This is a genomic window from Quadrisphaera sp. DVD1 (genome assembly GCF_058932755.1).
This window is the reverse complement of record NZ_JBZYWI010000002.1, coordinates 1-54133: the sequence shown is the minus strand read 5'-3', so window position 1 is coordinate 54133 and position 54133 is coordinate 1. Positions and strand designations below refer to the sequence as shown.

Here is a 54133-nt window from a genome sequence, read left to right as displayed (position 1 = left end):
GCCGGGCCAGCTCGCGGGCCAGCTCCGCGGCGACCCGGGCCGGCGCGGAGGGGTCGGCGAAGGTGGCGGTGCCGACCTGCACGGCGCTGGCCCCGGCCGCGATCATCTGCAGCGCGTCGGCGCCGGAGGCCACGCCGCCCACGCCGACGATCGGCGCCCGCGGCAGGGCGCCGGCGCGCATCGCGGCGTGCAGCTGCCACACGCAGCGCACGGCGACCGGGCGGATCGCCGGGCCGGAGGTGCCGCCGGTGACGCCGGCCAGCTGCGGGCGCAGGGTGACGGGGTCGATGACCATGCCCAGCAGCGTGTTGATGGCGGTCAGTCCGCTCGCGCCGCCCTCGAGGCAGGCGCGCGCGACCGCAACGATGTCGGTGACGTCCGGGGAGAGCTTGGCGAGCACCGGCACGCCCGGGCGGGACGCCGCGGTGACGGCGGCGAGCACCTCGTGCGAGGCGCCGGGGTCGCAGGCGAAGACCAGCCCGCGCGAGGCCACGTTCGGGCAGGAGATGTTGACCTCGATGGCCGCCACGGCGTCCTCGTCGGCCAGGCGGGCGGCCAGGGCGGCGAACTCCTCCACGCTGCCGCCGGCGATCGAGACCACCGGCGTCGCGCCGGCCGCCGCGAGCGCCGGCAGGTCGACGGCGCAGAACGCCTCGACCCCCGGGCCCTGGAGCCCGATGGAGTTGAGCATCCCCGAGGGGGTCTCGGCCATCCGCGGCGTGGGGCGCCCGGAACGCGCGGAGAGCATCACGGACTTCGTGACGACGGCGCCCAGGGCCGCGAGGTCGAGGTAGGGGGCCAGCTCGGCGCCGGCGGCCGCGCAGCCCGACGCGGTCATCGTCGGCCCCCGCAGGGCCAGGCCGGCCAGCTCGGTGGACAGGTCCACGTCGCTCGGGTCGAGCACGGCCCCTCGGCCGTCCCCGCGCTCGCCCGCGGGCGTGGTCGCAGGGGCGCTCACGTCGGGTCCCCGACCGGTGCGGCGGCGGCCACCGGGGCGGGTGCGCCGACGGCGTCCTCGGGCACGCGGGCGCCGCGGGGGCCGATGGCGTCCCAGCGCAGCGCGTCGCCGGGGAACGTCGGGCCCTCGGTGCAGGTGCGCACCATCCGGGTGGCGCCGTCCTGCCCGCGCACGGGCAGCACGCAGGTCATGCAGACCCCGACCCCGCAGGCCATCGACTCCTCGACGGCCAGCCAGCTGCGCGCGCCGGCGGCGGCGCTGGTCTCGTGCACGGCCCGCAGCATCGGCATCGGGCCGCACGCGTAGACCACCGGGCTCCCGCCGCCGAGGTGGGCCGCGCGGTCGAGCACCTCGGGCAGGACGTCGGTGACCCGGCCGCGGGTGCCGGCCGAGCCGTCGTCGGTGGTCACCTCCACGGAGTCGGCGACGTCGTCGAGCGCGGTGCGGGCGTCGACGGCGCTGGTGCCCAGCAGCCGGTCGAGGGTGGCGGCGCCGAGGACGGCGTCCACCCGGCTGCCCCGGGCGCGCAGGGCGGTGGCCAGCCAGCCCAGGGGCGCGGCGCCGTACCCGCCGCCGACGAGCACGGCGGGGATGCCGGGCTCGGGCAGCGGGAACGGGCGGCCGAGCGGCGCGGTCACGGCGAGGCGCTGGCCCCGGCGCAGCGCGGTGATGAGCGCGGTGCCCGGTCCGGCCGCGGCGACGACGACCTCGAGGGTGCCCAGCTCGGCGTCCGCGCGGTGGAGGGAGAACGAGCGGCGCAGGAGCATCCCGGAGTCGCCGGTGCCGCAGGCCACGAAGTGGCCCGGCCGCGCGGCGCGGGCCGCGGCGGGGCTGTGCAGCACCAGGTGCGTGTAGGCCCCGACCGGCCGGGTCGCCAGGACCTCGGCGCGGTCCTGCACCGGCGCGGCGCCGCTCACACCGCCCCGCCCGAGGCGGCGGCGCCGGAGGCCGCGTGCAGCGCCGCGGCGTGCTCCTGCAGCGAGCGCACGCGCACGCCCTCCCCCGCCTCGGCCGCGGCGCGGGCGGCGTCGATGGCCTGCACCGCCGCGGCGAACTGCTGCACCGTGGTGACCAGCGGGGTGTCCACCGCGGCGGTCGCGGCGCGGATCTCGTAGCCGTCGGCGCGCCCGGCGGTGCCGGTCGGGGTGTTGAACACGAGGGCGACGTCGCCGGCGAGGATCTGCTGGACGATCGTCGGCTCGCCCGCCGGCCCGGCGCCGGCGCTGTGCTTGCGCACCACCGTGCTGCGGATGCCGTTGCGGCGCAGCGTGGCGGCGGTGCCCTCGGTGGCCAGCACCTCGAACCCCAGGTCGGTGAGGCGCTTGACCGGGAAGAGCATCGCGCGCTTGTCCGGGTCGGCCACGGAGACGAAGATCCGCCCGCTCGTGGGCAGGCCCCCGTACGCCGCCGCCTGGGACTTCGCGAAGGCCGAGGGGAAGTCGACGTCGATGCCCATGACCTCGCCCGTGGAGCGCATCTCCGGGCCGAGCAGGCTGTCGACGACCATGCCCTCCGGGGTGAGGAAGCGCTTGAACGGCAGCACCGCCTCCTTGACCGAGACCGGGGAGTCCGGCGGGAGGTCGCCGCCGTCGCCGCTGGCCCGCAGCATCCCCTCCGCGCGCAGCTCGGCGATCGTGGCGCCGACGGCGATCCGCGCGGCGGCCTTGGCCAGCGCGACCCCGGTGGCCTTGGCCACGAACGGCACGGTGCGGCTCGCCCGGGGGTTGGCCTCCAGCACGTAGAGGACGTCGGAGGCGAGGGCGAACTGGACGTTGAGCAGGCCGCGCACGCCCACGCCGCGGGCGATGGCCTCGGTGGAGGTGCGGACCCGGGCCAGCACCGAGGCGCCCAGGGTGGCCGGCGGGAGCACGCACGCGGAGTCACCGGAGTGCACGCCCGCCTCCTCGATGTGCTCCATGATCCCGCCGAGGTAGACCTGCTCGCCGTCGAAGAGGGCGTCGACGTCGATCTCCACCGCGTCGTCGAGGAAGCGGTCGATGAGCACCGGGTGGTCGGGGCTGGCCACGGTGGCGCGCTCGACGTACCCGGCGAGGCTCTCCTCGTCGTAGACGATCTGCATGCCGCGCCCGCCGAGCACGTACGAGGGGCGCACGAGCACCGGGTAGCCGATGTCGGCGGCGATCACCGTGGCCTCGGCGACGCTGGAGGCGGTGCCGAAGACCGGCGCCGGCAGGCCGGCCCGCGCCAGGACCTCGCCGAACGCGCCGCGGTCCTCGGCCAGGTCGATCGCGGCCGGGCTGGTGCCCAGCACCGGGATCCCCTCGGCCTGCAGCTGCGCGGCCAGGCCGAGCGGCGTCTGACCGCCCAGGGTCGCGATGACGCCGACGACCTCGCCGGAGCGGGCCTCGGCCGCGAGCACCTCGAGGACGTCCTCGAGGGTCAGCGGCTCGAAGTAGAGCCGGTCTGAGGTGTCGTAGTCGGTGGAGACGGTCTCGGGGTTGCAGTTGACCAGGACGGTCTCGTAGCCGGCCTCGCGCAGCGCCATCACGGCGTGGACGCAGGAGTAGTCGAACTCCACGCCCTGCCCGATCCGGTTCGGGCCCGAGCCGAGGACGACGACCTTGCGCCGCCCGGTGACCTCGACCTCGTCCTCCTCGTCGTAGGCGGAGTAGTGGTACGGCGTGGCCGCGGCGAACTCCGCGGCGCAGGTGTCGACGGTCTTGAACACCGGCCGCACCCCCAGCGCGTGGCGCAGCGCGCGCACCTGCGCCTCGGTGGGGGCGTCGGGCGCGTCGCGCCGCAGCGAGGCCAGCTGGGCGTCGGAGAAGCCCCAGCGCTTGGCCGTGCGCAGCAGGTCGGCGTCCAGCGCCTCGGCGGCGCGGACCTTCCCGGCGACCTCCTCGATGCCCACCATCTGGTCGAGGAACCACGGGTCGATGCCGGTGGCCTCGTGGGCCCGGGCCACGCCCGCGCCCCCGCGCAGCGCCTGCTGCACGGTGACCAGGCGCCCGTCGGTGGGGCGCCGCGCGACCTCGAGGAGGCGCTCGACCTCCTCGGGCGAGGGGTCGGGGCCCTCCCAGGAGAAGCTCGAGCCGCGCTGCTCGACCGAGCGCAGCGCCTTCTGCAGCGCCTCGGGGAAGCTGCGGCCGATCGCCATCGCCTCGCCGACGGACTTCATCGTCGTGGTCAGCGTCGTGTCGGCCGCGGGGAACTTCTCGAAGGCGAAGCGGGGCACCTTGACGACGACGTAGTCCAGCGACGGCTCGAAGCTGGCCGGCGTCTCCTGGGTGATGTCGTTGGGCACCTCGTCGAGCGTGTACCCGACCGCCAGGCGCGCGGCGATCTTCGCGATCGGGAACCCGGTGGCCTTCGAGGCCAGGGCCGAGGAGCGCGAGACCCGCGGGTTCATCTCGATGACGATGATCCGGCCGGTGCGCGGGTCGACCGCGAACTGGATGTTGCACCCGCCCGTGTCGACGCCGACCTCGCGGATCACCGCGATGCCGATGTCGCGCAGCCGCTGGTACTCGCGGTCGGTGAGCGTCATGGCCGGGGCGACGGTGATGGAGTCGCCGGTGTGCACGCCCATCGGGTCGAGGTTCTCGATCGAGCAGACGACGACCACGTTGTCGTGGCGGTCGCGCATGAGCTCGAGCTCGTACTCCTTCCAGCCGAGGATCGACTCCTCCAGGAGCACCTCGGTGGTGGGGCTCGCGTGCAGGCCGGCGCCGGCGATGCGGCGCAGCTCGGCCTCGTCGTGGGCGAAGCCCGAGCCGAGCCCGCCCATGGTGAAGCTGGGCCGCACGACCACGGGGTAGCCGAGCTCCTCGGCCACCTCCAGGCACTCCTCGATCGAGTGCGCGGTGCGCGAGCGCGCGCTCTCGGCGCCGCAGCGCTCGACGACGCCCTTGAACGCCTCGCGGTCCTCCCCCAGCTGGATCGCCGCGACGTTGGCGCCGATGAGCTCGACGCCGTGGCGCTCCAGCGCCCCGCTCTCGTGGAGGGCGATCGCGGTGTTCAGGGCGGTCTGCCCGCCGAGGGTGGCCAGCAGCGCGTCGGGGCGCTCCTTGGCGATGATCGCCTCGACCACCTCCGGGGTGATCGGCTCGACGTAGGTGGCGTCGGCCAGCTCGGGGTCGGTCATGATCGTCGCCGGGTTGGAGTTCACGAGGATCACGCGCAGGCCCTCGGCCCGCAGCACGCGGCAGGCCTGGGTGCCGGAGTAGTCGAACTCGGCGGCCTGCCCGATGACGATCGGCCCGGAGCCGATGACCATCACGCTGGCGATGTCGGTGCGGCGGGGCATCAGCCCTCCTGCTCTGCGTCGGACGTCGGGTCGGTCTGGGCGGCGGCGGACGGCGCCTCGCCGCGGACGCCGCTCGCGCGGGGGCCGTGCGGGGCGGTGACCAGGGGCGGCAGCGCCGCGCCCGGGTCGGTCATGAGCGTGACGAACCGGTCGAAGAGGTAGTTGGCGTCGTGCGGGCCGGCCGCCGCCTCGGGGTGGTACTGGACGCTGAACGCCGGCCGGTCGGCGACCCGCAGCCCCTCCACGACGTCGTCGTTGAGGCACACGTGGCTCACCTCGGCGAGGCCGAAGGGGGTCTCGACCGGGGCGTCCACCGGCGCGTCGACGGCGAAGCCGTGGTTGTGCGCGGTGACCTCCACCCGCCCGGTGGCGCGGTCGAGCACGGGCTGGTTGACCCCGCGGTGGCCGTAGCGCAGCTTGTACGTGCCGAGCCCGAGGGCGCGCCCCAGCAGCTGGTTGCCGTAGCAGATCCCGAAGAAGGGGATCCGGCGGTCGAGGACCTCGCGCAGCAGGCCGACCTCGTGCACCGCCGCGGCCGGGTCGCCCGGGCCGTTGGAGAAGAACACCCCGTCGGGGCCGACGGCCAGGAGGTCGTCCAGGGCCGCGGTGGCGGGCAGCACGTGGACGTCGATCCCGCGCTGGGCCAGCTGGTGCGGCGTCATGGACTTGATCCCGAGGTCCAGCGCGGCGACGGTGAGCCGGCGCTCGCCCACGGCCGGGACTAGGTACGGCTCGCTCGTGCTGACCTCGCCGGCCAGGTCGGTGCCGGCCATCGCGGGGGCGGAGCGCACGCGGGCCAGCAGCTCGTCGTGGGGCCGGGCGGCGTCGGCGCCGGAGAACACCCCCACCCTCATCGCGCCGCGCTCGCGGAGGTGGCGGGTCAGTGCCCGGGTGTCGACCCCGCTGATGCCCACCACGCCCTGGTCGGCGAGCTCGTCGGCCAGCTCGCGCTGCGAGCGCCAGCTGCTGGCCCGGCGGGCGGGGTCGCGCACGACGTAGCCGGCGACCCAGATCCTCGAGGACTCGTCGTCCTCGTCGTTCCAGCCGGTGTTGCCCACGTGCGGGGCGGTCATGACGACCACCTGCCGGTGGTAGCTGGGGTCGGTGAGGGTCTCCTGGTAGCCGGTCATCGCGGTGCAGAACACCGCCTCGCCGACGGTGGTGCCGCGGGCGCCGTAGGCGGCGCCCGCGAAGGTCCGCCCGTCCTCCAGGACGAGGACCGCGGCCTCGCTCCCGCCCGCCCCCGTGCTGCCCGTGCTGCTCGTCGTGCTCACGCCGCTCCCTCTCCCGAACCCACCAGGCCGCTGACGGCGGTGACCAGCCGGTCGGCGTCCGCCCGCCGGCGGCAGCGCACCGCCGTGTCGAGCTCGGCCTCCCCGAGCTGCCACGTCACCACCACGAGACCCTCCTCCTCCACCGTGAACTTCCCGACCGCCCCGCGCTGGCGGCGCACCGCTCGCAGGTCCGCGCGCGGCACCCGGAACGAGGGCGCCCCGCCGCGCTCGACCACGAGGCCGGTGGCGTCGAGGCCGACGGCGACCGCGCTGCGCGCGCCCAGGCCGTGGGCCACCACCCGCTCGAACGGCCGGCCGGCCCAGGTGGTGGACACGTAGGTGCCCTCCACCGGCTCCAGCGCCCAGGCGCCGTCCGGCTCCGACGGTGCGGGTGCCGGGGCGGGCAGGCCCGCCTGCTCGCCGCCGCGGCGGCGCCAGCCGCGCCACATCAGCCACCAGGCCACCGGCACGAGCGCGAGCATCGCGACGCCGGCGATCACCCGTTCCACGGGTCACCGCCCGAGCCGGGTGCGCGGCGCGGCTGCGCCAGCTGCCCGTCGAGGACGGTGGCGTGGCCGCGCCAGAAGGTGGCCACGACCGCGCCGGGCAGCTCGGTGCCCGCGAAGGGGCTGTTGCGCCCGCGGGTGGCCATCGCGGCGGGGTCGACCGTCCAGCGCGCGGCGGGGTCGACGAGGACGACGCTGCCCGGCTCGCCCGCGGCGAGCGGGCGCCCCTGGTCCGCCACGCGGCCGATCCTGGCCGGTGCCGCCGACAGCACGCGCGCCACCCCGGCCCAGTCCAGGTGGCCGGTCTCGACGAGGGCGTGCTGGACGACGCTGAGCGCGGTCTCCAGCCCGGTCATCCCCATCGCCGCGGCGGCCCACTCGCAGTCCTTGTCCTCGACCGGGTGGGGGGCGTGGTCGGTGGCGACGGCGTCGATGGTGCCGTCCGCCACGGCCTCGCGCAGCGCCTGGACGTCCTCCGCGGAGCGCAGCGGCGGGTTGACCTTGAAGACCGGGTCGTAGCCGCGCACGGACTCGTCGGTGAGCAGCAGGTGGTGCGGGGTGACCTCGGCGGTGACGTCGGTGCCGCGGGCCTTCGCCCAGCGGATCAGCTCGACGCTGCCGGCCGTGGAGACGTGGCAGACGTGCAGGCGGGAACCGACGTGCGCGGCGAGCAGCACGTCGCGGGCGATGATCGCCTCCTCGGCCACGGCGGGCCAGCCGCGCAGGCCCAGGACGCCGGACAGCGCGCCCTCGTGCATCTGCGCGCCCTCGGTCAGCCGGGGCTCCTGGGCGTGCTGGGCCACCACCCCGTCGAAGGCCTTGACGTACTCCAGCGCGCGGCGCATGAGCACGGCGTCGTGGACGCACCTCCCGTCGTCGGAGAAGACCCGGACGCCGGCGGCGGAGTCGGCCATCGCGCCCAGCTCGGCCAGGCGCTGGCCCTCCAGGCCGATGGTCACGGCACCGACCGGGCGGACGTCGACCCAGCCGGCGGCGCGGCCCAGGCGCCAGACCTGCTCCACGACCCCCGCGGTGTCGGCGACCGGAGCGGTGTTGGCCATGGCGTGCACGGCCGTGAACCCGCCCCGGGCGGCGGCGCGGGTGCCGGACTCGACCGTCTCGGCGTCCTCGCGCCCGGGCTCGCGCAGGTGCGTGTGCAGGTCGACCAGGCCCGGCAGGGCGACCAGCCCGTCGGCGTCCACGACCACCGCCCCGCTGGTGTCGCCGGTGCCCGCGGGCGCCACCTCGGCGATCGTCCCGCCGCGCAGGACGACGTCGGCGGGCTCCCCGCCGATCGGGCGGGCCCCGCGCAGCACGTACGCGGTGGTCTCGGTGGTCATGCGTCCTCCCCGGCGAGCAGCAGGTACAGGGCGGCCATCCGGACCGCGACCCCGTTGGAGACCTGCTCCACGATCCGGGAGCGGGTGCCGTCGGCGGCCTCGGCGGTGATCTCCAGGCCGCGGTTCATCGGCCCGGGGTGCAGCAGGACGGCGTGGTCGGGCAGCAGCGCGAGCCGCCGCGCGTCCAGGCCGTAGCGGCGGGAGTACTCCCGCGCGGAGGGGAAGAAGGCGGCGTCCATGCGCTCGAGCTGCACCCGCAGCGCCATCACGGCGTCGAGGCCCTCGAGCGCGCCGTCGAGGTCGTAGGAGACCCGGCACGGCCACGACTCCACGCCCACCGGCAGCAGCGTGGGCGGGGCGACGAGCGTGACGTCGGCGCCGAGGGTGTGCAGCAGCAGGACGTCGGAGCGGGCGACCCGGCTGTGCAGCACGTCGCCGACGATGCCGACCCGCAGGCCCGCGAGGTCGGCGCCGGTCGCGGGCCCTCCCCCGCCGACGAGGTGGCGGCGCAGGGTGAAGGCGTCGAGCAGGGCCTGCGTGGGGTGCTCGTGGGTGCCGTCGCCGGCGTTGAGGACGGCGCTGCGCGTCCAGCCCGCGCGGGCCAGGCGGTGCGGGGCGCCCGACGCCGGGTGGCGCACGACGACGGCGTCCGCGCCCATCGCCTCCAGGGTCAGCGCGGTGTCCTTGAGGCTCTCGCCCTTGGAGACGCTCGAGCCCTTGGCGCTGAAGGTGATGACGTCGGCCGACAGCCGCTTGGCGGCCGCCTCGAAGGAGATGCGGGTGCGGGTGGAGTCCTCGAAGAAGAGGTTGACCACCGTGCGCCCGCGCAGGGCCGGTAACTTCTTGATCTCGCGCTGCTGGGTGCCGGCCATCTGCTCGGCGACGTCGAGGACCTGCACGGCCTCGTCGCGGGAGAGGTCGGCGGCGGAGAGCAGGTGCTTCACGACAGCGCCCCGGGGGCGCCGGGCGCCTCGGGCGCCTCAGGCGCCTCGATGAGGACGGCGTCGCGCCCGTCGGTCTCCTCGAGCAGCACGCGCACCCGCTCGGCGGCCGCCGTCGGGAGGTTCTTGCCCACGTGGTCGGCGCGGATCGGCAGCTCGCGGTGGCCGCGGTCGACGAGGACGGCGAGGCGGACGGCGCGGGGGCGGCCCAGGTCGTTGAGGGCGTCCAGCGCGGCCCGCACGGTGCGGCCGGAGAAGAGCACGTCGTCGACGAGGACGACGATCCTGTCGTCCACGCCGCCGGGGGGCAGCGCGGTGGGCAGCAGCGTGCGCGCGGGCTGGCGGCGCAGGTCGTCGCGGTACATCGTCACGTCGAGGGAGCCGGCGATCGCCGCGGCGTCCACGCCGGGCTCGACCGCGGCGATCCGCTCGGCCAGGCGGCGGGCGAGGTGCACGCCGCGGCGGGGGACGCCCAGCAGCACCAGGCCCTCGGGGCCGTGGTTGCGCTCGAGCAGCTCGTGGGCGATGCGGGTGAGCGCGCGGGAGACCTCCGGCGCTTCCAGCACCGGGCGCAGTGACGCCATCTGGCGACTCCTTCCCCGCCTCACAGGACGGAGGTTGAAGGACGTCGAACGGCGCTCAGGCTACTGCACCGGCTCGGGGGCCCCCGTGGACGGGCCTGGGCGTGCTGGGCCCGCGACGCAGAGCCACCAGCTCGCACCGAGCGTGGGCACTAGTCACTCTGGGTGACTCAACTCACGCGGTGACCCGCGGTGCAGTTGACTCCGGGGTGACTCTTCGTGACGATCATCGAGGATCTTCTGTGCACCATCATCGAGGAATGGGGGTCGGCCGTGGCTGAAGAGGGCACTGGCTACGCCAAGGCGCTGGGCGGGAGGCTGCGCGCCATCCGCACCCAGCAGGGCCTGTCGCTGCAGGGCGTGGAGCAGCGCTCCGGCGGGCAGTGGAAGGCGGTCGTGGTCGGCTCCTACGAGCGGGGCGACCGGGCGGTGACCGTGCAGCGGCTGGCGGAGCTGGCCGACTTCTACGGGGTGCCGGTCTCGGCGCTGCTCCCGGACTCCGGCCCGATCGGCCACAGCGAGCCGCCGCCGAAGCTCGTGCTCGACCTCGAGCAGCTGCAGTCGGTGCCGAGCGAGAAGGCCGGTCCGCTGGCCCGCTACGCGGCCACGATCCAGAGCCAGCGCGGGGACTACAACGGCAAGGTGCTCTCCATCCGCGCCGACGACCTGCGCGCGCTGGCGGTCATCTACGACCTGCCGCCGTCGGAGCTGGCCGAGGAGCTCATCAGCTGGGGCGTGCTCGACCCGGACGCGCGCCGCGCCGTCCGGATCGCCGGGGACCTGACCCCCAGCTGACCCCGACCCGCCTCACGAGGAAGGCCCCCGCACCAGTCCGGTGCGGGGGCCTTCCTCGTGCGCGCGACGTCAGTCGACCAGGCTCGGCTTGAGGCTCAGCAGCCGGCCCAGCAGGCCGTTGACGAACGCGGCCGAGTCGTCGGTGGACAGGTCCTTGGCGAGGCCCACCGCCTCGTCGACGGCCACGGCGTCCGGGACCTCGTCGGCCCACAGCAGCTCGAAGGCGCCGATGCGCAGGAGGTTGCGGTCGACCGCCGGCATCCGGTCCAGCGTCCAGCCCTGGGAGTAGGTGGACAGCAGCTCGTCGATGCGCTCGCGGTGGGCCTGCACGCCCTCGACCAGCGCGACGGAGTACTCCGGCACCGGGACGTGGCCGCTGGCGAGGCGCTCCCCCGCGAGGGTCAGCGGGTCCAGGGACCGCTGCTCGGCCTCGAAGAGGATGTCCAGCGCCCGCTTGCGGGCCTTGGTGCGGGCAGCCACTAGTTGACGCGACCCAGGTAGTCGCCGGTGCGGGTGTCGACCTTGATCTTCACGCCCTGGTCGAGGAAGAGCGGCACCTGGACCTGGTAGCCGGTCTCGACGGTCGCCGGCTTGGTGCCGCCGGTGGAGCGGTCGCCCTGCAGGCCCGGCTCGGTGTAGGTGACCTCGAGGACCACGGAGGTCGGCAGCTCGACGTACAGCGGCGTGCCCTCGTGCAGCGCGACGGTCACGTCGGTGCTCTCGAGCATGAAGTTCTTGGCGTCGCCCACGGTGGCCTCGGGCACGTTGATCTGGTCGTAGGTGCTCGAGTCCATGAAGACGAAGTCGTCGCCGTCGCGGTAGAGGTACTGCATGTCGCGCTTGTCGACGGTGGCCGTCTCGACCTTCGTCCCCGCGTTGAACGTGCGGTCCACGACCTTGCCGGAGAGCACGCTCTTGAGCTTGGTGCGCACGAAGGCGCCGCCCTTGCCGGGCTTCACGTGCTGGAAGTCGATGACCGACCACAGCTGGTTGTCCAGGTTCAGCACCAGGCCGTTCTTCAGGTCGTTCGTGCTCGCCACGTCGCAGGTCCTTCTCGTCGTCGGTTCGGGCACCCGCGGGGCGGGCGGTGATCGTCGCTCCCGGGCCGCGGGTGGTCAGCAGCGCACGGGATCGCCGCCCATCCTAGCCGAGCGGGCGGGAGGCGCTCCTCCGCGCGGGCGGCGGACCTCCCCCTCGCCTGCGATGGCGCGGGGCGTTCCCGTGCCCGTCTGGAGGGCACAGGGCCGCCCCGTGCTCACCCGCAACGGGCACAGATCCACCCACTGCGGTGCCGAGCTGGGGTCAACCGGCGAGGACGCCGTCCACCAGCGCGCTCCGCCCGGCCGGGACCTCGACCGGGGACGCCCAGCCGCGCGGATCCGGCCGGTTCGCGCGGCAGCGCGTCCCCACTCGCGCCGGTGCGCCTCCCCCGCGATGGCGCGGGGCGTTCCCCGTGCCCGTCTGGAGGGCACAGGGCCGCCCCGTGCTCACCCGCAACGGGCACAGATCCACCCACTGCGGTGCCGAGCCGGAGTCAACCCGCGAGGACGCCGTCCACCAGCGCGCTCCGCCCGGCCAAGACCTCGACCGGGATCGGCGCCGACACGACCTGCGCCTCACCGTCGATGGGCAGCCACGCGCCGCCCGCGACGGAGTACTCACCGCTGTAGTGGGTGGTCAGGGTGACCTCGTACGCGCCGGGCGCGCTGTAGGCGTGCGTCAGCCGCAGGTCCGGGTATGGCGCGCCCGGGTCGGTGGTCGGCCCCAGGGACGCCCCGTCGCCGAAGCTCCACGAGAACCGCTCCGGCACGGCCCGGACCCGCACGGGGAAGCCGACCACGACCGTGTCGAGCTCGACCGGCGCCGCGTCGGCGTAGACGTTGGTGCCCACGCCGACGAGCGCGTACCCGTTGTCGGGCTGCAGACGCGGGGTGCCCGACGGCAGAGGGAGGCGCTGGAGGTCGGCCTGCGTGAAGCCGGGGAACTCGGGCGCCGCAGCAGCCGCCTCGGCGGCGGTGAGGCAGCGGGTGTCGACCTGGTCCCACTGAGGGGGCTGGACGCCGGCCGGCGACCGGAAGAGCCAGTATTGGAAGTACCCGTCGGGGCAGGCCTGTGTGGCATTGACGCAAACATTGTCCAGCCCGCCGGCTTCGGGGGCGTTGCCCGAACAGGCGACAACATATTTGTATGCGTAGGCAGATTGTGCAGGCGAGGACACGCTGCCTGTCGCACTTCTACTCTGATCCAGGTGCAATTGACCACGGATCGCCGTTGCATCGTGATCAAAACGACCACTGAATTCGCCCGTACTGGGGGTGCTAACGAGCGCCATGGATGCGGCTATGAGCACAACGCGGCCCACCGCAAGCGACACTCCTACAAGCGCGCGCATTTACGTTCCAGATTGCGCGATGCCGAAGGCCACCCACCGGTCTTCGCGCCACTCTGCGAAGAACGTCGCACTAGCGGGGGGAGTTGCGGCGAAACGCTCCTGCACCTCACCGCTTGAATCGAGCACTTCGAAAGCGGCCTCCTCAAGGCGGAACTCCACCTCGACACCCGCTTCCCCCGGGGGTGGAGCCGCGCTACTCAAAATGTTCACATCGACTCCGCGGAAGGAGCCTCCTTCCGCGTGCGTACTGGTCACTCGATCAATGAAGCGACTACATGACGCGCAATCTTCGGAAGAAATGCTCTTAAGCTGCTGCGTGTCCCCAGACGCGTAGGCGTACTCCAGCACGGTGAACCAGTGGCGCACGAAGGCCTCCGCGCCGGCGGCCGTGCGCTCCGCGGCCTCGGGCGGCAGGGTCGGAGCCACCGCGGTGGGCGACGGGCTCGCCGTCACGGGCTCCGTCGGCGAGGCGCTGCTGGCGCTCGGGGACGGCACGGCGTCCGGCTCGTCGCCCGAGCAGGCGACCACGCCCAGCAGGCAGGCGGTGATCAGCCCCGCAGCCAGCGCTTCCCGCATGCCCGGACCCTAGCCAGGACTCCACCGCGCGGTCAGGCGAGGACGACCCGGCCTGTGGATGGGCGACCGCGCGGGTGAGCGCCGTCACCGAGCGCCCACCCCAGGTGACGCCCGGGACGAGGAGCGTCAGGCGGAGATCTCGGTGTAGGCGGCGACGAGCAGCGACGGGTCGGGGCCCTCGAGGCGACCGGGGCGGGCCAGGTCGTCGAGGACGACGAAGCGCAGCAGGTCGCCGCGGGTCTTCTTGTCCTTGCGCATGGCCTCGACGAGCTGGGGCCAGCGGTCGCCGCGGTAGGTCAGGGGAAGGCCCAGCGAGCCGAGGATCGAGCGGTGGCGGTCGGCGACCTCGTCGGACAGCCGGCCCGCGGCCCGCGCGAGCTCCGCGGCGAAGACCATCCCGATGCTCACCGCCGCGCCGTGGCGCCACTCGTAGCGCTCCACGAGCTCGACGGCGTGGGCCAGCGTGTGGCCGTAGTTGAGCACCTCGCGCAGCCCCGACTCGCGCAGGTCCTTCCCCACGACGTCAGCCTTGACGCGGATCGCCCGCTCGACGAGCTCGCGCACCACCGGGGCGTCCCAGGCGCGCACCGCCGCGGGGTCGGCCTCGATGAGGTCGAGGATCACCGGGTCGGCGATGAAGCCGCACTTGACCACCTCGGCCATGCCGGCGACGAGGTCGTTGACCGGCAGGGTCGCGAGCGCCCCCAGGTCGCACAGCACCCCCGCCGGCGGGTGGAAGGCCCCGACGAGGTTCTTGCCCTCGGAGGTGTTCAGCCCGGTCTTGCCGCCGACCGCGGCGTCGACCATCGCCAGCAGGGTCGTGGGCACGTGCACGACCCGGACGCCGCGCAGCCAGGTCGCGGCGACGAAGCCGGCGAGGTCGGTGACCGCTCCCCCGCCGACGCCGACGACGGCGTCCGAGCGCGTGAAGCCGGCCTGCCCAAGCACGCCCCAGCAGAACGCGGCGACCTCGGCGCGCTTGGCGTCCTCGCCGTCGGGAACCTCGGCCAGCAGCGCCTCGTACCCGGCGGCGACGAGGTCCTCGCGCACGGCCTCCCCGGTGGTGCGCAGCGCCCGGGGGTGCACGACGAGCACCCGCTGCACCTTCTCGCCGAGCATCGCGGGCAGCTCGCCCAGCAGCCCGGTGCCCACGAGCACGTCGTAGGGAGCGTCGCCCTCGACCCGGATCCTCGTCACGGCGTCCGCCGGTGCGCTCTCGACCACGGGAGGAGTCTAGGAGCGGCGACGGCGTCCGGTCGGACGAGCGGTGGCCGTCACAGGGGGACGCGCTCCTCGCGCCCGTCCGGCCAGCGGACGACGACGACCTCGCCGTCCTCCCCGCCCTCGACGCGGACGCCGACCTCGCGCCGCAGCGCCGCCGGGTCCACCGGCTCCCCCGACAGGACCACGGCCACCACGACCAGCGCGGACTCCGCGAGCGGCTCCGAGGTCAGCACGGGCACCCGGACGCCGCGGCCCAGGGCGTTCGGCGCGTGCTCGGCCACCGACGCCGACAGGTCTCCGCCCAGCGCGACGAGCCAGCTCCCCGTGCCGTCGGGCGCTTGGGCGGCGGCGACCCCGGCCTCTGCGCGCGGCCCTGGGGCCGTCGCACCGCTGAGCGCGTAGCCGGACACCTCCAGGCGCGCGCCCGCGGCGCCGATCACCCGCAGCACCCGCACCTCCACCGCGCCGTCCACGGCGGAGGCCATCCGCAGCACGGCGCCGGAGGCCGCCCCGTCGGTGCGGGAGCCGGCGGGCGCGAACCGGTGCGCGGACGCGATGGCGGTGGGGGCCAGCGCCGTGACGGAGGACCCGGCCCGCCACGACCGCTGGCCGTCCGGGCCCACGAGCACCGCGTCGCCGTCGGGCGTGCGCACCACGGCGGTGCCGTCGCTGCAGTCGGTCACCGGAGCGGTCGCGCTGGAGTACGCCAGGCGGGCGTAGTACGGGTCGTCGGGCCACGGCGCGCCCAGCTCGCGCTCCTGCAGCGGGCGCGCGCCGCTGGGGTCGAGCAGGCGCACGATCCCGTCCGAGCGCGTGCCCTGCACCAGCCAGCCCGGCACGGCGAGCGGGCGCACGACGTCGCCCTGCTCGACCGGCAGGTCGCGCTCCACCGCCGTCCACGCCGGGTGGTCCGGTGGCAGGAGCAGCCCGGCGAACGCCTTGCTCATCCAGTACGGCGAGGCCGGCCCCGAGTAGGGCTGCACCATCGGCAGGTGCTCCCCGTGCCAGCCCAGGGGCAGCGTCCCGCCGTCCAGGACCCCGGCGTCGACGAAGGAGCGCAGCACCCCGCTCGCCAGCCGCCGGGTCAGCCCCGGCTCCAGGGAGCCGGCCCCGACGAGCTCCGCCGCCCACAGCGGGGCCACGACCGCGGCTCGGTAGGTCATCGAGCGCCCCTGCTGCACCGGCGAGCCGTCCCCGCCCACGAGGTGGGCCAGGTCGTGCAGGTAGGGGCCCACCCGCTCGGCGAAGGCCGCGGCGCGCTCCGGAGCGCGCTGCGGGCCGACCATCCGCGACCACAGCAGCGGGTAGAAGTGCATCGCCCAGCCGTTGTAGGAGTCGAAGCGGCGGCCTCCGCTGCGGTCGCCGTCGGTGTACCAGCCCTGCCCGAGGTACCAGCCGTCGACGCGATCCAGCGCTGCGGCGACGCCCTCCGGGTCGCTCGGGCCGCCGACGGACTCCAGGAAGGTGAGCACCACGACCCGGAACATCACCCAGTTGTTGGGGTGGGTCTCGCAGTGCAGGAAGTCCGCCAGGTACCGGACCACGTCGGCCTGGACGCCGGCCGGCAGGGAGTCCCACAGCCAGGGGCGCGTCTCGTGCAGCGCGATCGCCACCGACGCCGCCTCCACCAGCGACTGGGACAGGTCCTCCAGCGGTGGCCACGCCTCCGGCCCGCCGGGGCGGACGCCGGCCGCCAGGCCGCGCGCGTAGCGCTCCACGAGCCTGCTGCGCACCGGCTCGGGGGCGTGCGGGATGCGGAAGGCGGCGAGCAGGAAGGTCCGCGCGAACCCCTCGAAGCCGTCGCTGCGCCTCCCGGCGCTGCTGGGCCGCGGACCGGGGAGGTCGTACAGCGCCCCGAGCGGGCTGGCGTGCGGCGCCACCCCCTCCAGCAGGGTGTCGGCGACCGCCTCCCAGTGCGCGCGCCCCCACCCGGTCCGGGGCGAGAGGACCCGGTCCTCGGGCACGTCGCGCACGTCCACTCAGCGGCCCTCGACGCCCTCGTCGGGGAGCAGGCTCGCCAGGCCCCCGCGCAGGTGGGCCAGGAACACCGGGTCGGAGTAGGCCCGCGGCTCGTGCCCGAGCGCGGTGCACCACGTGCGGCCGGCGCCGTAGGTGCCCGCCCACACGAGGGGGTGGTCCGCGCCCATCTTCCCGCCGGAGTAGGTGCGCTCGTCGACGGTGGCCAGCACCCGCACCCGCCCGCGCGGGTTGGTCGTGAAGTCGTACCACTCGTCGACCGGGCTCCAGCCGGCCGGCAGGCAGGCGGTCGAGGGGTGGTCGGCGTCCTCGACCACCACCGTCGCGGTCTGCAGCTCGGGGTGGCTGTCGAAGCGGGCGCCGACGATCCGCTCGAACTCCTGCCAGCTCGGCTCGGCCGTGGTGGCCGCGTGGACGCCGGCGAAGGCGCCGCCGCGGTGCAGCCACCCCCCGAGCGCCGTCCGCTGGTCGGCGTCCAGCACGTCACCGGAGGTGGAGAGCCAGACCACCAGCAGGACGCCGCCCAGCCGCTCCTCGGTGAAGACCGAGGGGTCCTCCGTGTGCTCGACGCCGAGGCCCCGCTCGGCGGCGAGCGCGGTGAGCGCCCGGACGCCGTCCGGGATGGACTCGTGGCGGTAGCCGGTGGTCCGCGTGAAGACGACCACCTCGGGAGCGCGCTCGGGCGCGTCGGCGGCGCTCACGGCAGGGCCGCCACGTCGAGGCGGCTGAGGTCGACGGGCCACCGCAGCGGCTCGCCCAGCGCGAGGCGCTCGAGCTCCTGGGCCATCATCGCGCCCATCCGCCGGCACTCGCGGCCCAGGGAGCCGGCGATGTGCGGGGTGATGACGACGTTGGGGAGCCCGCGCAGCGGCGCGTCCGGCGGCAGGGGCTCGGGCTCGGTGACGTCGAGCACCGCCTGCAGGTCGGGGCGCTCGGTGAGCACGCGCACGAGGTCGTCGGGCTGGACCACGGCGCCGCGGGCGGTGTTGAGCAGGGTGGCCCCGACCGGCATCGCGCGCAGGTGCGCGGCGGTGATCATCCCGCGGGTGCCCTCGTGCAGCGGGGCGTGGACGCTGACGACGTCGCAGGCGGCGAAGAGCTCCTCGAGCCCGACGAGGCGGACGCCGAGCTCGCGCGCGGCCGCCTCCGGCAGGTAGGGGTCGTAGGCGACCAGCTCCACCTCCGAGACCGCCAGCCGGCGGCAGACCTGCCGGCCCACCTCGCCCAGCCCGACCAGTCCGACGGTCGCGCCGTAGGTGCCCGGCACCGCGGCCAGCACGGCCGCCTCGCTCTGCGCGTCGGGGGCGCGCAGGAACGACCACAGTCGCTTGAGCGAGAAGTAGACGGCGGCCACGGTGTAGTCGGCGACCGGGACGGCGTTGCCCGCGACGGCGCTGGAGACGACGATCCCCCGCTCGACCAGCGCGTCGGTGACGAACCCCCGCACCGAGCCGGCGCCGTACAGGACGGCGCCCAGCCGCGGCGCCCGCGCCAGGAACGCCTCGTCCATCACCGGCGCGCCCCAGCCGGAGAGGACCACCTCGACGTCCGCGAGGGCGCTCGCGCCGCGGGCGGCCTCCTCGGCGGTGAGCACGGGCGGCTCGCCGTCGGTCCAGCGGCGCACCTGCGCGCGCTCATCGGGGCCGTAGATCTGGTTGAAGGCGTCGGCGCCGAGGACGTAGGCCGCCCGCAGCCGCCTCATGCCTGGGTGATCAGCTTGTGCGTGAGGTAGCCCGCGACCGCCTCGGGGCCGCCCTCGGAGCCGTAGCCGCTCTCCTTGACGCCGCCGAAGAAGGTGTCCACCCCGCCCAGGTTGAAGGCGTTGACCGAGACCATGCCGGCCTCGAGGGCCGCGGGGACCTGCGCCGCGGTGGTCAGCGAGCCCGTGAAGACGTAGGAGCCCAGGCCGAACGGCAGCCGGTTGGCCGCGGCGACGACCTCCTCGGTGGAGGAGAACGTCGAGGTGACGGCGATCGGCCCGAACGGCTCCTCATTCATGAGCATCGCCTCCTCCGGGACGCCGGCGAGCACCGTCGGCTGCCAGAAGTACCCCTCGCCCGGCACGGCCGCACCGCCGACGAGCAGCTCCGCCCCCATGCCGACGGCGTCGGTGACCAGGCGCTCCATGGCCGCGATCCGGCGCGTGTTGGCCAGCGGCCCCACCTGGGTCTGCGGGTCCAGGGGGTCGCCCACCCGCAGGGCCGCCGTCAGCTCCGCGAACCGGGCGACGAAGGCGTCGTGCACCCGCTCGTGGACGTAGAACCGCGCCGGCGAGCCGCAGGACTGGCCGTTGTTGTGGAACTTGCTGCCGACCGCCGCGGTGGCGACCGCCTCGACGTCGACGTCGTCGAAGACGAGCACCGGCGCGTGCCCGCCGAGCTCGAGCATCGAGGGCTTGACGCCCTCGCTGGCCAGGGCCGCGATCTGCTTGCCCACCGGGGTCGACCCGGTGAAGGTCACCTTGCGGATGATCGGCGAGCGGATCAGGTGCGTGGAGATGTGGGCCGGGTCGCCGAAGACCATGCCGAGGACGCCGGCCGGCAGCCCGGCGTCCACGAGGGCCCGGGCCAGCTCCAGGGCGGTGGCCGGGGTCTCCTCGGCGGGCTTGATGACCATGGTGCACCCGGCCGCGAGGGCCGCCGCGATCTTGCGGGCGGGCACGGTGAGCGGGTAGTTCCACGGCGTGAAGGCGGCGACCGGGCCGATCGGCTCGCTGAGCACCACGGTCCGGCTCCCCAGCCCGCCGGTGGGCACCACCTTCCCGAAGGTGCGGAAGGCCTCACCGGCGAGGAAGCGGACGATCCCGGCGGTGAACGACACCTCGCCCCTGGCCTCGGCGAGGGTCTTGCCCTCCTCCACGGCCATCATCCAGGCGATGCTCTCCAGCCGGTCCTCGAGCAGGCCGGCGGCGCGCTCGAGGACCGCCGCCCGCTCGCTCGGGGGCGTGGCGCGCCACTCGGGGAAGGTGCGGGCCGCCGCCTGCAGCGCCCGGTCCAGGTCTGCGGTCGTCGCCTTGGGCACGCCCCCGAGGGAGCGCCCGGTCGTGGGGTTGACGACGTCCACGACGTCCCGCTCGTCGGCGCCGATCCACTCGCCGTCGATGAGCAGGGCCAGCTCGCGGTAGCCCTCGGCCGAGGTCTGCATGGGGTCCTCCCGTGGCCGCCCGGCTGCGGTACCGGGCCGATCAGGAGCCCGACAGTACGCCGCGCCCCAGAACAGCGGCAAGCGCTTCCCGAGCCCGCCCAGGACGGCCGGGGCACGCCATACTGGGCGCGCACGCCGGTCCCGCAGCCAGGAGGAGAGCCATGGACAGCCCCGCGACGCTGGCCGAGGTGGCCCGGGTCGCCGGCGTCTCGCTCGCCACGGCCTCGCGCGTGCTGAACGGTGGGCCGCGCCGCCCCCGCGAGGACCTGCGCACCCGCGTGCTCGACGCCGCCGGGCGGCTGCAGTACACGCCCAACGCCGCCGCCCAGGCGGTGGCCCGCGGGCAGACGACCGTCGTGGGCCTGGTCGTCCAGGACCTCGGCGACCCCTACTTCTCCGCCATCGCCGCGGGCGTGGTGCAGGCGGCGGACGAGCAGGGCCTCGTGACCACCATCTGCGACACCCGGCGCGACCCGGCGCGGGAGGTGCGGTACCTGGCGTCCCTGCGCCAGCAGCGCGCGCGGGCGGTGATCCTGGCCGGCAGCCGCACGGAGGACGCGCGCACGGCCGGCCTCCTGGCGGAGGAGGTGGAGGCCTTCCGGGCCTCCGGCGGGCGGGTCACCCTGATCAGCCAGCAGCGCTACGCCGCCGACACCGTCCTCGTGGAGAACCGCGCCGGCTCCCGGGCGCTGGCCGAGGAGCTGGTGCGGCTCGGCCACCGCGACTTCGCCGTGCTGGCGGGGCCCGCCGACCTGCGCACCTCCAGCGACCGGCTGACCGGCTTCCGGGAGGGCCTGGCCCGCGCCGGAGCGTCGCTGGCCCCGGGCCGGGTGCTGCGCGAGGACTTCACGCGCGACGGCGGCTACCGCGCGGCGCGGGCCTTCCTCGCGTCCGGCCTGAGCGCGTCGTGCCTGTTCGCCGTCAACGACGTCATGGCCGTCGGCGCCATGGCGGCGCTGCGCGACGCCGGGCTGCGCCTGCCCGAGGACCTCGCCGTGGCGGGCTTCGACGACATCGCCACCCTGCGCGACGTCGTGCCGGCGCTGACCACGGTGCACCTGCCGCTGGAGCGCCTCGGCGCCGAGGCGCTCGCCCTGGCGGTCGCCGAGCCGTCCACCGACGGGCGCCCCCGCCTGCGCCGCGTCGGCGGCACGGTCGTCGTGCGCGAGAGCACTCCCGCGCTCCGCTGACCGACCTCCCCGGGCGCCTTGTCCCCCCGGCGCCCGCACGGCTATCGTCCTCGGAAACCGCTTTCCGAAGGAGCCGCCATGCCCAGGACCGTGACCGTGATCCTCAACGGGGTCACCGGCCGGATGGGGTACCGCCAGCACCTCGTCCGCTCCGTGCTCGCGATCCGCGAGCAGGGAGGCGTCCAGCTCGCCTCGGGCGAGCGGGTGCAGGTCGAGCCGGTGCTCGTCGGGCGCAGCGCCGACAAGCTGCGCGACATCGCCGACCGGCACGGCCTGACCCGCTGGACGACGGACCTGCAGGAGGCGCTGGCCGACGAGGCGGCGAGCGTGTACTTCGACGCCCAGGTCACCTCCCAGCGCGAGGAGGCCGTGCTCGCGGCCATCGCCGCCGGCAAGCACGTGTACGTGGAGAAGCCGATCGCCGAGTCCCTGGACGGCGCGCTCGCCCTGGCGCGGGCCGCCCGCGACGCCGGCGTCAAGAACGGCGTCGTCCACGACAAGCTCTACCTGCCGGGCCTGGTCAAGCTCAAGCGGCTGGTGGACGCGGGCTTCTTCGGCCAGGTGCTGAGCGTGCGCGGGGAGTTCGGCTACTGGGTCTTCGAGGGCGACTGGCAGGCGGCGCAGCGGCCGAGCTGGAACTACCGCCGCGAGGACGGCGGCGGCATCGTCCTCGACATGTTCCCGCACTGGCAGTACGTGCTGGAGAACCTCTTCGGCCGGGTCCGCGCCGTCACCGCCCACGTGGCGACCCACGTGCCGGAGCGCACCGACGAGCAGGGGCGCCCCTACCCCGCCACCGCCGACGACGCCGCCTACGGCATCTTCGAGCTCGAGGGCGGGGTCGTCGCCCAGATCAACTCCTCGTGGGCCGTGCGCGTGCACCGCGACGAGCTCGTCGAGTTCCAGGTGGACGGCGTCGAGGGCAGCGCCGTGGCCGGCCTGCGCCGGTGCGAGGTGCAGCACCGTGCGACCACGCCGATGGCGGTCTGGAACCCCGACCTGCCCGACCCCGTGGACCACCGGGCCGGCTGGCAGGTCGTCCCCGACAACGGCGTCTTCGACAACGGCTTCAAGCTGCAGTGGGAGCACTTCCTGCGCCACGTCCTCGAGGACGAGCCGCACCCCTACGACTTCCTCTCCGGGGCGCGCGGCAGCCAGCTCGCCGAGCTGGGCCTGCGCTCCTCCGAGCAGGGCCGCCGCCTCGAGGTCCCGGAGCTGGAGCTGTGAGCGCCACCGTGCGGCTGCCCCGGCCCGACGGGACGCTGGAGCAGGTGGTGATGCGCGAGCCCGGGGCCTGGACGCCGCCCTCGCGCCCGCTGGCGAGCCGCGTGGCGTACGCGGCGGCGCACGTCGTGGCCAGCCCCCTGGGGGACAACTCCCCCGGCCGGCCGGCCGTCGTCGACTGGGACGCGACCCTGGCCGTGCGCCGGGAGCTGTGGAGCTGGGGCCTGGGCGTCGCCGACGCCATGGACACCGCGCAGCGCGGCATGGGCCTGGACTGGGCGGCCACCCGCGAGCTGGTGCGCCGCAGCGCCGCGGAGGCCGCCGCGTGCGGTGGCCGCCTCGTCGTCGGGGTGTCCACGGACCAGGTCCCCGAGCGTCTCCCGGACCTGGCCGCCGTCGTGGCCGCCTACGAGGAGCAGCTGGAGGTGGCCGAGACGGCCGGGGCCGTCCCCGTCCTCATGGCCAGCCGCCACCTCGCCGCGCTCGGCGCGAGCGCCGAGGACTACCTGCACGTGTACGGGCGCCTCCTGGAGCAGGTGCGCGGCCCCGTCGTCCTGCACTGGCTCGGCGACGTCTTCGACCCCGCCCTGGCCGGCTACTGGGGGTCGGCGGACCTCGACGAGGCCACGCGGACGTTCGTCGCCCTCGTGCGCGCCCACGAGGCGGCCGTGGACGGCGTGAAGGTCTCCCTCCTCGACGCCGCCCGGGAGGTGGGCCTGCGCGAGCTGCTCCCGCCGTCGGTGAAGGTCTACACCGGCGACGACTACCACTACCCCGAGCTCATCCGCGGCGAGGGCGGTCGGTACAGCCACGCCCTGCTGGGCGCCTTCGCGGCCATCGCCCCGGCGGCGTCCACGGCGCTGCAGCACCTCGACCGCGGGGACGAGGACGCCTTCAGCGCCGTGCTCGAGGCCACGGTGCCGCTGTCGCGCCACGTGTTCTCCACGCCCACCCCGTACTACAAGACCGGGATCGCCTTCCTCGCGTGGCTCAACGGCCTCCAGCCGGGCTTCACCATGGTCGGCGGCCTGCAGAGCGGTCGCAGCGTCCCGCACCTGGTGGAGACCTTCCGCCTCGCCGACGCCGCCGGCCTGCTGCGCGACCCCGACCTCGCGGCCGCGCGGGTCACCGCGTTCCTCACGGTCTCCGGAGCGCTGTCGTGACCGCCGTGGCGAGCCCCGGGTCCCTCGCCGCCGCGGGCCTGGACCGGCTCTCGCTCAACCAGGCCACGACGAAGTCGTGGACGCTGCACCAGGCGGTGGACGGCTGCGCCCGCGCCGGCCTGCCGGCGATCGGCCTGTGGCGCGACCGGGTCCAGGAGGTCGGCGCTGCCGCCGCCGCGAAGGTCGTCGCCGACGCGGGGCTGCGGGTGTCCTCGCTGTGCCGCGGCGGGTTCGTCACCGGGGAGGGCGAGGACCGGCGCGCGGCGCTCGAGGACAACCGGCGCGCGGTCGACGAGGCGGCCGCGGTGGGCGCCCCCTGCGTGGTGCTCGTCGTCGGAGGGCTGCCGCACGGCTCCCGCGACCTCGTCGGGGCCCGCGAGCGCGTGGCGAGCGCCGTGCACGAGCTCGCGGCGCACGCCGCCGGCTCGGGGGTGCGCCTGGCCCTGGAGCCGCTGCACCCCATGTACTGCGCCGACCGCGCGGTGCTGTCCACGCTCGGGCAGGCGCTGGACCTCGCCGAGCAGCTCCCCGAGGAGCAGGTCGGCGTGGTCGTGGACACCTTCCACGTCTGGTGGGACCCGCAGGTGGAGGCCCAGATCGCCCGGGCCGGGTCGCGGATCGCCAGCTTCCAGGTCTGCGACTTCCTCACCCCGCTGCCGGCCGACGTCCTCATGGGGCGCGGGATGATGGGCGACGGGCACATCGACTTCCCGCCCCTGCGCCGCGCCGTCGAGGCCGCCGGCTACACCGGCGACGTCGAGGTGGAGATCTTCAACACCGATGTGTGGGCGGCGGACCCGGACGAGGTCGTGGCGCTGCTGAAGCGGCGCTACGCGGAGCTGGTCCTCGCGGACTGACCACCCGGTCCCCCGCTGACCCCCACGACGGCCAGGACCCGGTCGGCCACCGCGGCCGGCTCCTGGCCGTCGGTGTCCACGGCCGCCGTGGCGACCTGCTCGTAGAGCGGACGCCGGGCGGCGAGCAGCGCCTCCCACCGGGCTCGTGCGCCTCCGTCGTCGCCGGCCAGCAGGGGCCGGGTCGCGTCGCCGGCCAGGCGCCGCGCCACCGAGGCCCACGAAGCGCGCAGCAGCACCACGCGGTGGCCGGCGAGGTCCGCCCGCACCGCCTCGGACAGCACCGCTCCCCCGCCCAGCGACAGGACGCCGTCGTGCTCGGCCAGCGCGGCCCGGACGGCGTCCTCCTCACGACGGCGGAAGCCCGCCTCCCCCTCGGCGGCGAAGACCTCCGCGACCGAGCGGCCGGCGGCCACCTCCACGTCGGCGTCGGTGTCGCGCAGCGGGACGCCGAGCCGCTGGGCCACCAGGGCCCCCACGGCGGACTTGCCCGACCCCATCGGGCCCACGAGGACGACGCGCGGCGCCACCGCGAGCGCCTCAGGACCCGCTGGAGCGCAGCAGCTCGGGGATGGCCGCGAGGTAGCCGGCCAGGTTGCGCGCGGTCTCCCCCACCGAGTCGCCGCCGAACTTCTCCAGCAGCGCGTCGGCCAGCACCAGCGCCACCATGGCCTCGGCCACGACGCCGGCGGCGGGCACGGCGCACACGTCGGAGCGCTGGTGGTGGGCCGTGGTGGCCTCGCCGGTGGCGACGTCGACGGTCGCCAGGGCGCGCGGCACGGTGGCGATGGGCTTCATCGCCGCCCGCACGCGCAGCACCTCGCCGGTGCTCATGCCGCCCTCGGTGCCCCCGGCGCGGCCGGTGCGGCGGCGCAGGACGCCGTCCGCGCTCTCGATCTCGTCGTGCGCGGCCGAGCCGCGGCGGGCCGCGGTGCGGAAGCCGTCACCGACCTCGACGCCCTTGATCGCCTGGATGCCCATGAGCGCGCCGGCCAGGCGGCCGTCGAGGCGCCGGTCCCAGTGCACGTGGCTGCCCAGGCCCGGCGGCAGGCCGTAGGCGAGCACCTCCACGACGCCGCCGAGGGTCTCGCCCTCCTTGTGGCAGGCGTCGACCTCCTCGACCATCCGCGCGGACGTCGTCGCGTCGGCGCAGCGCAGCGGGTCGGCGTCCAGGGCGGCGACGTCGTCCGGGCCGGGCAGCGGGGCGTCGTCGGGGACGCCGACCGGCCCGAGGGAGACGGTGTGGCTGACCAGGCGGACGCCGGCGGCCTGCTCGAGGAGGGCGGCGGCCACCGAGCCGAGCGCGACGCGGGCCGCGGTCTCGCGGGCGCTGGCGCGCTCGAGGACGGGCCGGGCCTCGTCGAAGGCGTACTTCTGCATGCCGACGAGGTCGGCGTGGCCGGGCCGGGGCCGGGTGAGGGCGGCGTTGCGGCCGGTGGTCTTGAGCAGCGAGGGGTCGACCGGGTCGGGCGACATCACCGTCTCCCACTTGGGCCACTCGGTGTTGCCGACCTCGATCGCCACCGGGCCGCCCTGGGTGAGGCCGTGGCGCACGCCGCCGAGGATCCGGACGGCGTCCTGCTCGAACGCCATCCGGGCGCCCCGGCCGTAGCCGAGGCGCCGGCGGGCCAGCGCGGCCCGCACGTCGTCGGACGTCACCGCCACCCCGGACGGCACCCCCTCGAGGATCCCGACGAGGGCGGGTCCGTGGGACTCTCCAGCGGTCAGCCAGCGCAGCACGCCGCCATCGTCCCACGGGCGCGGAGCCCGGGTGATCGTCAGCCGGCGAGCGGGTCCAGCGCCTCGCTGCAGTAGGCGTCCACGTCCGAGCCTCGCTGGCTGAACGCGGTCATCGCCTCGATCGACTCCTCCTCGCCCTTGATGAGGGTCTCCCGGCTCGACGCCGCACCCTGTGCGAGCGCCTGGACCAGCGACTTGAGGCCTTCGTCCGTGACGGTCTCACTCAGGTCCGTCAGCACGACGACGTACCGGCCCATGTCGTGACCCCGGCTGATCGGCGCACCCTTGGAGATGGCGTCCGCACCGAGCCCGTCGATGGCGTTGTACGCCGCGATGGCCGTGTTGCAGGCGGCGGCCAGGTCGGAGTCCCCGCCCGTCGGGGTCGCCGAGGGCGCTGTCGTGCCGGAGGTCGAGGGCGTCGCAGGCGTCCCGGCCACCGTGTTCGGCACGGCGACGACGCCCGAGCTGACGAGGACGCCGGAGCTGGCGCCGACCGCGTCCGCCGAGGGGGTGACCAGGGCCGCGAAGAGGTTCCGGCTGGCCACCGGCGCGGTGTCCGCGGGCGCGAGCGACGGCGAGGGCGTGGCGGTCGGCACGGGGGCCGGGAGCACCAGGCCGGCGGCCACGTCGTCGCTCGGGGCGCCGAGCCCGACGACCGCGTAGCCGCCGGCGGCGACCGCCACGGCGGCCAGCGCGGAGACCAGGACCAGGGTGCGCCGGCGGGAGCCGGTGGCGGGGGCACCGGCGGACGGGGCCACCGGTGCTGGTGGCGGGGTCGGCTCCTGCGGGGCGCCGAAGGTCGAGAAGCTCATGGGAGTCTCCGTTTCGAGGGCGCGGTCAGGAGGCCGCGGCAGCGGCGTCGGGGAGCACGAAGGCGAGGGTGGTCACCGTCAGGGTCACGTCGCCGTTGACGGTGGCGGGCTTGCCGCCACCGGCGGCGGCCGGCACCTCGGCGACGACGGCCAGGTCGGTGACGAGCAGGTCGCGGGTGCCGGACTGCAGCCCCTGGAGGAAGACCTGCGCCTGGGCGAGCGCCCCGACGACCTGGATCTCCACGGGCGTCGGCACGGCCGCCCCGGCGACAGCCGGTGCAGCAGCGGCCGGGTCGGTGGTCGCGGCAGCGCCGTCCGTGGTCGCGGCGGTGGCCGTGCCGTCGGTGGCGGGCGCCTCGGCGACCTCCACGGCCGGGGCGGCGACGGCGCCGGGCGTCGACGGGGAGACGGACATGAGCGTCACCCCCGCCTGCTCGGCCTCGGCCGCGACCTGGCGGGTCAGCGTCGACAGCGCGAGCTCGGCCGGCAGGGCCTCCTGGGCCGCCGCGAGCTCGGCCTGGCGGTCCGGCAGCTCCACGAAGGCGGCGCGCAGCTGCTCCACGGAGGCGGCGAGCACGTCGTTGGCGACCTCGGTGGAGGCGGCCTCGGCGGTGAGCTCCGCGGCGTCGGCGCGCTGCGGGCCGATGACGCCGAACCACGCCGCGGCGACCAGCACGACGGCGGTCCCGGCGGCTCCGGCCACCCACGTGCGGGTGCTGGTGCTGGTGACCATGTCAGTCGGCCTTCCGGTCGTAGCGGTGCGAGAGCGCGTCGGGGACGACGCCGACGGTGGACGTGAACTCGACCACCGGCTCCTGCTCGATCTCGTTGCGCGTGGCGATGCTGTAGCGCGGGTCGGCGAGGCCGGGGACGTCGGCCAGGCCGTCGAGCCAGGCGGCGACGTCCTCGTAGCTGCCGCCCTTGCCGGTGAAGGTGATCGTGGCCAGCGCCGGCTCGGCCAGCGGGTCGAGCGCCTCGGCGGCGGTGCCGCCGGCGGTGGCCGAGGGCACCAGGCTCAGGCCCAGGTCGTCGAGCCAGACCCCGGCCGGGGCGCGGCCGCTGATCTCGTCCAGGTAGGACGCCCACAGCACGTCGCCGGCCATGGCCTGGGCGCGGGCGCCCTCGATCCGGTCCAGCTGCGCCTGCACCCGGCTCACCTCGGCGAACTCGGCCTGCTCGGCCTGCAGCGCGGCGCTGCGGGACTGCGCCTGCGCCAGGTCGGCCTGCGCCAGCGACGCGGACCCCCGGGTCAGGACGGCGGCCACGGCGAGGGCCAGCAGCACGAGCACGAGCCCCACGGCCAGCAGCTGCTGGACGTGGCGCAGCCGGCGCCCGGCGCGGATCTCCGGCGGCAGCAGGTCCACGCGCGGCAGCCGGTAGCCGGAGGCGGGCCACGGGTCGGGGACGGCGAGCTCCTGCGTGGGCGCCTCCTGCGGGGTCAGCGCGCTCATCGCGCACCGCCCATGGCCAGGCCGACGGGCACGGCGACCCGGGGTGCGAGCGCCGCGACCTCGTCGGGGCTCAGCTTGTGGCGGCCGTCGCGGAGGCCCGAGAGGGAGTCCCCTCGCAGCACCGGCACGCGGGTGGCGTCGGCCAGCCGCTCGGCCAGCCCGTCGAGCAGCGATCCGCCGCCGGAGACGACCAGCCGCTGCACGGGGCTGTGCGGGTGTCCGGTGTCGTAGTAGTCCAGGGAGCCGCGGATCTCGTCCACCAGCGCCTGGCTGGCGTCGGTGACCACCGCACCGGTGGGCACCGGGCCGTCGGCGGCGGCGTCCGCGCGGTGGGACTGCTTGACCCCCTCGGCCTGCTCCGGCGTGAGGCCGAGGAGCTCGGCCACCGTCTCGGTGACCTCTTGGCCGCCCATGAGCAGGATGCGCACGAACTGCGGCACGCCGCCGGTGTGCACGACGATGTTGGTCACGCGGGCGCCGACGTCGACGAGGGCCTCGGTCTCGACGTCGACGTCGAGGCGGGCGCCGAGCGAGCGCAGCACCGCGAACGGCGTCAGGTCGACCGAGTCCACGACCAGCCCGGCGGCCTGCACGCAGGTCACGTTGCCGAGCAGCATCTCCTTGGACGCCGCGACGAGCAGGCCGCGCATCACCGGCGCGCCGGCGGAGTCGTGGAGGTCCTCGAGCTTGTGGAAGTCCAGGACCGCCTCCTCCACCGGCATCGGCAGCAGGTCCTGCACCTGGAAGGGCAGGGCGGCGGCCAGGTCGGCGTCGGGCATCGCGGGCAGGTCGGTCTGGCGGACGACGACGCGCTGGTTCGCGACGCCGAGCACGACGTGCTTGGAGCGGAACCGGGTGCTCGACCACAGCTGGCGCAGCGCGGCGGTGACCACGGGGGCGTCCAGGACCTCGCCGTCGCGCACGGCGCCCTCGGGCAGGAGGACCTGGCCCAGGGCTCGCAGGGTCACCCCGTCCCTGCCGAACGACAGCTCGGCGGCGCGGACGGCGGTGCTGCCGATGTCCAGGCCGATGGCGGTGCGTGCTGGCACGTCGTGCTCCTTCTCCGCGGCGGGCGCAGCTCCGAGGGAGCCGCTCAGGAGGAAGATCGGCGCGCTCCCCCCGATCTTGAGGGCTAGAGGCCGAGCAGCCCGAGGTACCAGCCGGCGACGGCGTCCCCGGCGGCCAGGCCCACGGCGGCGCCGAGCAGCATGAACGGCCCGAAGGGCAGGTGGCTGCGGCGACCGGCCCGGCGGGCGGCGACCAGCGCGAGCCCCACGAGCCCACCGGTGAGGAAGCCGGCGAAGGCCCCGACGACGAGGGCCGCCCACCCGTGCCAGGCGAGGACCATCCCCAGCACCCCGGCGAGCTTGACGTCGCCGAAGCCCATGCCGCCGGGCCTGGCCACGGCGAGCGCGAAGTAGAAGGCGAACAGCGCCGCCGCGCCGATCGCGGCGCGCAGGGCGGCGTCCCACTCCCCCTCCAGCGCGCTGGCGCCGACGAGCAGCACCGCGAGCACGGGGTAGCTGGGCAGGACGATCGCGTCGGGCAGGCGGTGGACGTCGAGGTCGATGAGGGCCAGCGCCACCGCCACGGCCGCCAGGTAGAGGTAGGCCGGCAGGTGCCAGGTCGGGCCGGCCCACCAGGCGGTGAGCCCGAAGGCGGCGGCGGTGCCGGCCTCGACGAGCGGGTAGCGGGCGCTGATGCCCGTGCGGCAGTGCCGGCACCGGCCTCGGAGCACCAGCCAGCTCAGCACCGGCACGTTGTCGCGCGGGCTGATCGCCGTGCCGCACACCGGGCAGGCGCTCGGCGGGTGCACCACGGACTCCTCGCGCGGCACCCGGTGGATGACGACGTTGAGGAACGAGCCGATGAGCAGGCCGAGGACGGCGCAGGCGGCGACCAGGGCGGCGAGGGTGCTCACGGCGTCAGCCGGTGGTGGCGTCGGTCTTGCCCAGGCTGCTGGGGCTGTACGCCGTCGCGGTCAGGCCGGGCGGCAGCGCTGCTGCGTCGTAGCCGAAGCTCAGGGCGCCGGTGAGGCTCGTCCGGCAGGCGGCGATGGCTCCGGTCATCGTCACGCTGCCGGCGAGGGTCGTCGTCCCGGGCGTGTAGATGAACATCGAGATGCCGGCGTTGAGCTTCGTCACGCCGCGGAAGGCGACGGTGGAGGCCGTCGCTCCGCTGCTGCCGCACACGTCGGTGGTGCTGCTGGCCGGGATGATCACCCGGAGCGTGTGGGGCTTCCCGTCGAGGCTGAACACCTCGAAGTTCGTGGAGTCGAAGGCGTTGGCGAACAGCGTCACGTCGCTCTGCACGAACATGCGCAGGTTCTGCAGGGTGAAGACGGGGCAGACGGCGCCGTTGTTCTTCCTGCCGTCGATCACCGTCGGCTTCGGCGGGAAGTAGTAGTCCGAGTAGAGGGTGTTCGAGCAGCTGCCCCCGAGCTGCGCCGGGTACACGAACTGCGCACCGTCCCAGTCGGCCTGGTCGTAGGCCAGGTAGGGCATGACCTCGTCCGGAGGCGTCGGCGGCTTCTTGACGTTGCCGCCCCCCTGCACCTTGCACTGCTTCTTGTCGGTCGACTCCGCCACGACGTCACCCACGACCACCGCGCCCTCCGGGCACGCCAGGACGCCGTCCGTGTAGAGGTTGCCCGTGATGACGGCGTCGAGCGGCAGGGACACCGGCGCCGGGCTGTAGAGGGCGTAGTCCGTCGTGTTGGGCGCGTCGAGGAGCATCACCGCCTCCGTGGAGCGCCTCGACGTCGTGGCCCCGACGGTGTGCGTTGCCGTCGCGGTCACCTCGACCTTGACGTACGGCACGCGGTTCGTCAGCGGGCAGGCGTCGGGAGTGGTCCGGGGCGTCTTGCGGTCGGCCTGGCTGCGGTAGAAGCGGAAGCGCACGTCGACCGACATCGTCCCCGTGGCCGCGCGCACCGGCCGGCCGAGGACGTCGCACGTGATGGTCGCGCTCTGGGTGCGGATGTCGAGGCCCTTGAGGGTGAGGAGCGCCTCGTCGAGCGCCCCCTCGGCGGCGGACTGCGCGTCGGTGCGCGCCTGCGCGCGGCCCGCGTCCTGGGCGCTGCGCACGGCCACGGCGGTCACCGTGGTGGCGAGGAGCAGGCACACCGAGGCCATGACGATCGCGGCGAGCAGGGTGAACCCCTCGTCGCCGCGGCGGGCGCGGCCCAGCAGCGCGCGCAGGGCGCGCGCGCGTCGTGTGGTCCCGGTCATCGTCTCGTCCGGTCCTCTCAGCTGTAGACGGCGCAGGCGGGGACGCCGCGGAGCACGCCGGACGTGGACCGGCCGACGGCGTTGGTGGGGATGGCGTTGCGCGGCGTGAGGACGCTGTCGACCGTGACGTCCTTGCCGACGCCCTTCCCCGTGCCGCGCCGGGCCACGAGGTGCACGGCCACGGACGAGGCGCTGGTCGTCGCGGTGGGATCGGCCGCGGTGGCGGACGTGTTCGGGCTGACCACGAACCTGGCCGCGTCGGTCAGGCCGGAGGCCACCACGGGCGCGCTCGCCCACGCCGGGCGCGTGGGGTTGGTGCTGGCGGTGAACGCCCGGGTGCGCAGGACGCTCCCGTCGATCTTGAACTGGACGCACCGTCCGGTCACCGTCCGCGGCGACCCGGTCGGGAGGATCGGGTCGCCGCTGGCGTCCAGCGCCGTCCAGTAGCCGAACGCGCGCCCGTCGGTCGCGGCCGCCGGCAGCGGCCCGTACCCGGCGCGCACCTGGCGCTCCAGCGTCTGCAGCGCGAGCCGGACGTCGCCGGTGGCGTCGGCCGTCCGCGCGGTGCTCTCCGTGCGCGTCTGCGCGCCGATGACGACGGCGAACACGAGCGGCAGGACCGTGGCGGCGATGACCATGGTGACGAGCAGCTCGACGAGGGTGAGCCCCTCGTCGGCGGGCCCGGCCGGGCGCCGGAGGCGGGCGGTCACGACTGCACCGCCACCGGGGCGGCGACCTGGGTGCGCACGGCCACCCGGCGCGGGGCGGCGCCGGTGCTCGGGGCGGACCACGTGGTGACGGCCGCCAGCCCGACCAGCACGGTGCTCGCCGACGCGGGCGCGATGACGTACAGGCGGGTGGTGTAGCGCCCGTCGGGCGAGGTCCAGGTCAGCAGCGCCGAGTCCGGGGCGGTGCCGTTCGACGGGGCCCTCAGCGCCTCGGCCGCCCCGTTCCCGAGGGTGAGCGTGCAGGACGACGTGCAGGCGGCCACACCGGCATCGCCGGCGTCCGGTCGGCGGCCCTTGCTGACCGCGGTGAACCCGGCGTCGGTGGCGGCACGCGCACGCACCCGCTCGACCGCCTGCTGCGCGTACGCCGTGGCCTGCTGGCGCTGCGCCGCCGCGGTGACGGCGCCGAGCGCCTTCGCCTGCACCGGGACCAGGGCGAGCAGGGCCACGGTGAGGACGAGGATCGAGACGATCACCTCGACCAGGCTGAACCCCTCGTCGTCCCCGGGAGGACGGCGGAAGAGCCGGGTGGTGTCCATGCGGTCCTCCTCACGGGCGGTCGGGCTGGTCGGGTGGGTCAGGTGCGGTGACGCCGACGGGCGGCTGCCTGGTGGCAACCGCCCGTCGGCGTCAGGTGGATCAGGCGGTGACGTTGCAGGCCTTCTCAGCAGGGCCGGCCTGGGTGTACTTGAACACCGAGCCGCTCTTGCTGGTCACGGCGACGCACCAGTTGGTCGAGCTGGCGAAACGGGCACGCGCGGCTGCATCGGTCGGCAGGTACGCGTCCTTGGAGAGCGTGCCCTCCAGCATGCGAGTGCCGGTCTTCGACGTCGCCATCCACCAGGAGCCGTTCTCCGTCGTGCTGGGCTCGTTGAACAGGTCCTGGTTCGTCACTGGACCGTTGTCCACGAAGTAGGTGGCGACCTCGCGGCCGATGTTCGCGACGTCGGACTTCGCGGCGGCGTCGTAGGCCTTGTTCCGCTGGTTCAGGAAGGTCGGGACCGCGATGGCGGTCAGGATGCCGAGGATGGCGATGACGACCAGGAGCTCGACGAGGGTGAAGCCCTTGTCCTTCTCCTCGACGGTCCTGCGGATGCGAGCGATCATGCTTTCTGCTCCTTGGCTGTGCGATGGAGCCGCCCGCATCTGGCACGGCTCTCTGACATGGGATTCATCGGACGGGACGGGGGCCTCTTGAGGCCGGGGTGCACATCACCGCGCGGCGCTGCGCCGAACGGGTGACGGCGCCCTCACTAGATGTGGTTGAACATGCTGAACATCGGCAGGTACATCGCCACGACGACGAAGCCGACGACACCGCCGAGGAACGCGATCATCAGCGGCTCGATGAGGCTGGTCAGGGCGTCGGACGTCGCCTCGACCTCGGCGTCGTAGAACTCGGCCGCCTTCTCGAGCATCGCGTCGGTGGCACCCGTGTCCTCGCCCACGGCGAGCATGTGCACGACCATCGGCGGGAAGACGGGGTGGCGCGCCAGGGGGGCCGACAGGGACTCCCCGCGGCGCACGCTGTCCTGCACGTCGCGCACGGCGGCCTCGATGACGGCGTTGCCGCTGGCGCCGCCCACGACCTCCAGGCTCTGGAGGATGGGCACGCCGGAGCGGATCATCGTCGCGAGGTTGCGGGTGAACCGGCTGATGGCCACCTTGCGGGTCAGCTCGCCGAAGACCGGCACCTTGAGCAGGACCGGGTCGACCCTCGCCCGCACCCGCGGGTGCTGGCCGTAGCGCCGCCAGAGGACGGCGCCCGCGCCGGCGAGCACGAGCCCCAGGGGGGCCGCCCAGACCATGGCGTCGGAGGCGGCCACGAGCACGCGCGTCAGCAGCGGCAGCTCGGCGCCCAGACCCGCGAACATCGACGTGAAGATCGGGACGACGAAGAGCAGCATGCCGACGACCGCGAGGATCGCGATGACGAAGACGACCGCCGGGTAGGTCATCGCCGACTTGATCTTGCCGCGGAGCTTCAGCTCGGACTCGAGGTTGCTGGCGATCGACAGGAGGGTGGTGTCCAGGAACCCGCCGACCTCGCCGGCGCGGACCATGTTCACCACCAGCGGCGTGAACACCCGGGGGTGGCGGGCCAGCGCCGTGGACAGGCTGATGCCGGCCTCGACGTCGCCGCGCGCCGCCGCGAGCACCTTGGCCAGCGGCTTGCTCTCGCTCTGCTCGGCGAGGATCGCCAGGGCGCGCACCAGGGACAGGCCGGCACCGACCATGGTCGCCAGCTGGCGCGCCATGACGGTGAGGTCCTTGAGCCCGACCCGGTCGCTGCCGGGGAGGGTGATCTCGCGCTGCAGGCCGGTGCCGGCCTGCTTCACCGACAGGGGCGCGTAGCCCTGCTCCCGCAGGCGCCCGATGAGCGCCGACTGGTTGGGCGCGTCGAGCTTGCCGGTGATGAGCTTCCCGGAGCGGTCGCGGACGCGGTACTCGAAGGTCGTGGTGGTCGACATGGTCAGGGCCTCCCGGCCGTGCGGTGAGCGGCGGCGAGCGCGTTCGGGGACTTCTCCTGGGCCTGCGCGGGGGTGATCGCCCCGGTGCGCACGAGCTCGGCCAGGTGCTGGTCGAGGGTGTGCATCCCGTGCTGCGCGCCGGCCTGCATCGCGGAGGTGATCTGCGTGGTCTTGTTCTCCCGGATGAGGTTCCGGATCGCGGGGGTGGTCACCATGACCTCCGTGGCCACGACCCGGCCGCTGCCGTCGGCGGTCTTGCAGAGGGTCTGGCAGACCACGCCCTGCAGGACGCCGGCGAGCTGCACCCGCACCTGGGCCTGCTGGTCGGCCGGGAAGACGTCGACGATCCGGTCCACCGTCTGGGCGGCGTCCTGCGTGTGCAGGGTCGCGAAGACGAGGTGGCCGGTCTCGGCGGCGGTCAGGGCGACGGAGATGGTCTCCAGGTCGCGCAGCTCCCCCACGAGGATGATGTCCGGGTCCTGGCGCAGCACCTGCTTGAGCGCCGCGGCGTAGGACCAGGTGTCCACCCCGACCTCGCGCTGGTTGACCAGGCACGAGCGGTGGGAGTGGAGGAACTCGATGGGGTCCTCGACGGTCATGATGTGGTCGCGCCGGGTGCGGTTGGCGCGGTCGATCAGCGCCGCCAGGGTGGTCGACTTGCCCGAGCCGGTCGGCCCGGTGACGAGCACCAGGCCGCGCGGCAGGGTGGCGAAGGCGCCGATCGAGAGCGGGACGCCGAGGTCCTCCAGCGGCCGGATGTCGAAGGGGATGAGCCGGAACGCCGCCCCGACCGACGCGCGCTGGCGGTAGACGTTGACGCGGAAGCGCGCCCGCCCGGGCAGGGAGTGGGCGAAGTCCAGCTCGAGCGTCTCGGCGAACCGCGCGCGCTGGCGCTGGTCGAGCAGCCCCAGGACCGGCTCCTCGAGCGCCTGCGGGGTGAGGACGTCGAACTCCTCCAGCGGGTGCAGCTCGCCGTGCACGCGCACCATGGGGCGCGCCCCGGCCGTCAGGTGCAGGTCCGAGGCGCCAGCGGCGAGCATCGCCTCGAGAGCCGCCGTGATGTCCACCGGTCCGGCGCTGACCTCTGCGAGCGTCTCCACTCGGGCCTCCTCCTCCGGAGCGCAGCGGTCTGCGCCCCTCGACGCCTGTCCATCGGCTGAGCCGGTGGGGGGCTTGAGGGATCAGGGCCAGCGGGTCGTGCTCACCACTCCGAGACGCTGATGGCGTCCGTGATCCGGGGCATCAGGAGCTCCAGCCGGTCCTCGCCGACGACGCCGCCGGACACCTCCTCGACCGGCCGGCGGGGAGCCTCCGGTGAGGTCAGGCGCGTGGCGACCTCCATGGCCGTGCGCAGGCACACCGCCCACGGCGAGTCCGTGGCGTCGTCGCGGTCGACGTGGTGCAGCGCCTCGGCGAGGTCGCGCGGGAAGCTCCACGACGACAGGGCCGCCGCGGAGACCTCGGTGTGCCGGAACCCGTAGCGCTCGCGCTCGGCCGCCATGAGGGCCCTGCGCCCGCCGGTGGCGACCTCCTCCGAGGCCAGCAGGGCCGTGTAGCCCGCCACGTCGTGCTGGCACAGGATCGCCTGCCCGACCGAGGACAGCAGGCCCAGGCAGAACATGTCGGCCGTCGGCAGGCCGAAGGCGCCGGCCAGCTCCCCGGAGGCGACCGCGGTCGCCTTCGAGCGCGTCCAGAAGTCCTCCGGCAGGGCGTCGTCGGAGTCCAGGCCGGCCACCGCGACGGCGGCCATCGCGCGCACCGTGGAGAACCCGACGACGGTGACGGCGAAGACCACCGTGCCCACGCGCCCGCCGAGGCCGTAGTAGGCGCTGTTCGCCAGTCGCATCACCCGCGCGGTGAGGGTCACGTCGGCCATGAGGGCCTGCGCCAGCTCCTTGGAGCCGGCGTTGTCGTCGTCGGTCATCGCCACCACGCGCGCGGCGGCCGGGCGGCTGGCCGCGAGGTCGTCGACGGTGTCGAGCAGGTCGGCCAGGGTGACGCCGACGCCGTCCACGGCCTCCTCCGGCGCCTCGTGCACGGTCTCGCTCACGCCTGCTCCGCTCCTTCGGGGACGTCGGTGCCCGCGCGCCAGGCGACGAGCTGCTCGGAGGTCATCGGGCGCGCGTACAGCCAGCCCTGCGCCATGCGGCAGCCGAGCGCCTGCAGCAGGGGCACCTGGTCGAGGTGCTCGACGCCCTCGGCGATGGCCTCGAGCCCCAGGCTGTGCGCCAGGCCGACCACGGCCGTGGTCACCTCGGGGTGGCCCTCGCGCAGCTCCTGCACGAACGAGCGGTCCACCTTGAGGAAGTCGACCGGCAGCTGGCGCAGGTAGGCGAGCGAGGAGTAGCCGGTCCCGAAGTCGTCCACGGCGATGCGCACGCCGATCTCCTTGAGCCGCAGCAGCCGCTCGCGGCAGGCGAACGGCTCGGCCATGAGGGCCGACTCGGTGATCTCCAGGCACAGCAGGGACGGCGCCAGGCCGGTCTCGGCCAGCACCCCGCGCACCACGTCCACCACGCGCGGGTCCATCAGCTGGATCGCGGAGAGGTTGACGTTGACCTTGCCCGGGGCCCGCTCCCCCAGCAGCCCGACCCAGGAGGCCATCTGCCGGCACGCCTCGCGCAGCACGTGCACGCCGAGGACGTCGATGAGCCCGTTCTCCTCGGCGGCGCGGACCATGCGCTCGGGCTCGACCCAGCCGCGCTCGGGGTGGTGCCAGCGGACGAGGGCCTCCACGGCCGGCACCTCGTCGGGGTCGTCGATGGAGACCACCGGCTGGTAGACGACGGTGAGGGCCTCCTCGGCGAGCGCCTGGCGGAGGTCGGTGACCAGGGTGAGCGCCTCCCGGGCGTCGCGGCGGGCGGCCGCGTCGCACAGCGCGACGCGGTTGCGCCCGCTGGCCTTGGCCCGGTACATCGCGATGTCGCAGTCCTGGAGCACCTCCTCGGGGGTGCTGTGCTCGGGCATGACGCGGGCCACGCCCACGCTGCCGGTGACGCGGAAGACCACGCCGTCCAGGCTCAGGCCGGCCTGGAGCTGGCGCACGAGCTCCTCGGCCATCGCCAGGGCCGCGGCGTCGTCGGGCAGGCCGTCGCAGAGCACGACGAACTCGTCCCCGCCCCAGCGGGCCACGACGTCGCGCTCGCCGACGGCGGCGGTGAGCCGGCGGGCGACGGTGACCAGGAGGCGGTCGCCGGCGTCGTGGCCGAGGCTGTCGTTGACCAGCTTGAAGTTGTCCAGGTCGATGAACATGCACGTCATCGGGGAGGTGCGGCCGCTGCGGCGGCTCAGCCGCTCGGTCATCACCTCGATGAGGTGGTTGCGGTTGGGCAGGCCGGTGAGCGCGTCGTGGCGGGCCTGGTGGGAGAGCCGGTGCTCGAAGGCGCGGCGCTCGGTGACGTCCTCGACGGTGCCCACGAACCCCGCGCCCTGGCCGGGGTTGGACGCCGGGGCCAGGCGCAGGTGCACCCAGCGCTGCTCCCCGTCGGCGCGCACGATCCGCGCGGGCATCTCGGCGTCGGAGCCGGACAGCACGAGCTGCACGCACTCCACCACGCCGGACAGGTCGTCCTCGTGCACCCGCTCCAGCCACCCGGTGCCCAGCAGGGCGTCGGCGGTGCCTCCCATGAGGATGCAGAAGGCGTCGTTGACGTGCCCGAGCCGCATCCCGGCGTCGGAGAGCACGGTCGGCACGGGGCTGCGCTCGAACAGCGCCGCGAAGCGCCGCTCGTGCGCGGCCAGCGCCTCCTGCGCGGCCCGCTCGGCAGCGGTCTCCACCGCGCGCAGGGACAGCACCCACAGGCCGGTGGCCGGCGTGGGCACCGCCCGCAGGACGACGTCGACCCGCGAGCCGTCGGCGGCCTGGACGGTGATCGGTGCGGTGGCGGCGCGCTCGCGGCGCAGCACCTCCGGGCGGAAGCGGCCGGGCGCCACGGGGGCGAGCAGGCGGTGCACGGGGCGCCCGACCAGCTGGGCGCCCTCGGAGTGGAGCAGGTCCGCCGTGGCCCGGTTCGCCCAGACCACCGTGGCCGTCTCCAGCGCGAGCCGCACCCCGTCGGCGCACACGACGAGGATGGGCTCGGCGGCGTGGACCGCACCGTGGACCAGCGTGCGGACGACCTCCGGGAGCACCTCCTCACCGGCGTGCCGGCCGGCGGGGAACGCCAGCACCTGGGACGTCACGAGCTCTCCTCTGTCGATGACGGCCCCTCGGGGAACGGGGACCGCGGGGCGTGGAAGGACCACGGGAACGGGGCGGGGGTCGGGCGGTCTGGTCCGGGCAGGGCCTAGAGCGTGCGCATCGCCGCGGTGACCGCGGCGTGCATCTGCGGGGTGGGCCGGCTGGCGTGGGCCTCGACCGCGTGGACGGCGGCCCACCCGTGGACCTCCGCCGCGGTGGCAGCCGTCACGGCCGCGTCGCAGCCGGGGATGATGTCGCCGCAGGCGAAGGTCTTCACGGGTGGTCCTCCAGGTGTGGGGTCGGGTGGGCCGGGCCGGCTCAGGCGGCGCGGATGTGCGAGCGGACGGCGTCGACCAGCTCGGCCGTCGGGCTCGCCACGCCGTGGGCGTGCGCGGCGTGGCGGGCGACCGCGCTGAGGACGGCCTCCTCGCTCGCCTCGAGGAACGTGGTGGTGCAGCCGGGGACGACGTCCCCGCAGGCGAAGCGCTTCATGGGTCTCCTCAGGTGGTCGAGCCCCGTGGTCGGGGGTCGAGGTGCTCATCGGCAGCCGACGGGCGTCGGCGAGGTGCGGGGGCCGGGAGCCCCCGATCGGGTGCTCAGCCCATCCGCTGCCGCGCCAGGTGCATGACGAGCTCGTCGACCGTCACGGCGCCGGCCAGGCGGCCGCGGGTGTCGACGGCCACGACGGGGTCGAAGCGGAACTGGGGGTCGCGGCTCATCGCGCGGCGGGCCACCTCGACGACCGGCTCGGTGAGGTGGCAGCGCAGCGTCACCGGGCGGCGGGCCTCCCCCGCGGGCTGCAGGGCGACCGGTCCGCCGTGCTCGTCGACGACGACGGCCAGGGCCGCGCCCGGCGGCGGGTCGTCGCCGTCGAGCAGCACGGCCGGGGCCGTGACCACCCCGGCGAGCGTGTCGGCCATGGCCTGGTCGTGGTTGTGCTGGCGGATCCGCTCGCGCACGACCTCGGGCACCTGGACCGGCGCCGGCCCCGGCCGCCCCAGGTGGTAGCCCTGGCCCAGCGGCACCCCCAGGCGCACGAGGGCCGACAGCTCGTTGGCCGTCTCCACGCCCTCGGCCAGCAGCCAGGCGTCCAGGCGTCCGGCGTAGGTGCCCAGCAGCTCCAGCAGGGAGGACTTCACCGGGTCGATGTCCACCGCGGTGACCAGCGCACGGTCGGCCTTGACGATGTCCGGGCGCAGCTCCGAGAGCTGCAGCAGCCCCGAGTAGCCGGTGCCCGCGTCGTCGAGCGCGACCATGCCGCCGAGCTCGCGCAGGTGGGCCAGGCCCCGCTGCACCGCGGGCATGTCGGCGTAGGGGATGTGCTCGGTCAGCTCCACCACCACGCGCCGCAGCCCGCCGTGGCGGTCGGCGACCGCGGTGACGTGCTCGCACCACTCCGGCTCGGTCCAGCGCAGCGGACTCGCGTTGACGGTGAGGAACTGGTCCTCGGCGAGGCCGGGCAGCAGGGCCGCCGCGCGCTCGAGCACGAGGGCGTCCAGCGCGGCGCCGCGCCCGACGGCCTCGGCGGCGGCGAAGACGGCCTCGGGACCGACGGCCCCGAAGCGGGAGAGGACCTCGTGGCCCACGACGGTGCCGCGGACGAGGTCGACGATCGGCTGCAGGTGCAGCGCGAGGGAGTCGGGGTGGCGCAGGGTGCGCACCACGGCCGCCAGCGCGTCCTCGGCGACCGCGGGCGGGTCGTCGGGGCTGGGCGCGGGCGTCGTCGACGCGACCGCCTCATCGTCCCGCAGCCTGCTCACGGTGTCATGTCGGCCCTGCGCCGCCCATCTTGAGCCCATCGACGGCCTGGACCCGAGCCGTCACCCGAGAGGCGTCACCCGGGAGGCGTCACCGGCTGCGCGCGGCGAGCTCCGCCTCGCCCGCCTCGCGCATCGCCTCCAGCGGCGCCGGGCGTCCGGTCATGAGCCGGACCTGCTCCCCCGCCTGGTGCAGCAGCATCGAGAAGCCGCCGACCACGGTGCCGCCGCGCCCCTCCCAGGCCCGGGCCAGCGCCGTGGGCCACGGGGCGTAGACGACGTCGAGCAGCACCCCGCGCGGGCGGCGGCCCGCGCTGGCCGGCCCGCCCAGCTGGGCGGCCAGCCCGTCGGCGGCCCCGGCCGGCACGGTGGAGATCACGACGTCGGCGTCGAGGACCCGCGGGGCGCGCTCCCAGGGGGCGACCTCCGGCTCCACGCCCAGGCGCTCGGCGACCTCGTGCAGCGCGCTCGCCCGCTGGGGGGAGCGCACGTACACCGTCGGGCGGGTGACCCCGAGCCGGGCGAGGGCGGCCAGGGCCGAGGCGGCGGTGGCGCCGCCGCCGAGCACGGCGGCGCTGCCCGCCTGCTCCACGCCGCCCTCCCAGAGGGCGGCGACGATCCCGTGGACGTCGGTGTTGTCCCCGCGCCAGCGCACCCGCGCACCGGAGGTGCCGGGCACCGGCACGACGGTGTTGACCGCGCCCACGGCGTCGGCGAGGGGGCTCACCTGCGCGAGCAGGGGGATGACGACCTGCTTGAGCGGCATCGTGAGGCTGAACCCGGCCCACTCCGCCCCCGCCTGCTCGAGCAGCGGCGCCAGCTCGTGGGCGTCGACGTCGCGCACGCCGTACTCCCAGCCCTGCAGGCCGAGCGCCGCGTGGGCGGCGGCGTGCAGGACCGGCGAGAGGCTGTGCCCGACGGGGTGGCCCAGGACGGCGGCCCTCACCGCGCGCTCATCCGTGGGCGCTCATCCCTGCGGGTTCTCCCGCAGCCAGGCCCGGAACTGCTCGACGTTGCGCGCGTGCTCCTCGCCGGTGCGGGCGAACAGCGTCTCGCCGGTGTCGGGGTCGACCACGACGAAGAACCGCCAGTCGCCCTCCGCGGGCGCGAGCACGGCCCGCAGCGCGTCCTCGCCGGGGTTGCCGATCGGGCCCGGCGGCAGGCCGGTGTGCACGTACGTGTTGTACGGCGACGGGTTGGCCCGGTCGGCGTCCGTGGTCGTGATGCCGGTCTTGCCGTTGGCGTAGTTGACGGTGGTGTCCAGCTGCAGCGGCATGCCGTCCGCGAGGCGGTTCTCCACCACCCGGGCCACCTTGGCCATGTCGTCCGGGCCGCTGGCCTCGGCCTGGACGATGCTCGCCCGGGTCAGCACCGCGTGCCGCTGGTCGGCGGGGATGGCGAGGCCGTCCAGCGCCTGCTCGGCGCGGTCGACCATGGTCGCGAGCATCTGCACCGGGGTGGCGTCGAGGTCGAAGGAGTACGTGGCGGGGAAGAGGTAGCCCTCGATGACCCCCGCCGCCTCCGGCGGCAGCCCGACCGCGGGGTCGGCGGCCGCGGCGGCGAACTGCCCGGCGTCGGTGCCGGTCACCTCGGCCAGGCGCTCGTAGGTGCGCGCGGCGGTGAAGCCCTCCGGCACCGCGACGCGGTAGGACTGGCGCGAGGCGGGGTCCAGGAGCAGGGCCAGCGCCGAGGCGCCGCTCATCTGCTCGCGCAGGGCGTAGGTGCCCGGCTGGATGGAGGCCGCGCGCGGCTCCGCCTCCGCGGCGTCGAGGAAGGCCCCGGGGGTCTTGACCACGCCGGCGTCGACGAGCGCGCGCGCGATGGTGCGGCCGGAGGCGCCGGCGGTGACCTGCACCTGGACGGTGCCGCTGCCGGTGCCGGCGTAGTCCTTCGGCTCGGTCCACTGGGCGTACAGGCCCCGGACCTGGCCGCCGACGACCACCGCGGCGGCGCCGAACAGGGCCACGCACAGCAGGAGCACGAGCAGCCCGCGGTTGCGGCGCCGGCGGCGGCGGGTGCGGCCGTGCCGCTCCTCGGCGCGCCGGCCGGAGCGGGTGGGCGGTGCGCTGGGCAGGTCCATCAGGGTCAGGCCGCTCATCCGCCGTTCCCCCCTCATCGGTCTCAGACCGGAGCGGGCGGCTCCGGTGCAGGGCCGGGATCGATCGTCGAACCCGGTGGCCGGCCGGACGCGCGCTCGGCGTCCAGGGCGGTCTGCAGCACGAGCACGGCCGCCACCTGGTCCACGACCTGGCGGTGCTGGCGTCCTCGCCGGCCGGAGGCCCTCAGCGCCTGGTGGGCGCTGACGGTGCTCAGCCGCTCGTCGACGAGCCGCACCGGGGTCGGAGCGACCCGTCGGGCCAGTTCCGCAGCGTAGCCGCGGACGCTGCTCGCCGCGGGGCCTTCGCGACCAGAGAGCGACACGGGCAGCCCGACCACCACCTCGAGCGCCTCCCTGCGGGTGACCTCGTCGACGATGCGTGACTGGTCGGACGCGCCCCTGAGGTCGCGCGCCAGGGTCTCCACCGGCGTGGCGATCATGCCGTCGGGGTCGCTGGCGGACAGGCCCACCCGCACCGACCCGACGTCCACGCCGAGCCGGACGCCGCGCCTCACGAGGGCCTCACCGACCGCCGGCCGCCCCGGCCACCGCGGTCCGCACGGCGTCCAGCGCGCCCGGCACCGCGCTCGCGTCGGTGCCGCCGCCCTGCGCCACGTCGTCCTTGCCGCCACCGCCGCCGCCGAGGGCCTGCGCGGCGACGCGCACCAGCGCGCCCGCGCGGACGCCGGCCGCCCGGGCCGCGGCCGTGGTGGCCACGACCACGACCGGGCGCTCCCCCACCACCGCTGCCAGCGCCACGACCGCGGGCGCCTCGCCGAGGCGGCCACGCACGTCGAGCACGAGCGTGCGCAGGTCGTCCGCGGAGCCCAGCGAGCCGGCGTCCGCCGCGACCACCGAGAGCCCGCCGACCTCCTCGGCGGCCGCGGCCAGGCGCCCGGCGCCCGCCAGGACCTCGCGGGTGCGCGCCGCGGCGATCGCCTTGTCGGCCTCGCGGAGCTGGTCGAGCAGGGTGGAGATGCGGTCCGGCAGCTCCTCCGGACGCACCTTGAGCATCGTCGTCAGCTGCCCGACGAGGGCGCTCTCGCGCGCCAGGTGGCTGTGGGCGTCGGGGCCGACCAGGGCCTCGACGCGGCGCACCCCGGAGCCGATCGACTGCTCGCCGAGCAGGCTCACGACCCCCAGCTGGCCCGAGCGCGCGACGTGGGTGCCGCCGCACAGCTCCTTCGACCACTCGCCGATGGACACGACGCGCACGCGGTCGCCGTACTTCTCCCCGAACAGGGCCATCGCCCCGGTGCGCCGCGCGTCCTCCAGGGTCATCACCTGCGTGGTGACCGGGAGGTCGTCGGCGAGGAAGGTGTTGACCTCGGCCTCGACGTCGGCGAGCACCGACGGCGCGACCGCAGCGGAGGCCGTGAAGTCGAACCGGAAGCGGCCGGGCGCGTTCTCCGAGCCCGCCTGGCGGGCGGTGTCGCCGAGCGCGTCGCGGATGCCCTGGTGCACCAGGTGCGTCGCGGTGTGGGCGCGGGCGATGGCCAGGCGCCGGTTGGCGTCCACGACCGCCTCGACGGCGTCGCCGGCCGCGACCTCGCCGGAGACCACGCGGGCGCGGTGCACCCACAGGCCCGGGATCGGCCGCTGGACGTCGTCGACCTCGACGACGGCCCGCGTGCCGGTCGGCCCGGTCACGGTGACCCGGCCGTGGTCGGCGAGCTGCCCACCGCTCTCGGCGTAGAAGGGGGTGCGGTCGAGCACGAGCTCGACCTCGTCGCCGGCCAGGGCGACGGGCACGCTCGCGCCGTCCCGCAGGAGCCCCACCACGCGCGCCTCGGAGGCCAGCACGTCGTAGCCGAGGAAGTCGACCTCGCGGCCCAGGGAGTCGGCCACCGAGCGGTAGACGGAGGTGTCGGCGCGGCCCGAGCGCTTCTCGCGGGCGTCGGCGCGCGCGCGGTCGCGCTGCTCGCCCATGAGCCGCCGGAAGCCGTCGGCGTCCACCGCGACGCCCTGCTCGGCCGCCATCTCCAGGGTGAGGTCGATGGGGAAGCCGTAGGTGTCGTGCAGCTGGAAGGCGCGCTCGCCGGGGATCGTCGCGCTCCCCCCGCCGGAGGCCCTCCGCGCAGTGGTGACGGCCTGGTCGAGGATCGCGGTGCCGGCCGACAGGGTGCGCCGGAACGCCTCCTCCTCGGCGTAGGCGACCTGGCTGATCCGGGAGAAGTCCGTGGCCAGCTCGGGGTAGGACGGCGACATCGCGTCGCGCGAGACCGGCAGCAGCTCGGGCAGCGTCGGGGCGTCCACGCCCAGCAGGCGCATGGAGCGCACCGCGCGGCGCAGCAGCCGGCGCAGGACGTACCCGCCGCCCTCGTTGCCGGGGGTGACGCCGTCGCCGATGAGCATCAGCGCGGCGCGCACGTGGTCGGCGACCACGCGCAGCCGGACGTCGGCCTCGGCGTCGGCGCCGTAGCGGGTGCCGGCCAGCGCGGCGGCCCGGTGCAGCACCGGGGCGACCTGGTCGATCTCGTACATGTTGTCGACGCCCTGGAGCAGGTAGGCCACGCGCTCCAGGCCCATGCCGGTGTCGATGTTCTTGCGCGGCAGCTCGCCCAGGATCGGGAAGTCCTTGCCCTGGCCCTCCCCGCGCTGGAACTGCATGAAGACGAGGTTCCAGATCTCCAGGTACCGGTCGCCCGTCGGGTCGTTCGCGGGGCCGCCCTCGGGGCCGTACTCGGGGCCGCGGTCGATGTAGATCTCCGAGCAGGGGCCGGCGGGGCCGGGCTGGCCGGTGGACCAGTAGTTGTCCTCCATGCCCAGGCGCTGGATCCGCTCGGGCGGGAGCCCGGCGACCTCCTGCCACAGGCGCGCCGCCTCGTCGTCGTCGAGGTAGACCGTCGCCCAGACCTTCTCGGGGTCGAAGCCGTAGCCGCCGTCGGCCTGGGGGGTGGTGATCAGCTCCCACGCGAAGCGGATCGCCCCCTCCTTGAAGTAGTCGCCGAAGGAGAAGTTGCCGTTCATCTGGAAGAACGTGCCGTGGCGCGTGGTCTTGCCGACCTCGTCGATGTCGAGGGTGCGCACGCACTTCTGCACGCTCGTCGCCCGCGGGTACGGGGCGCTCTGCTGCCCCGTCAGGTACGGGATGAACGGCACCATCCCCGCGACGGTGAACAGCAGCGTCGGGTCGGGGCTGATCAGCGATGCGCTGGGCACGACGGTGTGGCCGCGCTCCTCGAAGAAGCGCAGCCAGCGCCGACGGATCTCGGCGGTCTCCATGGGTCCCTCTCCTGGGCGTGCGCCGGGTCCTCCGGTGACGCCCGAGCACGGCGGCGGGCTGGGGCCTGCGCCCCGGGGCCTCAGTGCCGCGGTGACGTCGGCTTCTCGAGCAGCTCCCGTGCGGTCTGCTCGTCGATGGTGCCTGCGTCGACCCCGAGGGCCACGCGCAGCTCCTGCTCTCGCTCGGCCATGCCCTCGCGGACGGCGGCGGCGAAGTCCTTGGCGCGCTCGCTCCAGCCCTCGGCGCGCCCGTGCAGGCCCGCGGGGGTGTAGGCGCGCGCGGCCCGGGTGGCGCGGCGGACGCCGAGCACCCCGGCGGCCAGGCCGGCGCCGAGCCAGAAGACGCGGCCCATCACGCCCTCCGGCGCACGCGGCCGGCCCCGGCGCGGCGCCCGCCCACGGCCTGGCGCACGCCGTAGGTGAAGGCGGCGACGCGCACGATCGGGGAGCCGAGCGTGGCGGCGAACAGCGCCGTCAGCGCCGAGGCGTTCGTGGTGATCTGCGCGGCGTTCGTGGTGATGGTGTCGATCTTGTCCATCTGCTCGTTGGCCTGGCCGACCGTGGTCGTCACCTCGCCGATCAGCGGCACCGTGGAGTCGGAGATGCCCTTGATGGTGGTGCGGGTCTCGTCGAGCACCCGGCCGAGCTTGAGCAGGGGGACGGCCATCAGGATGACCAGGATGGCGAAGGCGATGGCCGCGATCAGCCCCGCGACGTCTCCGACGGACATGGATCTCCTTGATCGACGGCTGAGCGGACGTCGAACCCTATCGCGCGCCGGCACCGCACCCCGCCGCCGGTCCCCCGCCCGCTCCCCGACCCGCCCAGCCGCGTCGATCATGGAGAAGACGAGGGTGGCCGAGGACCTGCACCCCTGGCTCCTCCATGGTCGGCGGCGGGAGCGGTGGGCGCTGGGCCGTCCCCCGGACGCACGAGAGCGCCGGGACCCAGCGGGTCCCGGCGCTCTCGGTGGAGCAGGTGCGTCAGCGGGCGTAGTACTCCACGACCTTGGACACGTCGCAGGTCACGGGGACCTCGTCGCGGGTGGGGCGGCGGACCAGGGTGGCCCGCAGGTTGGCCAGGTCGACCTCGAGGTACTTGGGCAGCGTGGGCAGGACGTCGCGGTGGGCGCCGGCGGCGGCCACCTGGAACGGCGTCATCTGCGCGCTCTTGGCGTGCACGGACACGACCTGGCCCGGGGTGACCCGGAAGGACGGGCGATCCACGCGGACGCCGTCCACGAGGATGTGGCGGTGCACCACGGCCTGACGGGCCTGGGCGATGGTGCGGGCGAGGCCGGCGCGCAGCACGAGGGCGTCGAGGCGCATCTCCAGCAGCTCGACCAGCACGTCACCGGTGCGGCCCTGGGAGCGGCGCGCCTCGTCGAAGGTGTTGCGCATCTGCGTCTCGCGGATGCCGTACTGGGCGCGCAGCAGCTGCTTCTGGCGCAGACCGAGGGCGTACTCGCTCTCGGTGCGGCGACGGGCGCGGCCGTGCTCGCCCGGCGGGTAGGGGCGGACCTCGAAGTACCGCGCGGCCTTCGGCGTCAGCGGCACGCCCAGGGCGCGGGAGAGGCGGACGGTGCGGCGGTTGCGACCGGAGTGGGACAAGCGGATCTCCTCGTTCGGGCGGGCACTCGTGCTCGACACCCGCACGTCCGGGGACGACGGGGCGATCAGCGACTGACGACGGCTCCCAGCGCGGCTGCTGGAGCCCGAGGTCCGGGCGGGGCAGGAAGCACCCACCGCAGGACCGCCTCGAGACTACCGCAGTCCGAGGGCGCCCCAGGACGCTCAGGCCCGGCGCAGCAGCGCCCGGATGCGCTCCAGCCGGGTGCGCAGGTCCCGTTCCACGCCGCGGTCGGTCGGCTCGTAGTAGACGCGGCCGACCAGGTCGTCGGGGGCGTACTGCTGCGCGGCCACGCCGTGGGGGGCGTCGTGGCTGTACTGGTAGGCCCGCCCGTGGCCCAGCCGCTGGGCGCCCGCGTAGTGGGCGTCGCGCAGGTGCGGGGGCACCGGCCCGCCGCGGCCGGCGCGCACGTCGGCCACCGCGGCGTCCACCCCGCGGTAGGCGGCGTTGGACTTCGGCGCGGTGGCCAGGTGGACGACGGCCTGGGCCAGCACGATCCGCGCCTCGGGCATGCCGATGAGCTGCACGGCCTGGGCGGCGGCGACCGCGGTCTGCAGGGCGCTGGGGTCGGCCATCCCCACGTCCTCGCTGGCCGAGATGACCAGCCGGCGGGCCACGAAGCGGGGGTCCTCCCCCGCCTCGAGCATGCGCGCCAGGTAGTGCAGGGCCGCGTCGACGTCCGAGCCGCGCAGCGACTTGATGAGGGCGCTGGCGACGTCGTAGTGCTGGTCGCCGGCGCGGTCGTAGCGCACCGCCGCCACGTCGACCGCCCGCTCCGCGCCGGCCAGGGAGACCGGGGCGGGCCGCTCGTCGCTCTCCTCCAGCGCGGCGCCGGCCGCCGCCTCCAGCGCGGTCAGCGCGCGGCGGGCGTCGCCCCCGGACAGGCGGACGAGGTGGTCGAGGGCCGCCGGCTCCAGGCGCACCTCGCCGCCCAGGCCCCGCTCGTCCGCCACGGCGCGCTCCAGCAGGGCGCGCACGTCGTCGTCGCCGAGCTCGCGCAGGGTCAGCAGGAGCGAGCGCGAGAGCAGCGGGGCGACGACGGAGAACGACGGGTTCTCGGTGGTCGCGGCGACCAGCACCACCCAGCGGTTCTCCACGCCGGGCAGCAGGGCGTCCTGCTGGGCCTTGGTGAAGCGGTGGATCTCGTCGAGGAACAGCACCGTGCGGCTGCGGTGCAGGTCGCGGCCGTCGCGCGCCTCCTCCATGACCCGGCGCACGTCCTTGACCCCGGCGGTGACGGCCGACAGCTCCACGAACCGGCGCCCGGTCGCGCGGGAGACCACGTGCGCCAGGGTCGTCTTCCCCGTCCCCGGGGGCCCCCAGAGGATCACGGACGCCGGTCCCGCCCGACCGTCCCCGCCCTCGACGAGGCGGCGCAGCGGCGCCCCCGGCGCCAGCAGGTGCTGCTGCCCCACGACGTCGTCCAGGCCGCGAGGGCGCATCCGCACCGCCAGCGGGGCACGCGCGGCCCCCCTCGTCGAGCCCGCTGAGCCAGCGCCCTCCGCGTCGTCGTCGTCGGCGGTGAACAGGTCGGCCACGGCCGAGAGCCTAGGCGCGCGGCGAGCGGGCGCCGCAGCCACCGGGACCCCTGCGAGCCGGCGCGCGCCTCACGGTCGGTGAGGACCTCGCCGAGCGCCGTCACGCCCTCACCGGAACGGCTCTGCCCCGGAGACCGGAAGGACTGACACAGCGTGACATCCACCGGCGCCCGCGGCCAGGATCGGGGCCGAGACACGACGGTCCGTGACGACCCACGAGCCCGCTCGGGAGCCGGTGCCGGAGCCGTCCCCCGCGGGGACTGCCTGTTCCGTCACGCACCGTCACCAGCGCTCCCAGTGCGGACTCCCCTCCGCGCTGGAGGTCGATCCGCCCCGCCCCTCCCCCATCTGGTGGAGACGCCCTCGCCCGTGCTGTGGAGGGGGGCTCCGCCAGATGCAGGAGGCCCCCTACGCCGCGCGAGGGGAGCCAGCGAGTCAGGGCGGACTCGACGCTGGTCGCGCTCATCCCCCGACCCCGGAGGCTGCCATGACCACCCACCGTTCCACGGCAGGCGCACCGCCGCGCGCGGTCGTCGTCGCCGCGGTGCTCGCCCTGCTGAGCACGCTCCTGCTCGCGCCTCCGGCCTCGGCTGCCACCCCCGTGCCGCGCATCGACCTCAAGGTGCTCGTCCTGGACGACGGCGCGGCGATGGTGGACGCCATCGCCGACCGGCTCGACGCCGAGGGCGTGCCCTTCGACCGCGTCGACCTCAACGCCTCCGGCCGCGCCGCCGTGACGGCGGCCACGCTCACCGTGCCGGACGCCGCAGGGCCCCACGGGCGCTACCAGGCCGTGGTGCTGCCCTCGCAGACCCCGCCCCAGCTGAGCACCGCCGAGATGACGGCCCTGCACGACTACGAGCGCAGCTACGGCGTGCGCCAGGTCGACGCCTACACGTGGCCCAACGCCACCATCGGGCTGAACGCGCCGGTCTACAGCGGCAAGGTCGACGGCCTCACCGCAACGGTCACCGCGGCGGCGAAGTCGGCCGGCTTCGGCTACCTCACCGGCTCCGTCCCGCTGGACGACGTCGACCCCGCGGTCACCGAGTCCTACGGGTACCTGGCCACGCCGGTGAGCCCGCCCGCCGCCGGCACGACGTTCACCCCGCTCGTCACGGCCAAGGCCCCCGGCTCGAGCACCACCGGCACCCTCATGGGCGTCTACTCTGGCGGCGGCCGCCAGGAGCTCGTCACCACGTTCGCCTCCAACGGCAGCCAGCAGCACTTCCGCACCCTCGCCCACGGCGTCGTGGAGTGGATGACCCGCGGCGTGCACCTGGGGCTGTACCGGAACTGGTTCTCCGTCCACGTCGACGACGTCCTGCTCCCGGACTCGCTGTGGAACGAGACCGGCAACTGCACCGTCGGCGACGACTGCGACCCCGTGCGCTACCCCGAGACGGCGCCCGGCGCGACGGCCCGGATGACCGCGGCCGACGTCACGCACCTGGCCACCTGGCAGACCGGCCGGATGCCCCTGGACCTCGCCTACAACGGCTCCGGCGTCGCGGAGTTCCAGGCCGACAACGGCGGCCAGGACCCGCTGTGGAACGCGCTCAAGGGCTCGGCCACGAAGTTCCGCTGGATCAACCACACCTGGAGCCACCCCTACCTGGGCTGCGTGCAGGACTTCTCGGTGAAGCCGTGGCGCTGCGCGACCTCGGGCAGCAGCATCCGCTGGGTCCCGCAGGCCACGATCAACGCGGAGCTCCAGCAGAACACCGCGTTCGCCACGACGAACAAGCTGCCGATCCGCGCCGGCGAGCTCGTGACCGGTGAGCACTCGGGCCTCAAGAGCGCCCCGCAGATGGCCACCGACAACCCCTACCTCGCGCCGGCGCTGAGCGGTCGCGGCATCACCTGGATCGCCTCGGACAACAGCCGGGAGAGCACCCAGCGCCAGATCGGCAGCGCGCTGACCGTGCCGCGGCACCCGATGAACATCTTCTACAACGCCGCGACCGCCCGGCAGGAGGTCGACGAGTACAACTGGATCTACACGAGCCGGGCCAACGGCGGCTCGGGCCTGTGCGAGACCTCCCCGGCGACCACGACGTGCATCAAGCCGCTCTCGCTGACGACCGGCTTCACGAGCTACATCGTGCCGCTGGAGGCCCGGATCGCGCTGCAGCACGTCACCGGCGTCGACCCGCGCCCGCACTACGCGCACCAGAGCAACATCACCCAGGACCGGATCCTCTACCCGGTGCTGGACCAGGTGCTGGCGCGCTACAAGGCCGCCTTCGCGACCAACACCCCGCTGGTCGTGCCGACCATGACCGAGGCGGGCACCGCCATCCAGCGCCAGCAGGGCTGGACGACGTCGAAGTCGGCGATCAGCGCCACGCTCGTCGGCACCACGGTGACGGTCCGCTCGACCTCCGGGAGCTCGGTCTGGGTCCCGATGTCCGCGCCCGAGGGCACGAAGCTCGGCACCGCGACCTTCGGCACCGCCTACGCCGGCAGCCGCTCCGACTGGGGCCAGCTGCCCGCCCGCGGCAGCGCCACCCTCACCCTCCCCGCCGCGCCCGGCTACACGGCGCCGGCCACCACCGCGGCCGCCCCGAGCGCCGCGAGCACCGCCCCGGCCCGGATCGCGGCGCCGAGCGGGCCCAGCACCGTCGAGATCGAGGTCCCGGACGCCGCCAGCGGCGCTCCCGAGGCCGCGGGAGTGGAGCAGCGATGAGGATCGCCCTGGTCGCCGAGGGCACCTACCCGGTCACCACCGGCGGGGTCAGCACGTGGTGCGACCAGCTGGTGCGGGGCCTGCCCGAGCACTCCTGGACGGTGCTGGGGCTGACCGCCACCGGCCGCGAGCGCCCGGTCTGGCCGATGCCCCCCACCGTCGAGCGGGTGCTCCTGCACCCGCTGTGGGGCCCCACCCCCGCGCCGCGCTGGTCGCGCTCGACGGCGGCCCGCAGCCGGGAGGCCCAGGAGGCGCTGCAGGAGCTGTGGGACGCCGCCCTGGCCCCCGACGGCGAGCAGTCGGTGCAGGCGGCGGCCGCCGCCCTGCGCCGCCTCGTGGAGGTCGCGGCGGCGACCCGGCTCAGCGGGCTGCTCGCGGTGCAGGGGTCGACGTCGGCCCTGCTGCGCGCGTGGGCCGCCCGCTGCCCGGACCTGCCACCGATGAGCGTGGCGGAGGCGGTGGCCGCGGCGGCGCTGGTCGACCGCCTGCTGGCGGCGATCGACGCCCCGCTGCCCCGGGTCGACCTCGTGCACGCGGCCGGCAACGGCACGTCCGCGCTGGTCGCGCTCACCGCCCGCTGGCGGCACGGCACCCCGGTGCTGCTCTCCGAGCACGGGGTCTACCTGCGCGAGCGCTACCTGGCCCTGCGGGAGGCGCACTACTCGTGGGCCGAGCGCCGCGCCGTCACCGCCGTCGTCCGGCGGCTGTGCGAGGTGGCCTACCGCGAGGCGGAGCGGGTGGTCCCGGTCTCCGACTTCAACCGCAGGTGGGAGGAGCGGCTGGGGGTCGACCCCCAGCGGGTCACCACCATCCCCAACGGCGTGCCCCCCGAGCTGTACTCCCCGGTGGAGGGCGAGCCGGAGGCTCCGACGATCAGCTTCGTCGGCCGGATCGACCCCCTGAAGGACCTGCACACCCTCGTGCGCTCCTTCGCGCTGGTCCACGCCCGGATGCCGGAGGCCCGGCTGCGGATCTTCGGGCCCGTGCCGGCGGGCAACGAGCGCTACCGCGACAGCGTGGTCTCCCTCATCTCCGACCTCGGCCTGCAGGGGCTGGCGACCCTCGAGGGCGCCGTCGCCAGCAGCCGCACGGCGATCGCGGCGGGCCAGGTGGTGGCCATGTCGAGCATCTCCGAGGGACTGCCCTTCACCCTCATCGAGGCGATGATGTGCGGTCGCCCCACGGTCAGCACCGACGTCGGCGGCGTCCCCGAGTGCCTGGACCCCGAGCGGAGGGCGGGCTCGCTCGTGCCGGCGCGCAACCCCGAGGCCTTCGCGGAGGCCTGCCTGGAGCTGCTCGCCGACCCCGCCCGCCGGCGGGCGATGGGCGCGGCCGCGCGGCGCCACGCGCTCGCCACGGCCACCGCCGACCGGACCCTCGCGGCCTACCGGGGGCTCTACCTCGAGACCGCTGAGGCCGTCGCCGCGGGCGTGGCGGTCGGTGCGGGGGTGCTGCCGATGGCCTCCGCGCTGCCGGCCGGCCTCGCGCTCGACGCCGTGCCGCTCCAGCCGGGCCCGGTGCCGCGGCCCCCCGCGGTGCTCGACCTGCGCGCCGACGACGACGCGCCGCTGGACCTGCGTGAGGACGACGAGGCGGTCCTGCGATGAGGCGCGCTCCCCTGCCGATCGCCCTGCCCGTGCCCGCCCAGGGGCGGGCACCGCAGGCGCTCTCGCACGGCGCGGTCGACGTCTTCGACGTCGCCGCCCGCCTCGAGGCCTCGGGCCTCAGCGACACCCAGGCGCGCAAGCACCACGGCACGCCGGACGTGTTCGCCCTGGCCGCCCAGCTGGTGCGCACCGCCCCGCCGGTCGTCGGTGGGCGGGTGCACGGGCCCTCCGGGCTCGACGAGTCGGTGCGGCGGGCGCTGCTCCTCGTGGCGGGCGCCGCGCTCGCTGCGGGCCTGGTCGCCGCCCTGGGGGTGGGAGCGGTCGAGGTGCAGACCGCCGGCGCCCTGGGCTGGGTCGGCGGTCAGGCCGTCGCCGCGATCGCATGGACCCGCACGGGGGCCGGGCAGCTCGAGAGCGGCCTGCGGCGTGCGGCCACGGCCACCGCCGTCCTGCTCGTGCTCTCCGCCGCCCTCGGTGCCGGGGTGGCCGCCAGCACGCCCGGCGGCTGGCCGGTCGCCGCAGCGGCCCTCCTGTGCGCCACGTGGGTCGCGTACGCGGCGGCGGTCTCCCTG

The 54133-nt window shown here is 75.3% G+C and carries 50 protein-coding genes and 1 pseudogene; 8 read left to right on the top strand and 43 right to left on the bottom strand.

Going from position 1 to position 54133, the window contains the following annotated elements:
- From AC5FZL_RS00585 to pyrR, 8 genes are all read right to left on the bottom strand, one after another.
- The coding region (locus AC5FZL_RS00585) for a dihydroorotate dehydrogenase (RefSeq protein WP_493616614.1) at window positions 1-958 on the bottom strand (958 nt) is incomplete at its 3' end.
- Complete coding sequence (locus AC5FZL_RS00580) at window positions 955-1875, bottom strand: dihydroorotate dehydrogenase electron transfer subunit (protein WP_493616613.1); 921 nt, start codon at window positions 1873-1875, stop codon at window positions 955-957. The genes AC5FZL_RS00585 and AC5FZL_RS00580, both read right to left, overlap by 4 nt.
- On the bottom strand, window positions 1872-5225 hold the full coding sequence (carB, locus tag AC5FZL_RS00575; protein ID WP_493616612.1) for a carbamoyl-phosphate synthase large subunit: 3354 nt from the start codon (window positions 5223-5225) through the stop codon (window positions 1872-1874). The genes AC5FZL_RS00580 and carB overlap by 4 nt, the downstream gene beginning before the upstream one ends.
- A complete protein-coding gene (carA, locus tag AC5FZL_RS00570; protein WP_493616611.1) occupies window positions 5225-6499 on the bottom strand; it encodes a glutamine-hydrolyzing carbamoyl-phosphate synthase small subunit in 1275 nt (424 codons plus the stop codon). The genes carB and carA overlap by 1 nt, the downstream gene beginning before the upstream one ends.
- Entirely contained in the window at window positions 6496-7008 is a 513-nt protein-coding gene (locus AC5FZL_RS00565; protein WP_493616610.1) for a PH-like domain-containing protein, read from the bottom strand. Before AC5FZL_RS00565 ends, carA begins: the two co-directional genes overlap by 4 nt.
- A complete protein-coding gene (locus AC5FZL_RS00560) occupies window positions 6996-8345 on the bottom strand; it encodes a dihydroorotase (protein WP_493616609.1) in 1350 nt (449 codons plus the stop codon). The genes AC5FZL_RS00565 and AC5FZL_RS00560 overlap by 13 nt, the downstream gene beginning before the upstream one ends.
- On the bottom strand, window positions 8342-9289 hold the full coding sequence (locus AC5FZL_RS00555; protein ID WP_493616608.1) for an aspartate carbamoyltransferase catalytic subunit: 948 nt from the start codon (window positions 9287-9289) through the stop codon (window positions 8342-8344). The genes AC5FZL_RS00560 and AC5FZL_RS00555 overlap by 4 nt, the downstream gene beginning before the upstream one ends.
- Window positions 9286-9870: a bifunctional pyr operon transcriptional regulator/uracil phosphoribosyltransferase PyrR gene (gene pyrR, locus AC5FZL_RS00550; protein WP_493616607.1), complete on the bottom strand. Its 585-nt coding sequence runs from the start codon at window positions 9868-9870 to the stop codon at window positions 9286-9288. The genes AC5FZL_RS00555 and pyrR overlap by 4 nt, the downstream gene beginning before the upstream one ends.
- A 270-nt stretch (window positions 9871-10140) precedes the next feature.
- On the opposite strand from pyrR, the gene bldD reads away from it, so the two are divergent.
- Window positions 10141-10662 (top strand): transcriptional regulator BldD, encoded by a 522-nt coding sequence (gene bldD, locus AC5FZL_RS00545; RefSeq protein ID WP_493616615.1) that lies wholly within the window; start codon window positions 10141-10143, stop codon window positions 10660-10662.
- 69 nt (window positions 10663-10731) lie between these two features.
- Here the strand turns inward: bldD and nusB are convergent, their stop codons facing one another.
- The 9 genes from nusB to AC5FZL_RS00500 form a co-directional block, all read right to left on the bottom strand.
- Window positions 10732-11142 (bottom strand): transcription antitermination factor NusB, encoded by a 411-nt coding sequence (nusB, locus tag AC5FZL_RS00540; RefSeq protein ID WP_493616606.1) that lies wholly within the window; start codon window positions 11140-11142, stop codon window positions 10732-10734.
- Entirely contained in the window at window positions 11142-11702 is a 561-nt protein-coding gene (gene efp / locus AC5FZL_RS00535; protein ID WP_493616605.1) for an elongation factor P, read from the bottom strand. The genes nusB and efp overlap by 1 nt, the downstream gene beginning before the upstream one ends.
- Window positions 11703-12196: 494 nt before the next feature.
- Window positions 12197-12880, bottom strand: a complete 684-nt coding sequence (locus AC5FZL_RS00530; protein ID WP_493616604.1) for a PKD domain-containing protein — start codon at window positions 12878-12880, stop codon at window positions 12197-12199.
- A 174-nt stretch (window positions 12881-13054) separates the two neighbouring features.
- Window positions 13055-13630, bottom strand: coding sequence for a DUF6318 family protein (locus AC5FZL_RS00525; protein ID WP_493616603.1), 576 nt, complete (start codon window positions 13628-13630; stop codon window positions 13055-13057).
- Between the two features lie 126 nt (window positions 13631-13756).
- Window positions 13757-14854, bottom strand: coding sequence for a 3-dehydroquinate synthase (gene aroB, locus AC5FZL_RS00520; protein ID WP_493616602.1), 1098 nt, complete (start codon window positions 14852-14854; stop codon window positions 13757-13759).
- Between the two features lie 50 nt (window positions 14855-14904).
- The gene (locus AC5FZL_RS00515) at window positions 14905-16833 is read right to left on the bottom strand and encodes a DUF2264 domain-containing protein (RefSeq protein WP_493616601.1); all 1929 of its coding nucleotides are present in this window, start codon (window positions 16831-16833) and stop codon (window positions 14905-14907) included.
- Entirely contained in the window at window positions 16834-17532 is a 699-nt protein-coding gene (locus AC5FZL_RS00510; RefSeq protein ID WP_493616600.1) for a ThuA domain-containing protein, read from the bottom strand. It lies immediately after the preceding gene.
- Window positions 17529-18533, bottom strand: a complete 1005-nt coding sequence (locus AC5FZL_RS00505; protein ID WP_493616599.1) for a hydroxyacid dehydrogenase — start codon at window positions 18531-18533, stop codon at window positions 17529-17531. Before AC5FZL_RS00505 ends, AC5FZL_RS00510 begins: the two co-directional genes overlap by 4 nt.
- Window positions 18530-19975, bottom strand: a complete 1446-nt coding sequence (locus AC5FZL_RS00500) for an NAD-dependent succinate-semialdehyde dehydrogenase (RefSeq protein ID WP_493616598.1) — start codon at window positions 19973-19975, stop codon at window positions 18530-18532. Before AC5FZL_RS00500 ends, AC5FZL_RS00505 begins: the two co-directional genes overlap by 4 nt.
- A 161-nt stretch (window positions 19976-20136) precedes the next feature.
- Between AC5FZL_RS00500 and AC5FZL_RS00495 the strand changes: the two genes are divergently transcribed.
- The 4 genes from AC5FZL_RS00495 (at window position 20137) to AC5FZL_RS00480 (ending at window position 24409) form a co-directional block, all read left to right on the top strand.
- Entirely contained in the window at window positions 20137-21165 is a 1029-nt protein-coding gene (locus tag AC5FZL_RS00495) for a LacI family DNA-binding transcriptional regulator (RefSeq protein ID WP_493616597.1), read from the top strand.
- A 78-nt stretch (window positions 21166-21243) separates the two neighbouring features.
- Window positions 21244-22392, top strand: a complete 1149-nt coding sequence (locus AC5FZL_RS00490) for a Gfo/Idh/MocA family protein (protein ID WP_493616596.1) — start codon at window positions 21244-21246, stop codon at window positions 22390-22392.
- On the top strand, window positions 22389-23552 hold the full coding sequence (locus tag AC5FZL_RS00485) for a dihydrodipicolinate synthase family protein (protein ID WP_493616595.1): 1164 nt from the start codon (window positions 22389-22391) through the stop codon (window positions 23550-23552). The genes AC5FZL_RS00490 and AC5FZL_RS00485 overlap by 4 nt, the downstream gene beginning before the upstream one ends.
- 5 nt (window positions 23553-23557) lie before the next feature.
- The gene (locus tag AC5FZL_RS00480; protein WP_493616594.1) at window positions 23558-24409 is read left to right on the top strand and encodes a sugar phosphate isomerase/epimerase family protein; all 852 of its coding nucleotides are present in this window, start codon (window positions 23558-23560) and stop codon (window positions 24407-24409) included.
- Here the strand turns inward: AC5FZL_RS00480 and AC5FZL_RS00475 are convergent.
- The 26 genes from AC5FZL_RS00475 to AC5FZL_RS00350 all read right to left on the bottom strand — a co-directional run bounded on the left by AC5FZL_RS00475 (window position 24382) and on the right by AC5FZL_RS00350 (window position 49265).
- A complete protein-coding gene (locus AC5FZL_RS00475; RefSeq protein WP_493616593.1) occupies window positions 24382-24936 on the bottom strand; it encodes a shikimate kinase in 555 nt (184 codons plus the stop codon). The genes AC5FZL_RS00480 and AC5FZL_RS00475 overlap by 28 nt on opposite strands.
- Before the next feature lie 10 nt (window positions 24937-24946).
- Window positions 24947-26146 (bottom strand): chorismate synthase, encoded by a 1200-nt coding sequence (gene aroC / locus AC5FZL_RS00470; RefSeq protein WP_493616592.1) that lies wholly within the window; start codon window positions 26144-26146, stop codon window positions 24947-24949.
- A 38-nt stretch (window positions 26147-26184) separates the two neighbouring features.
- Window positions 26185-26958: a hypothetical protein gene (locus AC5FZL_RS00465; RefSeq protein ID WP_493616591.1), complete on the bottom strand. Its 774-nt coding sequence runs from the start codon at window positions 26956-26958 to the stop codon at window positions 26185-26187.
- Between the two features lie 25 nt (window positions 26959-26983).
- Window positions 26984-27691 carry a hypothetical protein gene (locus tag AC5FZL_RS00460; RefSeq protein WP_493616590.1) on the bottom strand — a complete coding sequence of 236 codons (708 nt, stop codon included), beginning with the start codon at window positions 27689-27691 and terminating at the stop codon, window positions 26984-26986.
- Between the two features lies 1 nt (window position 27692).
- On the bottom strand, window positions 27693-28409 hold the full coding sequence (locus tag AC5FZL_RS00455) for a PilN domain-containing protein (RefSeq protein ID WP_493616589.1): 717 nt from the start codon (window positions 28407-28409) through the stop codon (window positions 27693-27695).
- Window positions 28406-29458, bottom strand: a complete 1053-nt coding sequence (gene pilM / locus AC5FZL_RS00450) for a type IV pilus assembly protein PilM (protein WP_493616588.1) — start codon at window positions 29456-29458, stop codon at window positions 28406-28408. The genes AC5FZL_RS00455 and pilM overlap by 4 nt, the downstream gene beginning before the upstream one ends.
- An 83-nt stretch (window positions 29459-29541) precedes the next feature.
- The gene (locus AC5FZL_RS00445; RefSeq protein ID WP_493616587.1) at window positions 29542-30330 is read right to left on the bottom strand and encodes a prepilin peptidase; all 789 of its coding nucleotides are present in this window, start codon (window positions 30328-30330) and stop codon (window positions 29542-29544) included.
- A 4-nt stretch (window positions 30331-30334) separates the two neighbouring features.
- Window positions 30335-31639 carry a hypothetical protein gene (locus AC5FZL_RS00440; protein ID WP_493616586.1) on the bottom strand — a complete coding sequence of 435 codons (1305 nt, stop codon included), beginning with the start codon at window positions 31637-31639 and terminating at the stop codon, window positions 30335-30337.
- 17 nt (window positions 31640-31656) lie between these two features.
- Entirely contained in the window at window positions 31657-32349 is a 693-nt protein-coding gene (locus AC5FZL_RS00435) for a PilW family protein (RefSeq protein WP_493616585.1), read from the bottom strand.
- Window positions 32346-32906: a prepilin-type N-terminal cleavage/methylation domain-containing protein gene (locus AC5FZL_RS00430; protein WP_493616584.1), complete on the bottom strand. Its 561-nt coding sequence runs from the start codon at window positions 32904-32906 to the stop codon at window positions 32346-32348. Before AC5FZL_RS00430 ends, AC5FZL_RS00435 begins: the two co-directional genes overlap by 4 nt.
- Before the next feature lie 100 nt (window positions 32907-33006).
- Window positions 33007-33474, bottom strand: a complete 468-nt coding sequence (locus AC5FZL_RS00425; protein WP_493616583.1) for a type II secretion system protein — start codon at window positions 33472-33474, stop codon at window positions 33007-33009.
- Between the two features lie 146 nt (window positions 33475-33620).
- Window positions 33621-34838 carry a type II secretion system F family protein gene (locus AC5FZL_RS00420; RefSeq protein WP_493616582.1) on the bottom strand — a complete coding sequence of 406 codons (1218 nt, stop codon included), beginning with the start codon at window positions 34836-34838 and terminating at the stop codon, window positions 33621-33623.
- 2 nt (window positions 34839-34840) lie between these two features.
- A complete protein-coding gene (locus AC5FZL_RS00415) occupies window positions 34841-35938 on the bottom strand; it encodes a type IV pilus twitching motility protein PilT (protein WP_493616581.1) in 1098 nt (365 codons plus the stop codon).
- A 101-nt stretch (window positions 35939-36039) separates the two neighbouring features.
- Window positions 36040-36888, bottom strand: coding sequence for an HDOD domain-containing protein (locus tag AC5FZL_RS00410; protein ID WP_493616580.1), 849 nt, complete (start codon window positions 36886-36888; stop codon window positions 36040-36042).
- Complete coding sequence (locus AC5FZL_RS00405) at window positions 36885-39020, bottom strand: putative bifunctional diguanylate cyclase/phosphodiesterase (protein ID WP_493616579.1); 2136 nt, start codon at window positions 39018-39020, stop codon at window positions 36885-36887. Before AC5FZL_RS00405 ends, AC5FZL_RS00410 begins: the two co-directional genes overlap by 4 nt.
- Before the next feature lie 104 nt (window positions 39021-39124).
- Window positions 39125-39295 (bottom strand): DUF1059 domain-containing protein, encoded by a 171-nt coding sequence (locus AC5FZL_RS00400; protein ID WP_493616578.1) that lies wholly within the window; start codon window positions 39293-39295, stop codon window positions 39125-39127.
- A gap of 41 nt (window positions 39296-39336) precedes the next feature.
- Window positions 39337-39510, bottom strand: a complete 174-nt coding sequence (locus AC5FZL_RS00395; RefSeq protein ID WP_493616577.1) for a DUF1059 domain-containing protein — start codon at window positions 39508-39510, stop codon at window positions 39337-39339.
- A gap of 104 nt (window positions 39511-39614) precedes the next feature.
- Window positions 39615-40778: an EAL domain-containing protein gene (locus AC5FZL_RS00390; RefSeq protein WP_493616576.1), complete on the bottom strand. Its 1164-nt coding sequence runs from the start codon at window positions 40776-40778 to the stop codon at window positions 39615-39617.
- 88 nt (window positions 40779-40866) lie between these two features.
- Window positions 40867-41721, bottom strand: coding sequence for a shikimate dehydrogenase (locus AC5FZL_RS00385; RefSeq protein ID WP_493616575.1), 855 nt, complete (start codon window positions 41719-41721; stop codon window positions 40867-40869).
- Between the two features lie 21 nt (window positions 41722-41742).
- Window positions 41743-42873 carry an endolytic transglycosylase MltG gene (gene mltG / locus AC5FZL_RS00380; RefSeq protein ID WP_493616574.1) on the bottom strand — a complete coding sequence of 377 codons (1131 nt, stop codon included), beginning with the start codon at window positions 42871-42873 and terminating at the stop codon, window positions 41743-41745.
- A gap of 23 nt (window positions 42874-42896) precedes the next feature.
- A complete protein-coding gene (ruvX, locus tag AC5FZL_RS00375; protein WP_493616573.1) occupies window positions 42897-43388 on the bottom strand; it encodes a Holliday junction resolvase RuvX in 492 nt (163 codons plus the stop codon).
- 7 nt (window positions 43389-43395) lie between these two features.
- Window positions 43396-46098, bottom strand: coding sequence for an alanine--tRNA ligase (gene alaS / locus AC5FZL_RS00370; RefSeq protein ID WP_493616572.1), 2703 nt, complete (start codon window positions 46096-46098; stop codon window positions 43396-43398).
- An 80-nt stretch (window positions 46099-46178) separates the two neighbouring features.
- Window positions 46179-46451, bottom strand: coding sequence for a DUF6167 family protein (locus AC5FZL_RS00365; RefSeq protein ID WP_493616571.1), 273 nt, complete (start codon window positions 46449-46451; stop codon window positions 46179-46181).
- On the bottom strand, window positions 46451-46828 hold the full coding sequence (locus AC5FZL_RS00360; protein WP_493616570.1) for a DUF948 domain-containing protein: 378 nt from the start codon (window positions 46826-46828) through the stop codon (window positions 46451-46453). The genes AC5FZL_RS00365 and AC5FZL_RS00360 overlap by 1 nt, the downstream gene beginning before the upstream one ends.
- Before the next feature lie 253 nt (window positions 46829-47081).
- The gene (rpsD, locus tag AC5FZL_RS00355; protein ID WP_493616569.1) at window positions 47082-47708 is read right to left on the bottom strand and encodes a 30S ribosomal protein S4; all 627 of its coding nucleotides are present in this window, start codon (window positions 47706-47708) and stop codon (window positions 47082-47084) included.
- A 183-nt stretch (window positions 47709-47891) separates the two neighbouring features.
- On the bottom strand, window positions 47892-49265 hold the full coding sequence (locus AC5FZL_RS00350; RefSeq protein ID WP_493616568.1) for a replication-associated recombination protein A: 1374 nt from the start codon (window positions 49263-49265) through the stop codon (window positions 47892-47894).
- Window positions 49266-49752: 487 nt separating this feature from the next.
- Here AC5FZL_RS00350 and AC5FZL_RS00345 point away from each other — a divergent pair, with 487 nt between their 5' ends.
- From AC5FZL_RS00345 to AC5FZL_RS00335, 3 genes and pseudogenes are all read left to right on the top strand, one after another.
- On the top strand, window positions 49753-51954 hold the full coding sequence (locus AC5FZL_RS00345; protein WP_493616567.1) for a hypothetical protein: 2202 nt from the start codon (window positions 49753-49755) through the stop codon (window positions 51952-51954).
- Window positions 51951-53561: a GT4 family glycosyltransferase PelF gene (gene pelF / locus AC5FZL_RS00340; RefSeq protein WP_493616566.1), complete on the top strand. Its 1611-nt coding sequence runs from the start codon at window positions 51951-51953 to the stop codon at window positions 53559-53561. The genes AC5FZL_RS00345 and pelF overlap by 4 nt, the downstream gene beginning before the upstream one ends.
- Window positions 53558-54133: pseudogene (locus AC5FZL_RS00335) on the top strand (hypothetical protein); the annotation flags it as partial. The gene pelF and the pseudogene AC5FZL_RS00335, both read left to right, overlap by 4 nt.

Bases quoted from the DNA above. Each gene is read 5' to 3' on its own strand.
- carB (WP_493616612.1), bottom strand. From the start codon at position 5,225: ATGCCCCGCCGCACCGACATCGCCAGCGTGATGGTCATCGGCTCCGGG.
- AC5FZL_RS00560 (WP_493616609.1), bottom strand. From the start codon at position 8,345: ATGACCACCGAGACCACCGCGTACGTGCTGCGCGGGGCCCGCCCGATC.
- pyrR (WP_493616607.1), bottom strand. From the start codon at position 9,870: ATGGCGTCACTGCGCCCGGTGCTGGAAGCGCCGGAGGTCTCCCGCGCG.
- AC5FZL_RS00525 (WP_493616603.1), bottom strand. From the start codon at position 13,630: ATGCGGGAAGCGCTGGCTGCGGGGCTGATCACCGCCTGCCTGCTGGGC.
- AC5FZL_RS00505 (WP_493616599.1), bottom strand. From the start codon at position 18,533: ATGAGGCGGCTGCGGGCGGCCTACGTCCTCGGCGCCGACGCCTTCAAC.
- AC5FZL_RS00500 (WP_493616598.1), bottom strand. From the start codon at position 19,975: ATGCAGACCTCGGCCGAGGGCTACCGCGAGCTGGCCCTGCTCATCGAC.
- AC5FZL_RS00495 (WP_493616597.1), top strand. From the start codon at position 20,137: ATGGACAGCCCCGCGACGCTGGCCGAGGTGGCCCGGGTCGCCGGCGTC.
- AC5FZL_RS00490 (WP_493616596.1), top strand. From the start codon at position 21,244: ATGCCCAGGACCGTGACCGTGATCCTCAACGGGGTCACCGGCCGGATG.
- AC5FZL_RS00465 (WP_493616591.1), bottom strand. From the start codon at position 26,958: ATGAGCTTCTCGACCTTCGGCGCCCCGCAGGAGCCGACCCCGCCACCA.
- AC5FZL_RS00460 (WP_493616590.1), bottom strand. From the start codon at position 27,691: ATGGTCACCAGCACCAGCACCCGCACGTGGGTGGCCGGAGCCGCCGGG.
- AC5FZL_RS00455 (WP_493616589.1), bottom strand. From the start codon at position 28,409: ATGAGCGCGCTGACCCCGCAGGAGGCGCCCACGCAGGAGCTCGCCGTC.
- AC5FZL_RS00440 (WP_493616586.1), bottom strand. From the start codon at position 31,639: ATGACCGGGACCACACGACGCGCGCGCGCCCTGCGCGCGCTGCTGGGC.
- AC5FZL_RS00430 (WP_493616584.1), bottom strand. From the start codon at position 32,906: ATGGACACCACCCGGCTCTTCCGCCGTCCTCCCGGGGACGACGAGGGG.
- AC5FZL_RS00425 (WP_493616583.1), bottom strand. From the start codon at position 33,474: ATGATCGCTCGCATCCGCAGGACCGTCGAGGAGAAGGACAAGGGCTTC.
- AC5FZL_RS00420 (WP_493616582.1), bottom strand. From the start codon at position 34,838: ATGTCGACCACCACGACCTTCGAGTACCGCGTCCGCGACCGCTCCGGG.
- AC5FZL_RS00395 (WP_493616577.1), bottom strand. From the start codon at position 39,510: ATGAAGCGCTTCGCCTGCGGGGACGTCGTCCCCGGCTGCACCACCACG.
- mltG (WP_493616574.1), bottom strand. From the start codon at position 42,873: ATGAGCGGCCTGACCCTGATGGACCTGCCCAGCGCACCGCCCACCCGC.
- alaS (WP_493616572.1), bottom strand. From the start codon at position 46,098: ATGGAGACCGCCGAGATCCGTCGGCGCTGGCTGCGCTTCTTCGAGGAG.
- AC5FZL_RS00365 (WP_493616571.1), bottom strand. From the start codon at position 46,451: ATGGGCCGCGTCTTCTGGCTCGGCGCCGGCCTGGCCGCCGGGGTGCTC.
- AC5FZL_RS00360 (WP_493616570.1), bottom strand. From the start codon at position 46,828: ATGTCCGTCGGAGACGTCGCGGGGCTGATCGCGGCCATCGCCTTCGCC.
- AC5FZL_RS00345 (WP_493616567.1), top strand. From the start codon at position 49,753: ATGACCACCCACCGTTCCACGGCAGGCGCACCGCCGCGCGCGGTCGTC.
- pelF (WP_493616566.1), top strand. From the start codon at position 51,951: ATGAGGATCGCCCTGGTCGCCGAGGGCACCTACCCGGTCACCACCGGC.